Annotated in this window: 52 protein-coding genes, 1 pseudogene and 1 riboswitch; of the genes and pseudogenes, 22 read left to right on the top strand and 31 right to left on the bottom strand. The window is 38.5% G+C overall.

The genetic code is table 11. The annotated features are described in order from the left end of the window. Window positions 1-56 precede the first annotated feature (56 nt). Window positions 57-1442 (top strand): FG-GAP repeat domain-containing protein, encoded by a 1386-nt coding sequence (locus IE199_RS09445; protein ID WP_189769680.1) that lies wholly within the window; start codon window positions 57-59, stop codon window positions 1440-1442. 93 nt (window positions 1443-1535) lie between these two features. Here the strand turns inward: IE199_RS09445 and IE199_RS09440 are convergent, their stop codons facing one another. The 10 genes and pseudogenes from IE199_RS09440 to IE199_RS09395 form a co-directional block, all read right to left on the bottom strand. Then, window positions 1536-2129 carry a CBS domain-containing protein gene (locus IE199_RS09440; protein WP_189769678.1) on the bottom strand — a complete coding sequence of 198 codons (594 nt, stop codon included), beginning with the start codon at window positions 2127-2129 and terminating at the stop codon, window positions 1536-1538. 44 nt (window positions 2130-2173) lie between these two features. Next, window positions 2174-2449, bottom strand: a complete 276-nt coding sequence (locus IE199_RS09435; protein ID WP_189769676.1) for a hypothetical protein — start codon at window positions 2447-2449, stop codon at window positions 2174-2176. 124 nt (window positions 2450-2573) lie between these two features. Beyond that, window positions 2574-3458: a hypothetical protein gene (locus tag IE199_RS09430; RefSeq protein WP_189769675.1), complete on the bottom strand. Its 885-nt coding sequence runs from the start codon at window positions 3456-3458 to the stop codon at window positions 2574-2576. 178 nt (window positions 3459-3636) lie between these two features. Beyond that, the gene (locus tag IE199_RS09425; protein WP_189769673.1) at window positions 3637-3951 is read right to left on the bottom strand and encodes a hypothetical protein; all 315 of its coding nucleotides are present in this window, start codon (window positions 3949-3951) and stop codon (window positions 3637-3639) included. 277 nt (window positions 3952-4228) lie between these two features. Further along, entirely contained in the window at window positions 4229-5428 is a 1200-nt protein-coding gene (locus IE199_RS09420) for a beta-propeller fold lactonase family protein (protein WP_189769671.1), read from the bottom strand. 325 nt (window positions 5429-5753) lie between these two features. After that, a pseudogene (locus IE199_RS09415) lies at window positions 5754-6727 on the bottom strand (transposase). An 89-nt stretch (window positions 6728-6816) separates the two neighbouring features. Continuing rightward, window positions 6817-7125, bottom strand: coding sequence for a hypothetical protein (locus IE199_RS09410; protein WP_189769665.1), 309 nt, complete (start codon window positions 7123-7125; stop codon window positions 6817-6819). Between the two features lie 100 nt (window positions 7126-7225). Continuing rightward, window positions 7226-7930, bottom strand: coding sequence for a hypothetical protein (locus IE199_RS09405; protein WP_189769663.1), 705 nt, complete (start codon window positions 7928-7930; stop codon window positions 7226-7228). A gap of 135 nt (window positions 7931-8065) precedes the next feature. Then, a complete protein-coding gene (locus IE199_RS09400) occupies window positions 8066-8350 on the bottom strand; it encodes a hypothetical protein (RefSeq protein WP_189769661.1) in 285 nt (94 codons plus the stop codon). A 111-nt stretch (window positions 8351-8461) separates the two neighbouring features. Continuing rightward, window positions 8462-8686, bottom strand: coding sequence for a hypothetical protein (locus tag IE199_RS09395; RefSeq protein WP_189769659.1), 225 nt, complete (start codon window positions 8684-8686; stop codon window positions 8462-8464). A gap of 233 nt (window positions 8687-8919) precedes the next feature. Between IE199_RS09395 and IE199_RS09390 the strand changes: the two genes are divergently transcribed. Beyond that, entirely contained in the window at window positions 8920-9885 is a 966-nt protein-coding gene (locus tag IE199_RS09390) for an integron integrase (protein ID WP_189769657.1), read from the top strand. Between the two features lie 73 nt (window positions 9886-9958). Here IE199_RS09390 and IE199_RS09385 read toward each other — a convergent pair whose 3' ends face one another. The 5 genes from IE199_RS09385 to IE199_RS09365 all read right to left on the bottom strand — a co-directional run bounded on the left by IE199_RS09385 (window position 9959) and on the right by IE199_RS09365 (window position 17785). Next, on the bottom strand, window positions 9959-11806 hold the full coding sequence (locus IE199_RS09385; protein ID WP_373304800.1) for a DUF885 domain-containing protein: 1848 nt from the start codon (window positions 11804-11806) through the stop codon (window positions 9959-9961). 132 nt (window positions 11807-11938) lie between these two features. Next, a complete protein-coding gene (locus IE199_RS09380; RefSeq protein ID WP_229854638.1) occupies window positions 11939-13120 on the bottom strand; it encodes a cystathionine beta-lyase in 1182 nt (393 codons plus the stop codon). Between the two features lie 148 nt (window positions 13121-13268). After that, window positions 13269-14300, bottom strand: coding sequence for an alkaline phosphatase D family protein (locus tag IE199_RS09375; protein WP_189769651.1), 1032 nt, complete (start codon window positions 14298-14300; stop codon window positions 13269-13271). Next, a complete protein-coding gene (locus IE199_RS09370) occupies window positions 14300-15418 on the bottom strand; it encodes an alkaline phosphatase family protein (RefSeq protein WP_189769649.1) in 1119 nt (372 codons plus the stop codon). Before IE199_RS09370 ends, IE199_RS09375 begins: the two co-directional genes overlap by 1 nt. Window positions 15419-15490: 72 nt before the next feature. Beyond that, window positions 15491-17785 (bottom strand): TonB-dependent receptor domain-containing protein, encoded by a 2295-nt coding sequence (locus IE199_RS09365; protein WP_189769647.1) that lies wholly within the window; start codon window positions 17783-17785, stop codon window positions 15491-15493. Window positions 17786-18023: 238 nt separating this feature from the next. On the opposite strand from IE199_RS09365, the gene betI reads away from it, so the two are divergent. Then, complete coding sequence (gene betI / locus IE199_RS09360; protein WP_229854637.1) at window positions 18024-18617, top strand: transcriptional regulator BetI; 594 nt, start codon at window positions 18024-18026, stop codon at window positions 18615-18617. Between the two features lie 86 nt (window positions 18618-18703). Beyond that, on the top strand, window positions 18704-19882 hold the full coding sequence (locus IE199_RS09355) for a BCCT family transporter (RefSeq protein ID WP_189769645.1): 1179 nt from the start codon (window positions 18704-18706) through the stop codon (window positions 19880-19882). Here IE199_RS09355 and IE199_RS09350 read toward each other — a convergent pair. Next, on the bottom strand, window positions 19823-22246 hold the full coding sequence (locus IE199_RS09350; protein WP_189769643.1) for a DNA polymerase II: 2424 nt from the start codon (window positions 22244-22246) through the stop codon (window positions 19823-19825). The two genes, IE199_RS09355 and IE199_RS09350, sit on opposite strands and share 60 nt — an antisense overlap. A 115-nt stretch (window positions 22247-22361) precedes the next feature. On the opposite strand from IE199_RS09350, the gene dinG reads away from it, so the two are divergent. Beyond that, window positions 22362-24470 (top strand): ATP-dependent DNA helicase DinG, encoded by a 2109-nt coding sequence (gene dinG, locus IE199_RS09345; protein WP_189770572.1) that lies wholly within the window; start codon window positions 22362-22364, stop codon window positions 24468-24470. Here the strand turns inward: dinG and IE199_RS09340 are convergent. Together IE199_RS09340 and pdsO are read right to left on the bottom strand one after the other, a co-directional pair. Continuing rightward, a complete protein-coding gene (locus tag IE199_RS09340; RefSeq protein WP_189769641.1) occupies window positions 24467-25177 on the bottom strand; it encodes a transporter substrate-binding domain-containing protein in 711 nt (236 codons plus the stop codon). The two genes, dinG and IE199_RS09340, sit on opposite strands and share 4 nt — an antisense overlap. A gap of 247 nt (window positions 25178-25424) precedes the next feature. Next, on the bottom strand, window positions 25425-26219 hold the full coding sequence (pdsO, locus tag IE199_RS09335) for a sortase-associated OmpA-like protein PdsO (RefSeq protein ID WP_189769639.1): 795 nt from the start codon (window positions 26217-26219) through the stop codon (window positions 25425-25427). 180 nt (window positions 26220-26399) lie between these two features. Here pdsO and pdsR point away from each other — a divergent pair, with 180 nt between their 5' ends. Then, entirely contained in the window at window positions 26400-27119 is a 720-nt protein-coding gene (gene pdsR, locus IE199_RS09330; protein ID WP_229854635.1) for a proteobacterial dedicated sortase system response regulator, read from the top strand. 4 nt (window positions 27120-27123) lie between these two features. Further along, window positions 27124-29274, top strand: coding sequence for a proteobacterial dedicated sortase system histidine kinase (pdsS, locus tag IE199_RS09325; protein WP_189769637.1), 2151 nt, complete (start codon window positions 27124-27126; stop codon window positions 29272-29274). Between the two features lie 7 nt (window positions 29275-29281). Here the strand turns inward: pdsS and queE are convergent, their stop codons facing one another. Then, on the bottom strand, window positions 29282-29956 hold the full coding sequence (gene queE / locus IE199_RS09320; RefSeq protein WP_189769636.1) for a 7-carboxy-7-deazaguanine synthase QueE: 675 nt from the start codon (window positions 29954-29956) through the stop codon (window positions 29282-29284). An 87-nt stretch (window positions 29957-30043) separates the two neighbouring features. Here queE and queC point away from each other — a divergent pair, with 87 nt between their 5' ends. Together queC and IE199_RS09310 are read left to right on the top strand one after the other, a co-directional pair. Beyond that, the gene (gene queC / locus IE199_RS09315; RefSeq protein ID WP_189769634.1) at window positions 30044-30700 is read left to right on the top strand and encodes a 7-cyano-7-deazaguanine synthase QueC; all 657 of its coding nucleotides are present in this window, start codon (window positions 30044-30046) and stop codon (window positions 30698-30700) included. A 142-nt stretch (window positions 30701-30842) separates the two neighbouring features. Beyond that, window positions 30843-31274, top strand: a complete 432-nt coding sequence (locus IE199_RS09310) for a nuclear transport factor 2 family protein (RefSeq protein ID WP_189769626.1) — start codon at window positions 30843-30845, stop codon at window positions 31272-31274. Window positions 31275-31297: 23 nt separating this feature from the next. On the opposite strand, the gene lysC is transcribed toward IE199_RS09310, so the two are convergent. Further along, window positions 31298-32650 (bottom strand): lysine-sensitive aspartokinase 3, encoded by a 1353-nt coding sequence (gene lysC, locus IE199_RS09305; protein ID WP_189769624.1) that lies wholly within the window; start codon window positions 32648-32650, stop codon window positions 31298-31300. Between the two features lie 147 nt (window positions 32651-32797). Then, a riboswitch (Lysine riboswitch) is annotated at window positions 32798-32990 on the bottom strand. Between the two features lie 152 nt (window positions 32991-33142). Here lysC and IE199_RS09300 point away from each other — a divergent pair. Further along, entirely contained in the window at window positions 33143-33898 is a 756-nt protein-coding gene (locus tag IE199_RS09300; protein ID WP_189769622.1) for an ElyC/SanA/YdcF family protein, read from the top strand. Window positions 33899-33942: 44 nt separating this feature from the next. On the opposite strand, the gene IE199_RS09295 is transcribed toward IE199_RS09300, so the two are convergent. Both IE199_RS09295 and IE199_RS09290 read right to left on the bottom strand, forming a co-directional pair. Continuing rightward, window positions 33943-34701 carry a Nif3-like dinuclear metal center hexameric protein gene (locus tag IE199_RS09295; RefSeq protein WP_189769615.1) on the bottom strand — a complete coding sequence of 253 codons (759 nt, stop codon included), beginning with the start codon at window positions 34699-34701 and terminating at the stop codon, window positions 33943-33945. Between the two features lie 10 nt (window positions 34702-34711). After that, entirely contained in the window at window positions 34712-35458 is a 747-nt protein-coding gene (locus IE199_RS09290; RefSeq protein WP_189769605.1) for a methyltransferase domain-containing protein, read from the bottom strand. 131 nt (window positions 35459-35589) lie between these two features. Here IE199_RS09290 and gloB point away from each other — a divergent pair, with 131 nt between their 5' ends. Next, on the top strand, window positions 35590-36372 hold the full coding sequence (gloB, locus tag IE199_RS09285; RefSeq protein WP_189769603.1) for a hydroxyacylglutathione hydrolase: 783 nt from the start codon (window positions 35590-35592) through the stop codon (window positions 36370-36372). 32 nt (window positions 36373-36404) lie between these two features. Next, entirely contained in the window at window positions 36405-38042 is a 1638-nt protein-coding gene (locus IE199_RS09280; RefSeq protein ID WP_189769594.1) for a lytic transglycosylase, read from the top strand. 42 nt (window positions 38043-38084) lie between these two features. Here the strand turns inward: IE199_RS09280 and IE199_RS09275 are convergent, their stop codons facing one another. Continuing rightward, window positions 38085-38732: an HAD-IA family hydrolase gene (locus IE199_RS09275; RefSeq protein WP_189769592.1), complete on the bottom strand. Its 648-nt coding sequence runs from the start codon at window positions 38730-38732 to the stop codon at window positions 38085-38087. Continuing rightward, a complete protein-coding gene (gene rluC / locus IE199_RS09270) occupies window positions 38732-39691 on the bottom strand; it encodes a 23S rRNA pseudouridine(955/2504/2580) synthase RluC (RefSeq protein ID WP_229854633.1) in 960 nt (319 codons plus the stop codon). The genes IE199_RS09275 and rluC overlap by 1 nt, the downstream gene beginning before the upstream one ends. A 574-nt stretch (window positions 39692-40265) precedes the next feature. On the opposite strand from rluC, the gene rne reads away from it, so the two are divergent. The 7 genes from rne to uspE all read left to right on the top strand — a co-directional run bounded on the left by rne (window position 40266) and on the right by uspE (window position 49178). After that, on the top strand, window positions 40266-43271 hold the full coding sequence (gene rne, locus IE199_RS09265) for a ribonuclease E (protein WP_189769588.1): 3006 nt from the start codon (window positions 40266-40268) through the stop codon (window positions 43269-43271). 266 nt (window positions 43272-43537) lie between these two features. Further along, complete coding sequence (locus tag IE199_RS09260) at window positions 43538-44032, top strand: FixH family protein (RefSeq protein WP_189769586.1); 495 nt, start codon at window positions 43538-43540, stop codon at window positions 44030-44032. Between the two features lie 5 nt (window positions 44033-44037). Further along, window positions 44038-46434, top strand: a complete 2397-nt coding sequence (locus tag IE199_RS09255) for a heavy metal translocating P-type ATPase (protein WP_189769584.1) — start codon at window positions 44038-44040, stop codon at window positions 46432-46434. 4 nt (window positions 46435-46438) lie between these two features. Then, window positions 46439-46633 carry a cbb3-type cytochrome oxidase assembly protein CcoS gene (gene ccoS / locus IE199_RS09250; protein ID WP_189769582.1) on the top strand — a complete coding sequence of 65 codons (195 nt, stop codon included), beginning with the start codon at window positions 46439-46441 and terminating at the stop codon, window positions 46631-46633. 7 nt (window positions 46634-46640) lie between these two features. Beyond that, entirely contained in the window at window positions 46641-47309 is a 669-nt protein-coding gene (locus IE199_RS09245) for a sulfite exporter TauE/SafE family protein (protein ID WP_189769574.1), read from the top strand. Between the two features lie 43 nt (window positions 47310-47352). Continuing rightward, window positions 47353-48072, top strand: coding sequence for a fumarate/nitrate reduction transcriptional regulator Fnr (fnr, locus tag IE199_RS09240; protein ID WP_189769572.1), 720 nt, complete (start codon window positions 47353-47355; stop codon window positions 48070-48072). Window positions 48073-48248: 176 nt separating this feature from the next. Beyond that, complete coding sequence (gene uspE / locus IE199_RS09235; RefSeq protein ID WP_189770568.1) at window positions 48249-49178, top strand: universal stress protein UspE; 930 nt, start codon at window positions 48249-48251, stop codon at window positions 49176-49178. A gap of 74 nt (window positions 49179-49252) precedes the next feature. Here uspE and IE199_RS09230 read toward each other — a convergent pair whose 3' ends face one another. Further along, complete coding sequence (locus IE199_RS09230; RefSeq protein ID WP_189769570.1) at window positions 49253-49480, bottom strand: glutaredoxin family protein; 228 nt, start codon at window positions 49478-49480, stop codon at window positions 49253-49255. A 247-nt stretch (window positions 49481-49727) separates the two neighbouring features. Here IE199_RS09230 and ttcA point away from each other — a divergent pair, with 247 nt between their 5' ends. Beyond that, window positions 49728-50621 carry a tRNA 2-thiocytidine(32) synthetase TtcA gene (gene ttcA / locus IE199_RS09225; protein ID WP_189769568.1) on the top strand — a complete coding sequence of 298 codons (894 nt, stop codon included), beginning with the start codon at window positions 49728-49730 and terminating at the stop codon, window positions 50619-50621. A 34-nt stretch (window positions 50622-50655) separates the two neighbouring features. On the opposite strand, the gene IE199_RS09220 is transcribed toward ttcA, so the two are convergent. The 4 genes from IE199_RS09220 to IE199_RS09205 all read right to left on the bottom strand — a co-directional run bounded on the left by IE199_RS09220 (window position 50656) and on the right by IE199_RS09205 (window position 54746). Continuing rightward, the gene (locus tag IE199_RS09220) at window positions 50656-51486 is read right to left on the bottom strand and encodes a glucosaminidase domain-containing protein (protein ID WP_189769567.1); all 831 of its coding nucleotides are present in this window, start codon (window positions 51484-51486) and stop codon (window positions 50656-50658) included. Between the two features lie 19 nt (window positions 51487-51505). Continuing rightward, a complete protein-coding gene (locus IE199_RS09215; protein ID WP_189769565.1) occupies window positions 51506-52294 on the bottom strand; it encodes a hypothetical protein in 789 nt (262 codons plus the stop codon). 114 nt (window positions 52295-52408) lie between these two features. After that, the gene (locus tag IE199_RS09210; RefSeq protein WP_189769563.1) at window positions 52409-52966 is read right to left on the bottom strand and encodes a DUF1415 domain-containing protein; all 558 of its coding nucleotides are present in this window, start codon (window positions 52964-52966) and stop codon (window positions 52409-52411) included. Next, window positions 52959-54746 (bottom strand): ABCB family ABC transporter ATP-binding protein/permease, encoded by a 1788-nt coding sequence (locus IE199_RS09205; RefSeq protein ID WP_189770566.1) that lies wholly within the window; start codon window positions 54744-54746, stop codon window positions 52959-52961. Before IE199_RS09205 ends, IE199_RS09210 begins: the two co-directional genes overlap by 8 nt. A gap of 106 nt (window positions 54747-54852) precedes the next feature. On the opposite strand from IE199_RS09205, the gene IE199_RS09200 reads away from it, so the two are divergent. Both IE199_RS09200 and IE199_RS09195 read left to right on the top strand, forming a co-directional pair. Next, window positions 54853-55383, top strand: a complete 531-nt coding sequence (locus IE199_RS09200) for a DUF2937 family protein (RefSeq protein WP_189769561.1) — start codon at window positions 54853-54855, stop codon at window positions 55381-55383. A 279-nt stretch (window positions 55384-55662) separates the two neighbouring features. Beyond that, window positions 55663-56283: a DUF2799 domain-containing protein gene (locus IE199_RS09195; RefSeq protein ID WP_189769559.1), complete on the top strand. Its 621-nt coding sequence runs from the start codon at window positions 55663-55665 to the stop codon at window positions 56281-56283. Between the two features lie 319 nt (window positions 56284-56602). Here IE199_RS09195 and IE199_RS09190 read toward each other — a convergent pair whose 3' ends face one another. Both IE199_RS09190 and IE199_RS09185 read right to left on the bottom strand, forming a co-directional pair. Further along, window positions 56603-57016, bottom strand: a complete 414-nt coding sequence (locus tag IE199_RS09190; RefSeq protein ID WP_189769558.1) for a helix-turn-helix domain-containing protein — start codon at window positions 57014-57016, stop codon at window positions 56603-56605. Window positions 57017-57213: 197 nt separating this feature from the next. Next, window positions 57214-57534 carry a hypothetical protein gene (locus IE199_RS09185; RefSeq protein WP_189769556.1) on the bottom strand — a complete coding sequence of 107 codons (321 nt, stop codon included), beginning with the start codon at window positions 57532-57534 and terminating at the stop codon, window positions 57214-57216. Window positions 57535-57671: the final 137 nt, after the last annotated feature.

The raw sequence follows: 57671 nt of genomic DNA, 5'->3' as shown, positions 1-57671 counted from the left end.
CTTCAGACTAGGCTTGTCATACTCATAATTCAAAAAACTACAATTAAAGGATTAAAATGAAGGCTCCAGTCTTAACATTATTAGCTACAAGTGTGTCATTCACTGTATTAGCGTCAACCGATATCCCTATTAAAACAAACTCTCCATTGGTAGAAACAGACAGCCCTATTATGTTTGCCTATCATGATAAAGATCGAACCTTAGCTGAACTCAATTTAGCGACCAACCAATTTGCTTCCTTAGTAGTACCAGAAGAAGCTTATGGCTTTGATTATGGGAAATTGGCTAACAGTGAATCAGTCACAGCCATTGTTATGACTAAAGACGGCATTTTTGCCGTTGGCAAAACAACTTCAGAAAAACTTCTTCCGATCAATTCGTTGTTATCAAAAATAGAACCAAGTAAGTTTCAAAAGATAAAGTTTGTTAGCGATATTAATAAAGATGGTTTGAGTGATATCCTATTGCCGGATCTCACTCATTCTTCAATCTATCTACAAAATCCAGATAAGACATTCACCGAACACAAGTTTGATACCTCTCCAAATTACTCTGGTAGTTTTAATGACGGTAATTTAACCATTAACATTGATTTAACGCTTGTACCTGAGGTTTTTGATGTTAACCAAGACGGTCTGTACGACTTAATCTTTCAAAATAATGAAGAAATCAATATTCTTTACGCCACTAAACAAGGGTTTTCACCAAGCCCTACTTCGCTAGATATCCCAGTAAAGTTAGGTAAGTTTGAACAAGAAAAGGCAAAACGTAAAATTGCCTTACTACAAGATATCAATGACGACGGAATGCTCGATTTAGTTACGCAGTACTCGCCTATTCTTAGCGGCTTTGACGCTTTAGATGCAGAAATTACTTATCAGATTTATTGGGGAGAGCCAGGTGGTAAGTTTTCTCAATCACCTCAAAACTTACCTAAAGCAAGTGGTGCTACTCAATTAGCGTTTAAGCATGACTTCAACGGAGACGGTAAAAAAGATCTGCAAAAGTCTTTTATCGATTTTGGTTTTGGCACATTAACGTCAATGGCTTTAGGCAATGGAAGTGCAGAAGTAGATGTTGAAATTTCTTTCCATAGACAACTTGCTGATGGCACTTTTAACAGTGCTCCAGATTCTGAGCAAGAAGTTGAAATGGAATTAAATATGGATGGTGAAGATATGGCATTAACTTACTACACCGGCGATGTAAATGGTGATGGCAAACAAGACGCCATTTTTAAAACAGGCAGTAAAACATTAAAAATATACTATGGTAACGAGACAACCCTGTTAGAGAAAAAGGCTAAGAAAATTAAACATACGCTACCAGAAAGCGCCAACGACATTAAGTTAGTTGATGTTAATAATGATGGAAAACAAGACTTTGTATTTAGGTTTAAAGATAAAAACGGCAACAGTTCGATCAAAACCGTATTGAATTAGCGTTTGGTCTATCTATAAAGTTGCAATTGCTCTAACAAAAAAAGCGTCATCAAGACGCTTCTTTTTTATAACCTCTCTACTTTTCACCCGGTATTACATTTCGTTATGATGTAACAGCGTGCCAACTATATCTCTAAAATTATTTGCTGGTTTTATTGTATTTAATGGCTTGCCATATACTTTGGCTAAATCGATTAGATCAAAATAACCCACTTGCATACTTGTTATGTCATCAACAACAATCAAGAATTCAGCGCCAGTTTTCTCCATTGTTCGCACTACGGTGCCCACGTCACTTTGCATTACTTGTTTTAAAGAAACCTGTAACATGTCTTTAATTGGGATCATTACATCGGTAACACTAAGATCGGCTCTAGCACAACCTCGTTTTTCTGCGATACTAATCATGTAGCGGCTACCTAATCGTGCGGTTGAAATCATGCCAATAATTTGGCTTTTTTTATCAACAACAAAACTGGCTCGTCTTAAGGTTTTGCTCAACACTAAGTTAGCTTCATCTATACTGCTGCTTTCATCGATATTTTGCATAGGGAACAATAAAAGATTGTGCATCATTTGGTGAGCTGGAGCTTGGTCTAAGTTTTTGTATTCAGATACATCTAAACGATTTTCATCGCGTATAAAAGCCTTCAAAGGCTGTGTATTTAAAGTTGCATTAGTGTTCATAAATCACCTCTAGTTTCAAATTGTTAAAAACGGTTTTAAACGAATTAACTGATTGAAGGAGGTGCTCTAATAGATGTAGTTAATTTAAAAGTTAGACGCGTGGTGAGCGTTAATTCAATAGGCTCACTTGACTGGCCTTCTATGCCAGTACTATGTGTAGTGATGATACAGTCATCTAAATCAAGGTTTGTATTGCTGTTATCTTGATCGACTGCAATAGGAGAAAGAGAAATCGCCAGGTTATCATTAGCTGTACTGGCGGTAGACACCGTCAATAAACTAAAAATAATTGTTACTAGTAAAAACCGAACTACCTGCATACGATCAACTCTTCAACTGCTTACTTTAAATGTATGAGCAGTTCCAAGGTTTTTCAAATACTTTTTAGTTGTTAAACAAAAGTCAAAAGTAACAAATTGCAAATAAAAGCGATGTTTGACGTTATTACTGCGGATTTAGCGTCTTCCAATCTGCGACTTTCTCATTAATAAATCCAGATTGTTTAAACGCTTTTTCAATTCTATTTTGTTGTTTTAATTGAGTTAAGCCTTTTTCTAGTGCTTTATAAATCGCTTCGCCCTCCGGATGATTTTTCGATACATAAAAATGGCGTGTGCCAACTAATATCAATTTAATATTTTTAATTGGCGCTAATCTAGTCCCCTTAGAAACGACGGTTAAATCTTCTGAGCCGTTAAATGGCTGTAGTAGAAAGTCAATACGATTTGACAGTACCATGTCTAACATAGACGACCATGAAGGCACGTCGTACAAAGCCTTTAAAGGCAGCTGGCTCAATGCTCTCCAGTCTGCGACCCAAAACCGGCTGCTTACAGCAGTTAAATTTGGTAAATCCTCTTCTGTTAATTGATTAGCTTTGTCAAACGTGGTGTATAAGCCAGCTTCAAACATACCGGACTTAATTATTTCTTGCGAAATGTAATAAGATTTGGCGTCATTTTCTAAGTCATGTTTCCATGCTGTGCTGCCCGACAAAGCATAGGTACCTTGAGCAACATGTCTTAGTATTCTCGCGTAGTTTGGCGCAAATTCAAATTTTAACGGTTTGTCGTAACCACCTAGATGTAATGCTTGCTGTAACAGTATGAGTTCAATAACAGATCTTGGCGTGTTTGAACCGGAAAATTCGGTAATAGTGAGAGGGTCGCGATCTTTTAAAAATGCGACATAGCTTTTGTAGCCACTTCTTTCGATAACGATATTGGCAAAAGCATCTGTTGAGTAAAAAACGAAAAAACTAACTAGGATATACAAATAGCTAGCGCGAACAATCGCATTCACTAAAATGTGCTTAAATGAACTGATCATTCTATACACAGTACTAACCAAAACACAGGTTCCCAATTAGCATTTTGTCTTAAAACTCCAACAAAAGTACTTGCTTTAAATTGAGTATAGTCAACCAATTGCCTTAACAATTAACTCGGCATCAACTTTACACAAAAAAATAGAACAGCATGAACTTGCGAGGGTGTAGTTTATTTAACTAGAGCACACTTTTTGCAGTTTTTCGTGGATGCACAACCGCCCAAAAGTAAATCAAAATGGCGATCCAATGTAAAAAAAACAAACTTAGGCCGATAACAAAACGAGGTTTGGTGTCGTCATGGGTCATAAAGTCTTCTAACATCATTAACCAAAAACCGACAAAAGTGATAAAAACTAACGGTATGCCAATTTTTTCTATTAACTGTGCGTTATTCCAACCAGTATATGTGTAGTCAACAAACGCATCACATAAAGCAAAAATGACAACAATAAGGACAACAAAACTGTACCAATATCCGGCTAAATTTTTCATTAATAAAAACTACCAACAAACCTATGATTAGCTATGCGTTATATAACAATTAGTGAGCTACGACGATACCGTAATTGAGCAAAACACACAATAATTCCTAGCTTCATCACATTGATTAACATCAAAAAAACCTAAAATTATTGACTTTATCTGGACACCCTTAAATTGACTTTATCTGGACACCCTTAATAAGAGTCCTTATCTTGATCTGAACTTTATCTGGACACCCTTTAAAAAATTAACTGTGGGTGTCCAGGTTATTTACCTATTACATAGACTATTGATTAATTTTAAAAACGAATAGAGAATTTTCTTTACCAGTTGCTACCAATAAGTGTTTGTTATTAGGAGTAATAGTAATTGAAGATATTGTTTTTAACTCAGTTCCCGCTACATGTGTCATTTTACTGTCAAAACTAAGCTTTCCATCTGCACCAACATCAAATATATATAGGCCGTGACCCGACTCTCCAGCGGCATAAATTGTCGTACCAAGCGGATCAATTGCTAGAGTACTGGCACCCGCTAAGCCGATGTCATCAATGCTTTTATTAGTAATTGATTGTAAAAATTCTAGTGTGCCGTTAGCTAGCTTTTGAAAAACAACCAAGGAGCTAGTTCCCGCGCAAGCAATATACAAAAATTTTCCATCCGGAGATACAACAATACTTTGAGGATTAACAAATTGCTTAACGCCGTTAACGTCGTCAATTATCACTTGTTTTGCCGTTAAACTTCCTTTGTTATCTCGAGCAAAAACGGTTAGTTGATTTTCGTCAAATCCTAGCACATACAATGCTGTTTGATCAGGCGATAAAGCTAAACTAATAGGCTTCCCTAAATTGCTTTTTAAAGGATTGGCTACTGTTAGTTTTTTATTAAAGACCATGGAGCCATCTTTTTGGATGTCAAAGATGGCAACCGCATTACTCATATAACCGGCAACAAAGAGTTGTTGTTCGTCATTAGTTTTAACAACATCCCATGCTCCTAGTATTCCTAAATGGTCTAATTTGGCTACCGACTTGTCACTATCAAATACTTCTTCATAACTCAAGCCGTCGCTTACCACTTCTGTAAAATTGAATCCGTTATGTTTATCAGTAAATCGAGTTAACGCCCCATCATAAAAACCTGTTACCACAACTTGCTTAGTTTTTTCTAGTACAACAACGCCAGACGCCCCTTCTAGACCAGAGATACCCCCAGTCGAATTTTTAAATACCTTGCCCAAGGTTAATCGAAAGTTGTTATCTGCATTAAAAACGGCAAAAGCATTATCATCACCACTAGTGATATATACTTTTTGATTATCAGATGAGACTTCTATCCTTCTTGGATTTCCTAAACCATCAATATTATTGCTATCGTCCTTTAGCAGTTGAATAAGTTGCAAGTTATCCGCAGTGTTTGCAATGGCAGTACTTTGAAACAATAAAATAGATAAACAACATAAAAGCCGCATTGTTATCGACATTAAAATTCTACCCAAGGTAATTTTTGTATCTTTATATCATGTTTTACTTAAATAAAAACGAGCTAAGTTTAGTAACGGTAGTATCTGGACACCCACTTTAAATACATGAGAAAGAATATATGTTGCATAGCATTTTTGGTACAAATTTACTTAGCTTAATCGAACCTTTCTAAAGGCGTCTATGTGCAAATGTATTCAATCGACTCCTGTCGGGTGTAGTTTAGCTTTATAAAGAGAAATATATATGATGTCCTTCAGGATAATTAATATCGCTAGGCTCACCATATAAAAAGAAAATGAAAATCGTTAGGACCACCAAATACGTTTACGCTAACAACTTTTCACAATTAGCAAAATTGCCCCTTCGTTTACGATGTTGATGATGACAATAATCAGTCAAGCTATCCACATCACCTACAGCCCCTTTAAAACATCGAGTAAACTGTTGCGTGAGTATTGCCCAGTTCTGTGCACTGATATTGAGTCGTGTCAGCAATGTTGGTTGATTCTGTGAAATGTGGCCTTTTTTATCTTCTCTCATACAGCGGCCAGTCAGTTCAACCAATTCAATATATTCGGTCAAAACAAAAGGTAACCCCAAGGGCATGTTCCTTCTTGGATTACCGACAAAAGGTTTCAACTGTTTAGGCTGTCTGCCTGTTAAAGCCGCTTTAATACGTTGTTTTATACTGGTGAAGTCTGAGGTTTCTGGCGTTTTCGCTACTTTGGCTCTTACAGGGTTTAAGTCAACATAAGCCATACATGCAGCAAGCGCTTTTTCATCCAATAACGCTTGAGAGCTAAAGCGCCCTTCCCAAAAGCGTCCTTTGCAGTTATCTTCTCGATTCGCTTGCCGTGCAATGGTTTCATTTAACAACCTAATAAGCCAACTGATATCCATTAATCGTTTCCGGTATACTTCAGTGGTTGCTTTTACAATATCTAACATCGATTCGAGTAAGGTCTCTCCACGCATGTATTTTGGGTTAACAATGTGCCTTTAAACAATTGATGCCAACGCGTTAACACGTCATCCATTGACCAATTTTTTGCTTGCTCTTCATTTACAAATAGCACCAAATGTACGTGGTTGCTCATCACGGTATATGCACAAACTTCAATAGCAAAAACTTCTGCAAGCTGAAATAGCTTCTTCTCCACCCATTGCCGTCGGTGTTCATAGCTTTTTCCCGTATAGGCGTCTTTACCACATAAAAAGGCACGGCGAACACAACGGGATATACAATGATAATAAGGCGTGGCTGCCAAACAAACTTGGCGGTTTCTGGCTATGGTCATCTCGCGTCCTTGCGATAATTTTACAATGACTCAAAGACTAGACAATCTTTGGTATTTTACAAATTAACTTTGGGTGTCCAGTTTATTTATTATTTTGATGCAGTAGGATCATATTCATTGTGTTTTATATAAAAGTCTTTGTGCTCGCGATAACTTTTATTTTTATAAAATAACCCCAAGAAAGTATGGGCTTCAGCCACACCATAAACATTTTTTGATTTTTCAAAATCAGACAGAGCCTCTAATCCAAGCTTTTCAGCCGCTAATCCTCGCCCCTGCGTTCCCATTAATTGATATGCATAATTTAGTTTAGTCATAGGATCGTTTGTATATGGAACACCTGCCGCAGCACAGCCGAGTAAAAACAATGTGATTAATGAAATAATGGTTAGCTTCATGCCAAACTTTCCTTAGGTGTATAACGCCCCATTCAGGGGCTTTTAATCGTTGGCTAAAATAACGAACGCAGTGAGGTTAAGCCAACTGTTAAAAGTCCTATCACTGCAATGGCTTGTTATATTTTCTTTTTCGCTCAACTCCCCAGCATAATAGAACAATAGACAATAAGAGTGAACCGAACACATCGAAAACATAATACGATACAAAACTAGCTGCTAACGTCTTCTTGGTTTTGCCATTTAAATGTAATTCATAAACTTTATACGCCCCATAATTAGCATTATATTTTCCTTTAACTTTAATTTGATCTCCTATTTTAAGATTACTTGATGGTGCAATAAGCTTTGTCTTATATAGTTTGTTGGATAGTAATACTAAATCAGTCTTATGTTTACCTCCTCCTTCTGCGTCAAAGCCTATCACTTGGCCTTCTCTTACCCTCAACTCATTGGTTTCCGGAAAGCCGATAAATACAGCGTTAAGAAAGAAATAAAAAAATAGAAGGCTACCCCCAAAAATCGAATAGGTTTTAAATTTTTGTTTTTCTTCTTTAGTGTGTCTCGATATATGGGTAATGGAGTCATTCACTATAATTTTTACTTTACCATCGTGTACTTCATCGATTATGAGCTTGATAGGAGTTCCATTTGTCAATTTAAAGTCATACACAAGGGAATTACTAGCGACTTCTCTAATCCACTTATCTTCATGGTAAATATTTACATTAGTATCAAATAGAAATGATTCAAAAGAAATTTCAACTTTATCACCATTAAATAATTTGGAGTCTAACTGTTGTTTCATATGGATTTATTCAAGGCTACGTTCATCTCGAGGAAAATATAACGCCGCAAATAAACGGCTAAAAATAGTTGGCTAAAATTTGTGAGGCACGAACAAAGCCAACTGTTTTTTGTCCGCACTTTTTGATTTGCCTTGTTAGGTGAATTTTACACCACACTTATTGCACTCTGTAACATTCCAGCCATTGCCTGCATTTTCATTACAAGATGGACATTTAGAGTACTTAAGGCTAAGCAAAATAAATATAAAACCGACTGTTTGTAGTGCTAGTGCCACAATATCAGCTCGAATTCCAAGTAAATACGTTTGATCAGAATAAAGCTGAATTACAAGCGCTGGAAGCCAAAAAAACATAAACAAAACAGTACAAACTACTCTTTTCTGCTTTCGACTTTTAAATTCGAGCTTAACCGATTCCATGATTCACCTAACGCCCGCATAATGGGCGGATTAGCTTGGCAAAAATTAGCGAAGAATGAGCGTCAGCCAAGCGTAAGACGTCCATTCATTAATGCGCTTGTTATAAGGATATTACTCGGCAATCCACCAGCCACTTCTGCCGCTAGAATCTAGGTATTTGCGCAGCTCAATTCTTAAATCAGCATATTTAGAGTCGTTACCCGTAAATATAATAAAATTACCTTCGGCAGCCATTTCTATATTAAATTTACATGATAATTTTTTAAACTGACAATTAATGACACCACCTCTTCCTGAGTGTTTGATTTCGAATTTAGTCGGTCGACTTAAAAACACTTCCAATCCTTATAACAGCTTATTAGTAGGCTTAAGTCTCTCTTTCACCAGATTTAAACCTTAAAACATTTGTTTAAATAGTATCCCTGATATTTATAATTTTCAACGACTTATTTCTTTTGTGTCTCGCTTTCCACGGAGAAAGCGAGATCTAGTCTCTATTTCTTGTAGAAAGCGAGACAAATGCTAAACTGTATATCTATACAGCACAACCAAAAAGGAATTTGGTCACAATGAACTCCCCATTTTTATCTTCACTAAAAGAACATATGTGGACTAGGCGTTATGCCAAAAGAACTATTGAAAGCTACTTGTATTGGATCAAGTATTTTATAAACTTTAACAACAAGCGCCACCCGCTAAGCTGTCATAATGCAGAGGTCGAGTTTTTCTTAAACTATTTATCAAATGTTAAAAATGTAGCGCCAAGAACTCAATCGTTAGCTTTAAATGCACTTTCCTATCTGTATAAGGACTACTTTAATCAACCTCTGTCTTGTGATTTACAGTTTAACAAATGTAGAGTTCAGCCTAACCTACCAACTGTGTTAACTAAAAGTGAGGTTAAGCTATTACTTGAAGCAATTCCTGTACAAAACAGATTAGCATGCCAACTCATGTATGCTAGTGGGTTGCGGTTAATGGAAGTAGTTAGATTACGTATTCAAGACATTGATTTTAATTATTGCAGTATACAAGTTTGGCATGGTAAAGGCGGTAAACATCGCAGAACTACATTAGCTAAAGAGTTGTTTTATTCATTAAAAGAACAAATTAAATTGGCTAATTGTTTATTTCAGCGAGATATTAGAAATCCTAGTTATCATGGCGTTTATCTACCTTTTGCCTTAGCTCGTAAATACCCAAATGCCCCTAAAGAATTTAACTGGCATTATTTGTTTCCTGCTACGCGTTTAAGTATTGACCCTGAGGTGAATAAGGTGAGACGGCATCATTTACATGAAACTGTTTTGCGTAAAGCCATTCACAAAGCGAGTAACTCATTACAACTGAATAAGCGTATTACCTGCCACACTTTACGTCATTCGTTTGCAACTCACTTATTACAACGCGGCGCAGATATTCGTACCGTACAAGAACAACTTGGCCACACCGATGTGCGCACAACGCAGATTTACACACATGTGATAGAACATGGTGCCAATGGTGTAAGAAGCCCGTTGTCAGATCTTAGTTAATAAAAAACACGCTAAATAAAAGCCATAAAAAAAGCCGCGAATTTTCACGGCTTTTCTATTACTTAAAGGCTAATTAAGCTTTTTTACTAGCAATGTATTCGTTAACGAAGTCTTCCAATACATTAAGTGGCACGGCACCATTTTTTAGCACCACGTCATGGAATTCACGAATATCATATTTGTCACCAAGCGCTTGTTTAGCTTGTTCGCGCAGTTCAACAATTTTTAACATACCAATTTTATATGCGGTTGCTTGTGACGGCATTACAACATGGCGTTCAACCATTTTAACCGCGTCCGATTTTGCATTTGGCGTGTTGTTCACGTAGTAATCGATTCCTTGTTGGCGAGTCCACTTTTTCGCGTGAATACCAGTATCAACAACTAATCGACACGCTCGCCATAACTCCATTGCTAAACGACCAAAGTCAGAATATGGGTCTTGGTACAAGCCAATTTCTTTAGGAATAAGTTCTGAATATAAGCCCCAACCTTCAGAATAGGCCGTATAACCGCCAAATTTGCGGAACATTGGCATATTTTCAAGCTCTTGTTTAATGGCAATTTGCATATGATGACCTGGAATACCTTCGTGATAGGCAAGTGCAGCCATTTGATAAGTTGGCATTGCTTCCATGTCATAAAGGTTGGCGTAGTAAATGCCTGGGCGTGAACCATCTGGCGCTGGTTGTTGATAAAACGCTTTACCTGCTGACTTTTCACGGAACGCTTCTACCGCTTTTACTTTTAAACGCGCTTTAGGTTTAGTAATAAACAAGCTGTCTAAACGCCCTTCCATATCGTTAATTAAGGCGACTGCTTCGTCTAAGTAGCGTTGCTTTCCTTCTGGGGTATTCGGGTAATAAAACTGCTTGTCGCTGCGCATAAATTGCATAAAAGCAGGTAAATCACCTTTAAACCCAACCTTTTCTTTGATCACTCGCATCTCATCGTGAATACGGGCAACTTCTTTTAGGCCAATGTCGTGAATTTGATCTGCAGTTAAATCAGTGGTTGTTGTGCGTTTTAATGCATTGTTGAAGAATGCTTCACCTTCAGGGAACTTCCATGCACCATCTTTAGTATCGGCCTTAGTTTCTAATGCCGTTAAGTAAGTAACCAACGATTCATAACCCGGTTTTAGGTGATTGTTTAACGCCACTTTTACTTCATTAATTAACGCTGTTTTGGCCGCTTGATCAATTTCTAATGCTGAAACTTTGCGGGTGAAGTCAGCTAAAATGGTGCTGTCTTCACCTTGGTCAAACGGTGCGCCAGTAATGATGTTTTTTGAGTCGCGAATAACATGCGGGAATACAAATTTTGGTGCAATAATGCCGCGCTGTTCGCGTAGTTTTAACTGCTCAACCAATTGGTTTAGTAGCTTTTCAGCCCCTTTTACACGGCTAATGTAATCGCGCGCTTCTTTTTCGTTAGTTATTGCATGTTGGTTAATTAAAAATGCTGGTATTTGAGAGTGAGTACCAAACATTTGATTAACTGGGTAGCTGTGAAAACGCCATTTATGATCGGCGATACTATTTTCAATGCTTTGAATATATAAAGTGCGACTAATACGCGTTTGAGCATCTAGTGTATTTGGGTCGATTGCTTTAAGTTTTGCTAAATTTGCTTTTGAAATAGCAAGTTCTTTGGCGGTATTTTCTTCCGATAAATCATTCCACTTGTCGTAGTCGGTTTTAATACCTAAGTATGTTTGAAACACAGGGTTTCGCATGACCCCTGCTTTATAAATCTCATCAAAAAAAGCATTGGCTTGTTTTGACGCTTCAACAACACTTGATTGGGTAACCGTTGTTTGTGCTTGTCGCTCTGCATTGCTTTGAGTATTTGACGTTGAGCTACACGCGGTGAACAGTAAAGCCGAAACCACGGCTGTCGCTATTATTGATTTTTTGATCATAGTCTTCTTATCATTTTATTTGGTTAATGAATTGCCCTAAGCCGGGTGTTTATATTTATTATTCGTTGGCAAGTATAAATGACAAAGGCGCATTGTGCGCCCTTGTATGCAAAGTTTTAATATTCAGGGTTATCTATTTTGTAAATGTGTGTTTAATCGATCTAAGCCGTTGGCTAAATCTTCAATTAAATCATCAGCATCTTCTAATCCAATATGCAAACGAATAAGTGGATTTTCATAAGGCCACTTGGTGGCGGTGCGCAACCTGCCAGTATTGGTATTACCTAAAATTAAGCTTTCAAATCCGCCCCATGAATAACCCATTTTAAAATGGTGCATACCATCTAGTAAGGCATTTAGTGACGCTTGATCTCCACGGTTAAGCACAAAGGAAAATAATCCGTTTGAGCCAGTAAAATCACGTTTAAAGATCTCATGCCCCGGGCAAGACTCAAACGCGGGATGTAAAATCACGTCAACTTCTTCACGTGTTTTCAACCAGTTTGCTACTTTGAGCGCATTTTCTTCATGCTGTTTTAATCTAACACCAAGTGTCCTAATACCACGCATAGCCAAGTATAAGTCGTCAGGTGACGTACATTGCCCCATTAAGTAACTGTTTTCACGCAGTTGTTCCCAATACTTTTCATTTGCTACAGCCGTACCTAACATAACGTCTGAGTGGCCAACAATGTATTTGGTTGCCGCTTGAATTGAAATATCAACGCCATGTTTAAACGGGTCAAACAAAACGCCCGCAGCCCATGTGTTATCTAACATCACAATACAGTTATGTTGATGAGCAACCTCAGCTATACCCGGCACATCTTGCACTTCCATTGAATTTGAACCGGGAGATTCTAGAAAAATAACCTTAGTATTAGGTTTGATCAGTGATTTAATGTCTTTGCCGATCAAAGGATCGTAATAGGTAGTTTCTACACCAATGCGCGTTAATACTTTGTCGCAAAAATCACGTGTTGGCTCATAGGCGGTATCCACCATCAATAAATGGTCACCTGTTTCAACAAAAGCCAATATGGCATTAGTTATAGCGGCGGTTCCAGAAGGATAAAGTGCGCAACCTGCTCCCCCCTCTAGATCGGTCATTGCATCTTGAAAGGCGAACGATGTAGAGGTACCACGACGACCGTAAAACAATACTTGATTACCACGATTTGCTGTCGCGTGTTTCATTTCTTTAACAGAATTGAATACAACCGTTGATGCTCGCTCAACTGGTGGGTTAACAACGCCTCGTGTCCATTTACTATCGCGCCCTGCGTTTACAATTTTGGTTTGTTTTTTCATACTCACCCTAACCTATTTTGGCTGTCTAGCCATCCAAAACCAATATGAAACAGGTTATAACATAAAAAAAGCGCGTTTGCTCAGGTTAAATTGTTAATAAGTGAATAAAAAAAGCCTGAGTTATAACAACTCAGGCAAAACCCTGCGCTTACGGTTGTAAGGAGGAAAGTCGAAAGGATTGTTGACTAAATACCGTTCCGTTAACGTCTTTTAAGCCAATTTCAATAAGTGGATCTGCCTGTTGCCAGTCTATTTCAATAAAGCCATAGTTAACGTCATGCGTAAATGCACCTACTCTATGTTCATTAGGGCTAACATCTTTCCATTTTTCACTTAACCCTGAACTGGTAATTTCCCAAAGGCCATAACCTTTACCATTTTTAACGTATGAGGTTTCTCCCCAATGGGTATCTCCACTAATGATGATAACGCCTGAGATAGCGTGCTTTTCAATAAAGTTAAGTAAGCGCTTTCTGTCATTTGGAAAGTTTGCCCAAGACTCCCAACCGGTAAACTCTGGTAGCAATTGTAAACTTGAACCAATAATTTTTATTTTTGCAGGTTTAAGCAGCTCTTGTTCCAACCATTGCCATTGTTTTTCACCTAACATGGACGCCTTAGCATCGGGTGATACCTTGTATGGCCCCATATTAATAGGTGCTCGTTTAGCAACATAATCGAGCTTCGAAACTTGATGCAGCTCATCTCTATTCCAACGAAGATCAGGCAGAATTACTTGCACTTCTTGATTTTTGTTGCCGTACATATAGCTGGTATAAATGCCATCACGTTGATAACGCGGTGAGTCTTTTGGCTCTTGCCAAAAATCTAACATGATTTTTTTAGAAGCTTCTTTTTGTGGATATTCTTTACCCGCATCGTTTTCACCGTAATCATGGTCGTCCCAAATAGCGATCAATTCAGCGGTTGCTTTTAGCTTTTTAAAGCCTGAGTGGTTGGCCAATGTTTGATATTTATCGGCTAACTCTTGCATGTCTTCGGTGTCACCGTAAATGTTATCACCTAAAAAGATAAATAAATCAGGGTTATCTTTAGCTATCGCATTAAAAATTGGCATCTCTTTGTATTGTTTGCCACAAGAGCCAAAATAAATTTTGTCTATGGCCAAGGTATTAAAGCTTAAGGTGGCAACTAAACCAGCAAGTAATGTTTTTTTCATTATTTGATCACCTCTAACATTGGCTTGCCAGCTTTAGGGTTAAATTCAGATACGTTTTCATCTAATAAAGTTAAAGCAGTGGCCGCCACTTGTTTTTGATAGAGCTCTTGAGATGTTTTAAGTACGCCCTGTGGTTTAATGTCAGGTCCAAGGGCAGCAAACCAAATATGTGCAGAGCCAATAACACCTTCTTTATGTTCTTTTAAACCTTTCATATAGGCTTGCACCGCTTGTTTAGACGCATGATGCTGCCAGTCTTTTGCCGTTTGACCTCGGCCGTGATCGGTCACTATAAGTAAGTTTGTATTGTTTTTGTACTGCTCCATCGATTGCAAGGTTTGCCATAAATCTGCGATAAAGGCGTCGGTTCGGTGAGCGGCATTAAGATAGTTGTCGTAGCGTCCATCATGGGCAAAGTCATCAGTTTCACCATAGGAGATCGACACAACACGTGGTTTGTTTTCTTTGATGTAATCAATAGCAAATCGGTGGGTAAAACTGTCTAAACGAACGTTGTGCCACGGACTTGGAATTTCCTGCTGTAATTCATTTAACAAGGTAACCGCGTCACTGTGGTATTTTGCCGGTGCTGAATCAAAACCAGCGTTTACATATAAGCCACTGCGCTGGGCATTTAAAATATAGGGAAATACATCCCAACTGCCAAAGGCTGCGGTATTTTTATAACCTTTGTTGTTTTTAAGCCACTCTAAAAAACTGGTTTCAGGGTTGAGTTTTTTGGCATTTGAATCAAGAGTTGGGTTGGTTACACCAGTAAAAATTTCGCTGTAACCTGGGTAAGAAAAATGCCATTGATTAGCCACTGACATATTTGATGCTTGGTTTCTATCACCCACTAAGGTGCCATTTTTTGCAATCGTTGACCAAACAAATGGCATTAACGTTTCTTTTGCTTGATTTGTTGTTTGCGATTCAATGGTTTTTAGTAAGCCATTTTTATGATGGGTGAAATTTTTATCGTCTAATAAATCTTGTTGTTTTCCTTGGAATACTTCCTGCCAACGTAAGCCATCTATGGTCACTAAAACTAAATTACGTTCTTGTGCCATGCTAAACGTTGAGGTTAATAATAAAGTGGTTAAGGTGAGTTTTTTCATTGTTATTTATTACCTTTTTAAATACTGCAAGGAAAACAAACGGAAGGCAGCAACTGCCACCTTCCATTAACATTAAAAGTTTACGTTAACAGTAAACGTTGTTGTGCGAGGTGCGCCAATGTAATACGTATTACCACGACCATCACCTGAAGATAAATACTCTTCGTCAAACAAGTTATTTACAACTAAAGCTAAATCGACAGACTTAACGCCATTACCAGTAAACTCCACGGTATAACCTAAGTTCATGTCAGTCACAATAAAATCATCAGCTTCGCCGCGCTCACCTGTATATTTAGTTGATGCACCAAAGCGTAATCCACCGTCAAAATAATTAGCTGAAACAACCCACATATCTTCTACAGAGTCGATAACAGTTTGGCCTTTTTTAATGTCGCCAATATTATCGTTGTATTCAGAGTTGTTTTTAGTGAAAGAAGCGTACAGCTCCCAGTTGTTATTAACTTTGTAAGTGGCGCCTATTTCAAGACCATCAGAGTCAATGCCACCTTCGTTAATGTATGAACCGTTAGTACCAATTGCATAATCGATACCGTCAGCATCACTGCTGCCTGGTGAAACAAAGCGAAGACGGTTGTTAAATTCAATCTTATAGAAGGTTGCTGTTAAGCTTAAGTCTTCACCAAAATAACGTACACCAAAGTCGATGTTGTCAGCAGTTTCTGGCTCTATCTCAGTCACTGTAGACGCGTCACGCTCTAAAACACCATCTTTAATTGCCGAGAAGTTTTCACTGTAACCAGCAAATATTTCAGTTGATGGCGATAGCTGATATTGCACACCACCGCTAAACAATACGTCAGAATCACTGTCTACTTTCACGTCTTTAGACGAGTCGTAGTGGTCATCTTTTTCAACATCAACTAGGTATTGCTGAACACCTAAATTAACCGTTAGATCGTCAAATGTAATGGTGTCTTGTAAGTACCATTTAACTGTTTCTTGGTCAAAAGTTAGTTCGTACTGTGTCCAGTATGGTTTTGCATCAAAATGGTGATAGACACGTGCATCTATTACTTTATGCCAATCACGGTGTTCATCACGCTCTGATGTTTCCATCCAAATACCAGCTACCAAGTCGTGGTTATCGAACGTTGTTTGTGCTTTAGCAGTAAAACCTGTGCGCTCTTTGGCATAGTGTGTATGGCGGTATGACATCACTGGAATGGCATCACGGTCATAACATGCAGCATGTAAACCTGGACCTGAATTCCAAGGCCAGCTGTAATTTGCGGTACAACCTTCAGCAGGCATTAATGGGTTACCATTTTGATCGGTAAAACCATATCTGAATTCCGCTTCGCCGCCTTTATCGGTTAAGTTGCCGTTAGCATCTACTGGGTGCATGATGTAAGGAGGGATCCAGTCACCACGGCCTTTGTTTTTGTGGTAATAAGGTGTAACTTCAAACGTTGTCACGTCAGACATCGCATATTCAAATTTCAAATAACCTAAGGTATTTTCGCGAAGTGTTGACCAGCCTTCAGCAAACATTTGGTCAAAATGAGGAATACCAGTCCAGTTCCATGTTAAATGATCCCAATCAGACGTTGCGTTAAATTGTTCAACCGTTACGCTGTTGTAGTTATCTTCTGCTACGTCATCGTATGAAATACGACCAGTAATATTTAAATCACCTTGAGTAGACACAAACTTCATTTCAGCGTGTTGCTTTTTCGCACCACCATTAGAGCCTTTACCTACCCAACGGCTATTTGATGAATCAGAATAGCTAATGTAAGCAAAGGTATTTTTTAATATTTCACCAGTTTCGTAACGTGCAAAATAGCGCTGAGCGTCATGTGAACCTGTCGTATATGAAATTGTAGTGCTTTCCTGCATTTCAGGATCTTTACTCACAAAGTTAAACGTACCACCTAGAGCATCTAACGAAGCAGATGAAATGTCTGATGTACCTTGGCCAACTTCTATTGTTTGCACATTGTCAGTATCTAAATAACGGTTAGCTTTTGCTCCACCACCGTAGTTTGAACCACCGTTTGGAATACCATCGACCGTCATACCTAATTGTTGTTGCTGACCGTCAATAGCAAAACCACGCATGGTTATTGATGTAGACCAATCGTCACCACCAAATGCGTCACCTTCATTAATGTTAATGCCAGGTAAGTTATCCATAATGGCTAACACGCTAGTCATTGGTGCTTGTTGGTCGATCATGTTTTGATCTACCGTGTTATTTGCATAAGAAAGTTTCTTTGCAATAACGGCGACTTCTTCAATTTGCTTTTCTTCTTTTGTTGTATCGTCAGCATAAGCCAATGGCGTTAATGCTAATGAAATAGCAATAGCTAACGTTGATTTTGTTGTTGTTTTGAGAGACATGGTTTACCCACCTAAATATTGTGTTTTTAGTGTTATCGTTTTGAATCGGCGAGCAGTGTAAAGTGTGTTTGTTACAGATTTGTTATTTTTAATTGAACGTTCAATTAATAAAAATTTAACTTGTATTTATAAAGACTTACCATACTATCAATTAAGTTTTACTTGAACATGACGGTAAGATAAACGTCTTATGACATTAATATGTACAAGTGCTATTAAGTGCAAAAAGGATAGTTAGATGCCCAAAGTTGGTATGGAAAAAATTAGAAAACAACAACTGATAGAAGCAACGCTAGCCTCAATCGAAGAGCATGGCTTGCAAGGAACAACCATCGTTAGCATTGCAAAGCTCGCCGGTGTTTCTACAGGTATTATTTCTCACTATTTTGGTGGTAAAACTGGCTTACTTAAAGAAACTACCCTGTATTTGTTGGCGCAGTTAAAAATAGATTTCCTCGCGCAGTTTAAAGACAAAAAACCCAGTGCTAACCAACGTATCAGTTATATTATCAACGCAAATTTTACCAGTACACAAAGCAGCAATAAGGCGGCAGTGGCTTGGCTGTCCTTTTGGGTACAGTCAATGCACAGTGATGAATTTAGAAAACTACAAAAATTAAATCATGCTCGTTTGGCTAGCAATTTAAAGTTTTCCCTCAAGCAGTTAATTAAATATGAACATCTTGATATGGTGACTCAAATTCTCGCAGCCCAAATTGACGGTCAATGGTTGCGTTGCGCACTTGCGCATTCTTCAGAAGAAAAATTTAAACAGGCTGGCATATATTGCCAACAATTGGCAGACGACCTAATTGAGCGCTACAAGTACTAAGATTTATGTCATTGGTAATAAGTGTCATTTAACTGTCTTAATTTGAAGCTAAAATGTCGTGTTTTTAAAAAAGTACATATTTTAAGATGCGGTTGTTGATATCTGTTGGAATTTTACTGTTTATCGTTGTTGGTATTTTTTTATGTTGGCGATATAGAAAAGTAAAATTGTCAGGAGATACGCCCAGCTCATCTGCGGTACTCGTTGCAATTTTGTTTACTTCGGGATTGGACAGTGGCTTTATTCTGATGCCATTAGTCGAATTTCCTAGCTATCAAAGCGACCCCAGCTATGGGTTTGTCAATCCACTTGCCATCGAGCTTGGCTTTTGGGGATTAACCGCCTGGTTTTTATATTTTGTTTCTACGCTATATTTTTTAACCTTAGAGCCAAAGTTACAATTGTTTAAACGCCCTTCTATTCGTTTAGTCAACAGCTTAGTTGTGTTGATGACCTGTGCATTTACCCTGTCGTTATTTTTACAACTAATTCCACAGTACACAGATTATTTCTTGACTGAAATTAGCGAGTTAGTTTTATTTGCTTTGCTCTTTTTCATGATCATATTTGCTTTATTAGTCAGTACTAAAGTCCGCTTTATGACCCGATTAAGTCAAGTTAGTGTATTGTTATTCTGCGCACTAATATTGGTGATCGGGATAACAAATGACTTTTCAAGCCAAGATCTAGTCACAAGTTTGGCAGCAACCAGAGGTTACTTAGCAAACTTTCATCAGTTTATTTTGCCCTTTAATGACTATCATGAATTTTATTTAGCATGGTGGTTAACCTGGACTATTTTATTAGGGCAATTTGTCGCTAAATTTGTTAATCAAATGTCGCCCTTCAAACTACTTTTAACCATGGTATTAATACCTTTGATACCAACAGCTATTTGGTTTAGCGTTTTATATCATCACTTTATCATTCAAGCAGTTATGTCGCCGGTTATTGCTATAACCATGGTATTACTGGCGCTGCTGTTTGTTGTTAATTCGTTAGATTTTATGGTGGCGCACTATAGCCAATCGTTATCCATCGATCGCAAGCGCTTAGGTATGAAAAAATTTGTCCTGTTTAACTCCATACTACTGTTAATGTTAACGGCCATGTTTAAAGAACAATGGTTGTTTATCCAATGGACTGCATTGCTGGTAATTTTAATTGCCCTGTTAGGTCTTTTGGAGTTTTTAACGACAACTCGATTAAAACAACTGCATCTGCACATCAACAATTTTGTCAAAGTTGGTGTCGATAAACGGTAGGATAGCATCAGCAACTGATTTAAGCTGACGTTCAACATATAAATCGTAATCTAATGGTGCGTTGACATAGCCTTTGGCTTGAGGCCCAGACGTTGTTAAATAGTATTCAACAGTACCTCTGTTTTGAAACTTTAAAGGTTTACCGGCTTTTTTATTTTGTTCATCCGCTAAGCGAGCCGCTTTAATGTGTGGAGGCACGTTTTTTACATATTGCTCTAGTTTTCTTCGAATACGTTTGCGGTACACTAATTGGTCGTCAAGCTCCCCATTGCGAGTTTGTTTAACCACTTGTTGGATGTATTCTTCAACGGGTTGCTGTGCAAATACTTTTTGATAAAGCTCACGTTGAAAGTTTTTTGCTAGTTGTGTCCAATCTGTTCTGACACTTTCCAGCCCCTTAAACACCAGCTGCTGCTGACCATTTTTATTGACTAAGCCTGCGTAGCGCTTTTTTGTTCCAACATCAGCACCACGTATGGTTGGCATAAAGAACTGTAAAAAGTGGGTTTCAAATTCGAGCTCTAATTCACTTTCTATGGCAAAGCGAGCTTTTAACGTTTGCTGCCATTTTTCATTGATATAGCTAGCCAGAGTTTTACCTAAAGCGTTGCACTCTTTTTCAGATAAATCATCACCAACGTGCACAAAAATAGAGTCAGTATCACCATAAATGACTTGATAACCCTTATCTTCTATCCAATCTTTGGTGGTATTAAGTAACTCGTGCCCCCTTTTCGTAATTGAACCTGATAAACGTGGGTCAAAGAAACGACAGCCGGTAGAGCCTAATACACCATAAAAAGAATTCATGATAATTTTAATTGCTTGCGACAATGCAGCATTATTGTCTATTTTGGCTTTATCACGTTCACGCCACAACTGGTTGATAATATCGGGAAGAAAGTGTTTATCTCTTGAAAAATAAGCACCATCAAAACCTTCAATTGCATTACTTTTATCACGCAGCCCTTCAACCATACCCATTGGATCAATATTGAACGAGCGAATAATACTGGGATATAGGCTTTTAAAATCCAGTACTAGTACGTTTTTGTATAAACCTGGAATTGATTCCATTACAAAGCCGCCAGGTGATACTAAGCCTTTCATACCGTCACCCAAGTTTGGAGCGACATAACCTGCACGGTGTAATTTGGGTAAATAAAGATTAGTAAACGCCGCTACTGAACCGCCGACTCTATCAAGGCTCAGCCCTGTGAGTTCAGCTCGTAACATGGCAAACTCTAACATTTGTGTTTTTTCAAAAATTAATGTGACTAAGCGACAATCTTGCAGGTTATAGGCTGCAAGCGCTAATTTGTCATGGGTAAAGTTATCGAGGATCTCTTTTATTCGATTGTCAGCATCATCAACTTTTTTATGTAACCCTAATAATTCACTCGAGACATTCTCCAATGAAAAGCTATCAAAGTTATAAGTGGCCGTTTTTAACACATCAATACCATCTATTACCACACGACCACTAATATCAATAAAGTGCTGTTCACTGGTACGTTGTTTACGCCACCTTGGTGGACGTTTGTCTCGACCAATGACAAATTCGATATGGTGTAACTGACAGCGTTTTTGCAATAAATTAAAGTCAAACTGCACCACATTCCACCCGATGATGACATCGGGATCGTAGACATTGAGCCAATCAATTAAAGAATGTAACAAGTGTTTTTCATCGCGACACCAAATCACTTGTTCAAGGGTAATATCTATTTCGTCTTGTTTTAATTTTTCAGAGCTAGTGACACTTTCATCACCTATCATAAAGACAGTTTTGACCTGTTGCCCTTTAAGTTCATGTGAATATAAGCCAACAGAAAACAGCTCTCCTTGCAGTGAACATTCAAGATCCAATGACACCATAGACAAGGAAACCTGGTGAACATCTTTGTCAACACTGCGGCACTTCTTCGCGACATAATGTGGATGAATTGCATCTTCGTCTATCACGTATTCAATACTAAATTCAGCACTTGCCGTGACAAAGCGTTCCATTAAAAAACGATCTTCAGGTCGAAAATCATCTTCGTAGCATTTAATTTTATGATCTTTTAAACACTCACGAGCTCGATAATAATCACGCAATAAATCAAAATAAAGCGCTGTAACAGGCTGTTGAGCGAAGGTTTTTAAGTTAAGCGCATTGACTTTAGCCAGACGTATACCTTCATTTTCTATCAGGGCTATCGCCTGCTCACTGTCATTAGACTCAACAAAAAACACCGCCTTTTCGTCGTACACTGTGATTTGTTTGGCACCGTCAGGGGTTTTCAACCAATAATGCAGCACAATACCTTTTCTGGTATCAATGGCTTGGCGCGTTAATATAAACCCGGTAATGCTATGCACGACTATTTACTTAACCTCATTAAAAAATAAATAACAAAAACCAATACAAACTGGTAATATATACAGCATTGTAAAAGAAAAAGCGGTGATTAGAAACCGCCAATTAGCCTTGCCCATGCTTTCTGAAAAACTAAAACAAGCTATTCGCACCGCTTACCGTGCTATTGGCGAAAACCTAGAAAACTTTAATCCCCGTAAACAGCAAACGTTTTTAATTGCCGAAATAGCGAAAACCTTGGCCGGTGATTATGACAAAACGCGTAAAATCATTGCTATTGAAGCAGGCACTGGCACGGGTAAATCATTAGCCTATTCACTAGGCACCATTCCATTGGCTGTCGCCAAACAAAAGAAAGTGTGTATTTCAACGGCAACAGTTGCATTACAAGAACAATTGGTCGACAAAGACTTACCTTTTTTAAAAAAGTACAGTGGCCTTAATTTTGAATTTACCTTAGTAAAAGGTCGTCAGCGATATGTTTGTGCCTATAAGCTAGCGACAGCGGTAAACGCACAAGATACTCCACAGGCAGGTTTTACTTTTGCCGAAAAACCAAGTGATTATGATTTAAAATTATTAAAGCACCTGCATGAAGCGTTAAAAGAAAACCGTTGGCAAGGCGATAGAGACTCTTGGGCTGACCCCATTCCCAATCATATTTGGCAAATGATTCAATCGGATAAACACAGCTGTTTAAAGCATTTAGCCGATCATACGCATTGCCCTTTTCATAAAGCTAGAGAAACCATGGACAAAGCTGATGTGTTGGTAATCAACCACAGTTTGTTATTGGCCGATTTGGAAATGGGCGGTGGTAAAATATTGCCCGAACCAGATGATACTTTCTACGTAATTGATGAAGCACATCACCTTCCAAAAGTAACGCGTGACCACGCGAGTGCCGCAGTAACAGTGAAAGGCGCACTAGAATGGCTAGAAACGCTAAAAGCTGTTGGTGATAAAATGTCTAAGCTCATTAAGTCCAATAGTGCGATATCACCTGCGTTAAAACTTGCCGATGATGCCACTGACTTGATCACAGATTTAAACAAAGTTTTAGGCTTTATCGAAGCAAATAAAAACGTATATTTTAAAGCGCCTGACAACGCTTCATTTGGTAAAAAAAATGACGACAGTGCTATTTTTCGTTTTGAACATGGAGTACTGCCTAAGGAAATAAAATTTCCTGCTGAAGATTTAACTGAATTAAGTAAAAAGTGTTTAAACCACGGCAATAAGCTATATATGCTGCTGATGGAAGCCGTTAAAGACGGTGAAGTGGCTAATTATTTAGCAGAGCCTGTGCTGGCCGAATATGGTTTTTTACACCAACGTTTGGAAAATTTTCATAATTTATGGGCCATGTATGACAAAACAGATAGCGAAAAAGGCGCACCACTGGCGCGTTGGATGGAGCTATTACAAGGTAAACGTCAAGATTATTTATTGTCAGCTTCACCTATAGAAGTAGGTTTCACTTTAGAAGATAACTTATGGTCAAAATGTGAAGGTGCGGTTTTGTGCTCAGCAACAATTATGGCATTAAATTCCTTTGATCATTTTCGACGTCAAGTTGGCTTAAGCAATAATGACGGCACGCAATACCAACATGTAACATCCCCTTTTAATTATCGGGAAAATGCTGAGCTTGAAATATTTGACGCGCAATTTGAGCCAAGTGACCAACGTTTTACTGACGAACTTATTAAAGTATTGCCTGCACTTATTAAACGAGATAAAGCGACTTTGGTGCTATTTTCATCCTATTGGCAAATGGAAACAGTTGCACAAGCATTGCGCGAAAAACACAAGATGTCGATTCAGGTACAAGGTGAACAATCGCGCCAGCATATAATTGAAAATCATAAAAAACGTTGTGATAACGGCGTAGCTAGTGTGTTGTTTGGTACTCAAAGTTTTTCAGAGGGTTTAGATTTACCTGGTAAGTATTTAACCAATTTGCTGATCACAAAATTACCTTTTTCTGTGCCTACCAGCCCTGTTGAAGAAGCTCAAGCAGAATATATCACCGCAAAAGGTGGTAACCCCTTTATGTCGATCAGTGTGCCGGAAGCATCCAAAAAATTGGTGCAAGCTACAGGTCGTTTACTACGCAATGAAAAAGATACTGGCAAAATTACCATTTTAGATAAACGTTTAAAAACCAAACGTTATGGGCAAGAATTATTAGATTCATTACCGCCATATAAACGTGTGCGTTAATTTGAATTTTGCCGAAGCTGCTCGATAGGTAAAGGGCCTATTTCTTTTATTGCTTCTTCTAACGCTAGCGTTACTTTGGGTAGTAAGTCTTGATGTTTTTGGTGCAGATAATGATAGGCTTCAATTTTTAGTAGCTCTACCTTTGGATAGGTGTTTTGCTCAATGAAAGAGTAATTTCCAAAATCAGGACTATCAATAGAAATGATGTAATCAATACGCTTTTTATGAAGTAGCTCCGCTAATACCTCACCATTTTTCACGTGGTATAAACGAGCAGCTTTATCTTTCATATAATAGGTACTTGCGTTTGAACCACTGACTACACCAACCGTAACATTACGCGTCATCAAAACTTCTCGAGTACATTTAACACCATGTTGGCAATACATTGATAACTCGCCTCGAGATAATGGCACTGGCACGCGCTTAAAATGAGGAAATGACAATTCGGCTAACGATACTCTAATGGTTAAACCATCAACATACCCTTTTTCAGCTTCCACCCCTTCTCTACCTGTTGGAATAAGCTCAAAATCAACATCAAAGCCAATTTTCTCATAGGTTCTAACAATATAGTGCTTGTACCAAGCAATAATTTGCCCTTCATCTGCCACACTGAATAACAATGTTTCATTCCTTTGAGTTGCTTGCTCAGCACCGGCTTGATTAATCAGCATGGCAAACACGATAAACATACAACGTTTCACAGAAAATTATCCTTAATTTTAAAGCCCATATAGCCAGTATAGACTTAAAAATTTTAGCTACCTTGATATCACTTAAATAGTTTTAACCTAAACATCCACAGACTAAACAAATTAACGTTTTTAATAACGAAAAAAACCAGAGCATAGCTCTGGTTTCGCGCTTGAAAGGAATTGGCTTATTTACGCGTATCCGCGTGCTTGGTTTTTGTTATAAATCACCTCCTGCGTTTTAAATTATTTACTATGACTAGTAGTTGCTAACAGTTTGTTGGTTGGATTGAAAACCTTTGTTTTGCTCGAGTTTAATCACCACACGGCGGTCATAGAAACTCGCTTGATGTTCGTTGTTTGCTACAACGGGAGCATTTTCACCGTATGCATTCAAATTAATTCTGTCTGCATCAATCCCACGGTTAATAAGTTCGCTTTTCACTGAATTTACTCTAGCTAATGAAAGTGCTTGGTTAAGCTCTTCGCTTCCTTGCAAATCTGTATAGCCTGATAAGTTAATATTCAGTTTGGGCGACATGGCGAGCATTTTGGCTAAAGCGTCAATTTGGTCACTGTAATGTGGCTTAATTTCACTTGAACCGGTTGAAAACTGTAAACTCATTAATAAGTTCTCCGCTTGCATTTGCGAAGTGCTATCTTGAGTTTGTTGCAAAGCTAACAATTCTTGTTGATAAGCTTGCTCTGCATCCTGTAATTTTTGTTGGTAAGTTGCTAATGCTGTTTGGTAGCTATTTTGTTCTTCAACTAATTTCGCCGCTAAACTGGTCTTTTGTTGGTTAACACTGTGTTGGTTACCCACCAGTACCCCAACTGCGCTTGTCACGATAGCGCCAAGAGGTCCGGCAACAATGGCGCCTATAACAGCCCCTGTACCAAAACCTATGTTTTCACTTTTCTTTTGTGCAGCTTTAACTTCTTCTGGTGTCATATCTGCATAATCTTTGGCGATAACAGGCGCAGTAGCTAAAGTGGCAGCGATGATGCTAGCTGTTAACAAAGTAGTTGATTTAGTGCTTTTAACTTGTTTCATGAAATTGTCCTTGTTTGGAGTGTCTTGTTCGTTTTGTTGAGCTTATTAAAACAAGTTAATCTGGCAGTATTTGGGAACAAAAAAGGCAATGTGCTGAGCAAATGTGGCAACAATATGGCAATTTGCACAATTTCGCGCATTTCATAAAAAAGTTGTATATAGTGCCCAGTAATTAAGAACATGATGGAAAATAAACTGGTGAAGCATATTGCCATTGTTGAGGACGAAGCGGCTATCCGAGAAAATTACGCAGAAGTACTCCGTGCTCAAGGATATCACGTACAAACATACGCCAATCGCGCCTCTGCCACACAGGCATTCGACATTCGTTTGCCACATTTAGTGATATTAGATATAGGCTTAGAGCAGGAATATGACGGGGGCTTTACCTTGTGTCAGTGGCTGAGAAATCTTTCGCCAACCTTACCTATCATATTTTTGACCGCTAGAGATAACGACGTAGATACAGTATCGGGTTTACGTATAGGCGCTGATGATTATTTAACAAAAGACATTAGCCTGCCTCACTTAACCGCTAGAATTGCCGCGTTGTTTAGACGTCAAGATGCCATGAAAAAGCCCCAGCAAGAAGACCATATTTTGTCTGCGGGACCTCTTGCTATTGACAGCCAGCGCATGACCATTAACTGGCAACAAAAAACGGTTGAACTGACCATTACTGAATTTTGGATGGTATATGCACTTGCAAAGAACCCTGGCCATGTAAAAAATCGCCAACAATTAATGCAAGACTCTAAAATCTATGTCGATGACAGTACCATTACCTCGCATGTTAAAAGGATCAGAAAAAAGTTTTGCCAAATAGACCCAAGTTTTGACTGCATTGAAACTGTCTACGGCATGGGATATCGCTGGAATCCGAGTCAGCAGGAAAATTAATTCAATGGCATTTCGATTTGGCCTTCGCAGCAAGCTGCTATTACTGTCGAGCTTTTTAGTCACCATTCCATGGTTCGGCTATCAATACGTTTGGGAAATGGAAAAGTACCTTAGATTTGGTCAAGAGCAAACAATCATTGGTACTGCTAGAGCCTTAGCGACGGCATTACATGAACGCCCTAACTTATTTAATAATCAGGCAAGTTTTTTACCCAGTGTTGAAAAAGGCAAAGACCTATACGGTTATCAACTTTCGCAACCAATTAATCTTGATGGTAAATATCAAGATTGGCCAGACTTTTTAACCAAAGCACACTATTACGGCATTCAAAATGTATTACCTTCGATAGTCACTGATCGTGACTCTTTATCTGTAAACTTTACCGCCGCAGTTGGCAAATACGACAAGTTCCTTTATTTTTTCATCAGTGTAGTTGATGACAAACTAATTTATCGTGATGCCAATGCACTAAGCATTGTTAACAATGACCGTTTAGAACTTGCTTTTACCAGTCCAAATGGTGAATTTCTTAGGTTTATGCTTAGTAACAAAGCAGATGGTTGGCTAGATGCGTTTCAAATAAATACCGCGTCGTTGCAACCAAAAGTATCGCCTTTTATTCAAGGACGATGGCTAGCTAACAACCAAGGCTATAATGTTGAATTTAGAATTCCATTGTCTCGTATTAGCGATAACCTCGCCTTTGCGGTGCACGATGTTGACCAACCACTAGGCGAAACATTAACGACCATCGCAAGTGCAGATCCTAGTACACAAGAAACCTTGGGGACTATTTTAGTCCCTTCACCTGAAATTGAACGCATCGTTAAAGGCATGAGCTACACCAATTCTAGTATTTGGGTTGTCGATCAACACAATCGCATGTTAGCACGCGCAGGAGATATTAAAAAAGCCAATGGCATGTGGGATAAAAACCTTAAACAAGAAGAAAACACTTGGCATAGCCAACTTAAAAAATGGTTAAAACCGCTGTTTGATAACTTACTAACACAGCCACCTAAAGACTTTGTTGATCATTTATACGATGCACAAAATTTAACAGGCGCACATATTGAATCAGCGTTGGCTGGAAATCCCATGTCACAATGGCGACTAACCTCTGACAATAAAGCCGTCATATTGACCGCAGCCTACCCGATTTACATCGACAACCAAGTTAAAGGTGCCGTGATCGTAGAAGAGACTAATAATGGTATTCGCACTGTGCGTAACCAAGCATTAGAGAAACTGTTTACCAGCATACTTGCCATTATGTTGTTTGGTATATTAGCGTTTTTCTTCTTCGCCAGCCGTATCTCTACTCGTATTCGAACACTGCGAAACCAAGCAGAACACGCTATTGACGAACACGGCAGAATTAATGAACTGATGCCAGCGTCAACAACTAACGACGAAATTGGCGATTTATCACGAAGCTTTTCTACTGCTGTTAGTCGGTTAAGTCAGTACAACCATTATTTAGAAAATATGTCTTCACGATTATCTCACGAACTTAGAACGCCTATTGCTGTTGTAAGAACATCGTTAGAAAACCTATCTTTACAACCATTGCCTGAATCTACCACCACCACAGTTGAGCGCGCGCAAAGTGGTTTACATCGATTAAATTTAATTTTAACCAATATGTCAGAAGCGACTCGTTTAGAGCAAATGTTAAAAAGTACAGACAAAGTAGAATTTGACATGGTTAAAGTGGTATCGGGTTGTTTGCAAGGCTACCGACAAATATACCCTGATTTTATTTTAAAGTTTGCTTGTAGTGACGAAAGCATAAAATTGAAGGGCTCACCTGAACACATAGCACAGCTATTGGACAAGGTGATTTCCAATGCAGTGGAATTTAGTCAAGATAAACACATCAGTGTTTCATTGGAGAAGAAGCAACAAACGTTGTTTCTGCACGTTAGTAACAATGGAATTTATTTGCCAGAGGAAATGCACGAGCGTTTGTTTGATTCAATGGTTTCCATTCGCGATAGTTATCACGATAACCCTGAAGATAAACGTCCACACTTGGGATTAGGTTTGTATATCGCTAGGCTGATTTGCGAGTTTCATAAAGGTGCTATTTCAGCTGCAAACCACCATAACCCAAAAGGTGTTACAGTAACGGTTAAATTACCGTTACTGTAATACTCATTTACTCAATACCTAAGTATTTGTGAACTTGTACAGATAAACGCCAGTTATTTTCTATACAGGTGGCGATTGCGAGCTCGGTAGCACGCGTTTTTTGGCTGATCGGTTGTAAATATACTGGCTTATGTTCCACTTGATGCTGTTTTAACAGTCTTTTCAGATCGTCAACATGAGCCTCTGTCGCTACCGGATGTTTAATTTCATCGGCTCTTTGCATTGCAGAACTTAAAATGTCGTAACCGCCCTTCATATTAACTTTTGGCGACACGGTAACCCAACAAGCGTCTGTAGTTCTGATCTCAAAAGTGCCTGATGTCTCAATTTGGCAACTAAAACCACTCGCTTCTAATGCTTGGCAAAGTGGCGTTAAATCTTCCATACAAGGCTCACCACCAGTGATCACTACGTGTTTTGCTTTATAGCCTTCGTTATTAAAAGTCGACAAGATATCGTCAATAGACATGGTCGCCCATGTTGTAGATTCTTGTGGTTTATTGACCATATCAGGCGTAGGCACTTGATCTTTCACATCAATTTCCCACGTGTGTTTAGTATCACACCAAGAACAACCCACAGGACACCCTTGCAAACGTAAAAATATTGAAGGCTGGCCAGTAAAACTGCCTTCACCTTGAATAGTTTCAAATAACTCATTAATTTTGTAGGAAACGTTCATAAACCTGCTAGAAACTGCCTATTTATCCAGTGCTGGAATTAAAGTAAAATGCCAAAGTTTTCTATTATACCCCAGTGAGCAAAAAATATGAGCAATAAAGTCGTTGTTATTTACTCTGGCGGCATGGATTCATTTACCGTGCTAAATCGAGCAGTAAAAGATGGCAAACAAGTGTACGCGCTATCTTTCGATTATGGTCAGCGCCACGTTAAAGAACTCGACTGCGCAGCAGCCGTATGCAAAAGTTTGAACATACCGCATAAAATTATTGATATTACAGCAATTAATCAATTATTAGCGGGTTCATCTCTGACTGACGATATCGACATTCCAGAAGGCCATTATGAAGAAGAGAGCATGAAATCGACGGTTGTTCCTAACCGTAATATGATTTTGTTATCACTTGCTGTTGGCTATGCAGTTTCAGTGGAGGCAAGCCAAGTTTATTATGGCGCTCACTCAGGTGATCATGCAATTTATCCAGACTGTCGCCCTGAGTTTGTTGAAAAAATGAATGATGTTTGCCAAATCGCCAACTACCAACCCGTGGAAATTTTTAGCCCCTACTTAACGGTAACTAAAACTGATATTTTAACCGACGGCCTTAAAATGGGTTTAGATTACAGCCAAACTTGGACATGTTACAACGGCAGAGAAAAAGCCTGTGGTAAATGTGGTGCGTGTGACGAGAGACTCGAAGCTTTTCGTGACAATAATGCAACCGACCCGCTTGATTACGAATAATCTATGAACCACAGCTAGACATATCCATTAGGTTTCTAGTCTCAACAATTTATAAAAAGTTGAGGTTATTTATCAACTTCACGGAAAAATAAAAACTAACTGATATACTTTTTAAAATAAAGTCACAGTTAGTTTTTATATTATGCTCAAAAACGTATTATTCATTGTTGGGATAGTGTTAATAGTTTCTGCCTGCGGTAAGCAAGATAAAGTAAAACCAGAAGACGCAGCGATTAACTTTTTTTCTGCTATTTATAACGATAAAAATATAGAAAAAGCGCGTAGCTTCGCTTCAGATGATCTAAAGAAAGAGCTTGCAAAGTACAAAAGTGCCAAGCATTTTGCTCGTCAATACTTATTCTTATCATTCGACAAAGTCACCATTAACTCTGCACTAGGCGATAAAGTTATGCGCTCAGAGTTTTATTCAAGTGGCACTCTCACAGTTTTATTTGACGGTTTTTATAACGATAAGCGTGTTAAAGAAATAAGAAAAGTACACTTAGTTAATGTGGCTGATAAGTGGTATATCGATAAAATTTACGATGACAAGATGTATAGCAATGACCGCTAATTTGGCCATTGCTACTATTATTACTAGGCAAATAAGCTGGTATGTAATTTCTCTACCGCTTCATTAGCTTGATTTTCATTCACTAAGAAACATAAGTTATGTTCGCTGGCACCATGACAAATCATGCGAACATTAACGCCAGATAGCGCGTCAAAAATACTTGTTCCAACACCATTAGTTTTATGGATTTTGTTGCCAACCACAGCAACTAACGATAAACCGTGTTCAACAGATACTTCACAAAGCTGTTCAAGCTCCTGTACTACCGTTGAGTTTAACAAGGCTTGAGTTGATCCGGTTGGATTATCAAACGTCATTGCGACACTGATTTCACTGGTGGTAATTAAATCAACACTCAATTCATGTTTAGCCAGTACAGCAAATACTTTCGCTAAAAAGCCACTAGCGTGCAACATTGCAGGGCTTCTAACCGTTACTAAGGTTTGCTCTCTTCTTAATGCAATTGCACGATAAGTTGGCGCTGATTCCACCGATTTTTGGATCAGAGTACCGCCCTTTTCAGGCTCCTTGCTTGAACCAACAAACACTGGAATATTTTGTCTCATCGCTGGAATTAACGTTGCGGGGTGCAGGATCTTCGCACCAAAGGTTGCCATTTCCGCAGCTTCACCAAAGCTAATTTCTTTAATCGAACGAGCCTGATCAGTAATACGAGGATCTGTGGTAAAAATGCCAACAACATCTGTCCAAATCGCTAAACTATTAGCATCAAGCGCTTCAGCTAATAAAGCTGCACTGTAATCAGAACCACCACGACCTAACGTTGTTGTTTGTTCAGCGTCGTTCTGTCCAATGAAGCCTTGTGTCACGATAACACAATCAGCCAGTTTATCTTTTAACAAGGTGTTACATTGCACTTTCAATTTTTCAATATTAACAACCGCTTTGCCAAACAAGTCGTTTGTTTTCATGACTTGTCTTACATCAAAATACTGCGCGTTAACCCCAATAGAGTTAAGTACCTGCACAAATAATCTTGAACTTAACTGTTCACCAAATGCAAGAATTGAATCTGCAATACGTGAACTATGGTTTAATGCCTGAGCTTCTGCATATGCAGCAAGCTCTTCAAGTAACTGCTCTACCGTAGCATTTAACTCACTTTCCTGTTCAAGCTGTGCAGTAATTCGATACTGGATTTGACGAATTTGCTCGATAATTTCTGCTTGCTCTGTTGCTGATACATCAGCTTGTGCCAAACGTACTAAAAAGTTAGTCACACCTGCACTTGCAGAAACAACAACCACTCGGTTGCTTGAATCATTTTTAATAATCTGAGCACAACGCAGCATTGCAGGATGGTCGGCAACACTAGTGCCACCAAACTTTGAAACAGTTAAAGTTGGTAAAGTCATATTAACGCCTCACGTTGATAGAAATCGCTTGGCAAAAGCTTAATTGAAAACATTGAAAAGTTCTCCCTAATTGTCGATTCTACGACAAACAAAACACAAGGAAGAGCATGACTGAAAAGCAATAGTTTGAATTGACAACAATTATTTCCAGCCAGAAGCTCTCCACCATATCTGCTCAACACAAGTAAGCAGAGGTGACAGCCCTAAGGATTCAACCTTAGTGACCGAACAAACTTGTGCCACACACAAATTGTCCTCGGCGGTAGTCCCCCTCATTAACAGTCGTAGGAATTGTGGTTCCTCTTGTCAACTACCTGGCTACCGCACCTCTTCTGGTACATCAAAATTGAGTATTTAGTCTAATCTTGATGAAAGCGTATTTAACGTTATATCAATTAAAAATACAAGCGTTGCGATAAAATTATTTTTTCTCATCCACTTTCATAGACTTAGTTGATATTATTAATAGAAATAAATAACGAGTGTGACTTAATGGATTTATTTATCTTAAAAAAGATTATTGGCTTGTTACTGATGCCAATGAGTATTGTGATCGTATTGCTCATTTTTTCCCTATTAACCTTTAAAAAACATGAGGCAAAAAGTTTTAAATCCTTATTATTAGCCACCTTAATACTTGTTGTTTCCAGTATTCCCTGGGTAAGTGATCATCTGATGTTACCTCATGAAAATGACTATCCAGCATTTACCAAACAAAACCAGTTAGACTATATTGTAATTTTAGGATGTGGGCATACCACTGACACCGCTTGGCCTGCGACTTCTCAGTTAAAGCCATGCTCTTTACAACGCATGGTAGAAGGGCTTCGTATTTATCATTTACACCCAGAAGCTCAAATTATCACATCAGGCTCAGCGTTTAATAACGAAGAATCAAATGCCATCAAAGTTAAGCAAGCTTTAACAAGCTTAGGCGTGCCAGAGAGAAAAATATTTGTAGAGAGTTTTCCTAAAGATACAGAAGAGGAAGCCCAGTTAATTGCGCCAAGAGTCAGTGGTAAAAAGGTTGCACTGGTGACAAATGCAGATCATATGCCAAGAAGCGTAGCCTATTTTAAACGTGAAGGGGCAAATGTTATCGCAGCTCCCGCAAGCCCATGGGTAAAAGGCATTAACAATAATAAAGATTGGGGATATTACGTACCAACTGTGCAGGAACTGCAGCAAACGACAAATGCTTGGTATGAAACGCTAGGACAAATTATTCAGTGGGTAAAAAGCTTTTAGCTTTAACCATTTTACCCACTTATAGTATTAGGTTGGTTTAGTTACTATACCGGGTTATCGATATCAATAAACTTAGTGGTTATTGGTAACTCGTTTTGCAAATACTCAGCTAGTGCCTTTACGCCATATCTTTCTGTCGCGTGATGGCCTGCCGCATAAAAGTGGATGTCCATCTCGTGTGCGATATGGGTAGTTTGCTCAGACACCTCTCCAGAGATAAAAGCGTCAATCCCATGTTCTGCTGCCAATTCGATATAGTTTTGGCCACCACCACTGCACCAAGCAACAGTTTTTATCTCTTTGTTACTTGCAGGGGCAATGTGTAAGCTTTCTCGGCCTAGAGATTGGTCGATTCTGGCTTTTAACTCTGCAGCTGATAAAGCTTGCTCAAACTGCCCCCGCATAGAAACACTTAAAGCATTACCCACTTCTAATGGCTGTACATCATTTATTTGCCACATTTTGGCCAGTTGTGCATTATTTCCAAGTACAGGATGAATATCAATCGGCAGATGATAAGCGAATAAATTGATGTTGTTATCCATCAACGCTTTAATTCTTTTATATTTCATTCCACGAAGTACATACGACTCGTTTTTCCAAAAATAGCCATGGTGCACCACAATAGCATCAGCTTTTTCCACGATAGCTTGTTCAATCAATGCCTGTGTAGCGGTAACGCCAGTCACTATATGCTTTATTTCATCTGTGCCTTGCACTTGCAAGCCATTTGGGCAGTAATCTTTAATTAATTCTGGTTTTAATAATTCGTTTAAATAGCGTTCAAATTCTAAAGTTTTCATTGTAGCTCTATTATTTAGGTCGACGAGAAGAATGTATCGAAGACACATTAATTGGTGCCAATTTAGGTTTTAATTTCCATCGTGGCTTAATTGGTGTTAGTGGCAATACCCGTTTTTTTGCGATAATCACGTAGATTGAACCTAAGCTTGGAAACAATCGTTGCATGTATTGACGAGTGTGACGCGCAATGCTGTTTTGACTAATAGGCTTTGCAAGGCTGGAATGCATACACCTTTCGTCAGCTAATATTTCATACCCCATTAAATCTAACCAATCTTTCACACGCATGGGCGAAAAAAAGCGCTCATTCCATGGTGCCTGATTTTTTCGATAAGGAATAAAACTATTTAAGCCTGCTAAACTTATTGGGTTATAACCGGTAATAACTAGATATCCATTCGGAATTAACACACGATTCGCTTCACGGATCACATGATGAGGATCAAGACTGAATTCCAATACATGGCTTAATAAACAAACGTCAACACTATGTTCTAAAATGGGTAAGTCGTCAATTTCTGCATATATATTGGTGTTATGTTTATGATCAGCAATGGTGACATGGTTGGTTATCGTCGAAATAGACGTATCTAATGCCCCACTAAGAGCACCTATTTTTAGTAAATAATAACCAAAAAACTTGGGCCACCAAGGCGCGAGAATACTGCTAATTTCCTGAGCAATTAGCTCGCCATTGGGTAATCTATCCCATGAAGCTGGCGCATGAGGCTGTCTAAACGCTAAAGCTGGTTTCATATACCCTACACTGTTGCTAATTTGTCATTAATTAAGGCAAACGTTTATAAAAAAAAACGTTAAGGTTAAACTATGCAAGGATATTAGCATTTAGGTACACGTATGTCACAGGGTGCATAAGTAAAAGTCATATGAAAATAAAAGCGATAAAAGCCTTTAACGACAACTATATATGGGCACTGATAAACGAATCTAATAAAACCGTTACTTTAGTTGATCCTGGCGATGCCGAGGTTTGTTTAAAATTTTTAGCGGACAACCAGCTTTCATTAGTTAGTTTATTAATAACCCACAATCATTGGGATCATACTGAGGGCATCCCGGTACTTTCTCAGCATTGTGCTAAATTAGGTCATGCTTTAACCGTTTATGGGCCAAATACGCCAAAAATTCCAACGGTTACACATCCTGTTACTCAAGATGACATTGTTGAGTTAAGCCACCTAGATGTTTCACTTCAAGTGTTATCGTTACCCGGACATACACTAGACCACATTGGTTACTTAACTGATGACCTTCTTTTTTGCGGTGACACACTATTTTCAGCTGGATGTGGGCGTTTGTTCGATGGTACTTTAAAGCAAATGCATCAGTCATTAAATAAACTCAAACAGCTGCCAGGCACAACAAAAGTGTATTGCACTCACGAATATACCTTGGCAAACTTAAATTTTGCGCTGAGTGTTGAACCAAATAACAGGGCTATGGTCGATTATTACAATCAAGTAGTTACCTTACGACAACAAAATAAATCAACAATACCAACTAACATTGCACAAGAACTAAAAATTAACCCATTTTTACGATGTGGCGAAAATGAAATAAAACAAAGTGCCCAAGAATATGTTGGCCAACAATTATTAACCGAGCTGGAAGTATTTACTGCTATCCGATTATGGAAAGATAACTTTTAGCTGTTGTTAACGAATTTTATAGAAGAGATTTCATGAGATATTTGCCTTTTTCTTTAAGTTTGCTCGCCCTACTGGCTGGTTGTCAAACAACAAGCTCGTCAAATGACGCAAACTTGCAAACCAATATAGATGAACATATTGACTGTTCACACGTCGCCTCTCCTGTTGACATAAGCTCAGCACTATATGCTGATGAAACCGCTGACATCATCCATCCTGTCAACGATGTCTCTATCCCTTTGACTGATGACACTAATATTAGTGAAGATGTTTGGCAACGCATACGCGACCAACTGGTGTTTGAAGTGCCAGAGAATCGACGCGTGGTAGTGCAACGTAACTGGTATGCCAATCATCAGGCTTACTTAGATCGCGTCGCAAAACGCGCAGAGCCTTTTTTACACTATATAGTGCAAGAGATTGAAAAAGCTGGTATCCCAATGGATATCGCCTTACTACCTATCGTAGAAAGCGCCTTTGATCCATTTGCTTACTCACATGGTCGAGCATCTGGTATGTGGCAGTTTGTTCCAGGTACTGGTACCCGTTTTGGCATGAAACAAAACTGGTGGTATGACGGGCGCAGAGATGTCATTGCATCAACCCAAGGTGCAATTAAGTATTTACAATACTTACATAAGTTTTTTGACGGTGATTGGTTGTTAGCGCTAGCAGCTTACAACTCCGGAGAAGGTAGGGTTCAACGTGCGGTTCGAAATAATAAAAAGCGCAATATTCCCACTGACTTTTGGTCGTTAGATTTACCTAAAGAAACCCGAGCATACGTGCCTAAATTATTAGCCATCGCTGATATTGTGAAACGTCCTGACGACTTCAACATTAAACTATTTCAAATCAAAGATAAGCCTGTTATATCTGCAGTAGATATAGGATCACAACTTGATTTAGCAAAAGCGGCTGAACTTGCAGGGTTATCCTTAAAAGAACTACAGCACTTAAACCCTGGTTTTAACCGCTGGGCAACTGATCCCAAAGGGCCTCATTATTTAGTTTTACCTAATCACAAAATTGAACAGTTTAAAACTGGTTTAAGCCAACTAAGTGATAAAGATCGACTTGCATGGCAAAGGTATCAAATTAAAAACGGCGACAGTTTAGGTAAAATCGCGAAAAAATTTAATACTGATATTGGCGTGATAAAACAAGTTAACAACATAACAGGAACTCGTATCCGAGCAGGCAAACACTTGTTGATCCCTGTTGCAGCTAGATCACTCGATCAATATATTTTATCGAGTGAACAACGTTTAGCTAAAACCCAAAATAAAGAGCGAGGCGCAGAAAAGCTAACCCATATAGTTAAATCTGGTGACACTTTCTGGGATATAAGCCGTGCTTATGGTGTAAATTACAAACAGTTAGCCAAATGGAATGGCATGGCGCCAAGAGATACTTTAAAACTTGGTCAGAAATTAGTGATTTGGCGAAAATCGAAAACAACCGCCCCAACCCAAACCAGCAGTGCACAGCAAAGTATTGTTCGTAATATTACCTATAAGGTAAGGCGTGGTGACTCATTTGCCCGTATCGCCAGTAAATTTAATGTCAGCATCGCACAAATTGAGCGCTGGAATAACATCAGTCGTTCAAAATATCTACAACCTGGCCAGTTGCTCAAACTTACTGTAGACGTGACTAACGCCATATAAAAAAAGCACCCTAGGGTGCTTTTTTTAACTATTAAACTCAAGTTAAACCAATAACTTAATCAATTCGGTATAACAACTAATAATGGCTTTAGGTGAAAAGGCTTTTAGCTGCACTTCGTTGTGAACACCGAAGGTAACCCCAATGCTGTCGACTCCAGCTTGCTGTGCCATTTCGAGATCGTAAGTCGTGTCACCTATCATCAAAGTGTCTGCAGGTAATACATTTAACTCTGTCATTATCTGCTCTAGCATTTGTGGATGCGGCTTAGATTCGCATTCGTAAGCGCATCTTGAACTGGTAAAGTAAACCCCCGTATTTGTCTCTTGCCATACACGTTCTAAACCATCTCGCGCTTTTCCTGTAGCAACAGCGAGCTCTTTGCCCTGCTGCTTTAGTGATTGAAAAAGCTCAATTGCATAATCAAAAATGGGAGTTGGCGTTTGGTCAACATTCACATAATGATGTTTGTAGCTTTCTTTAAGTGCTAATACCTGTGCCTGATCACTTTTGGGAAACAAGGTTTCAATGGCGACCGGTAAACTGAGCCCAATGATATTTCGAACCGCATCTTTTGCTGGAACATCACATCCTACATCAAGTGCGGCGCTTCGCATGGCTGAGACAATACGGTCTATCGAGTCCATCACCGTGCCGTCCCAGTCAAAAATAACTAATTTATAATGCTTCATTAAGGCTTTTCTTGCGTAAGTTTGTTCAATAGCTTTTGTAAACTTGGCTCAAGTGGCGCTTCAACCATTATGCGATTGTTTGTTAATGGGTGATTAAACTCAATGCTTGCGGCATGTAAAAATAAGCGACTAAGCCCCTGCTCTTTCATTTGTGCATCAAATTCTGGATGTCCATATTTTGGATCACAGGCAATAGGATGTCCCTTAGTTTGGCAATGCACCCGGATTTGATGTGTTCTACCCGTAACAGGAAAAGCTCGAACTAAAGTTGCACCTTTATAATATTGCAGTACTTTATAACGCGTTTCAGATTCCTTACCGTTGATATTGTCAACTACAACAATACGTTCACCTGATTTAAGATCGTTCTTTTTTAAACCTTCCGTTACACGCGTAAGTTTATTTGACCAACGACCTTTAACCAGTGCGTGGTAGAATTTCTGAACTTTCTTTTCACGTAACTGTTCGTGCAGATTTCTCAGTGCAGAGCGCTTTTTAGCCACCACTAAACAACCGGAAGTATCCCGATCAAGTCGATGGACTAATTCCAGCATGGTTGCTTGAGGTCTTAAAGCACGCAACGCTTCGATGACGCCAAAGTTTACGCCACTGCCACCGTGAACTGCCATGCCAGATGGTTTGTTGATCACCAGTAATCTGTCGTCTTCAAATAAAATTTGTTTTTCAAGATTAGCAACAACGTTTAATTGAGTAGACACTGTTGTTTGTTTTTCAGAAACACGAATAGGTGCAACACGAATAACATCTTCTGCAACTAACTTATATTCTGGTTTAGTACGTTTTTTATTAACACGAATTTCGCCTTTTCGTAAAAGACGATAAATCATACTTTTCGGAACCCCTTTTAGGGTTTTTAATAAATAATTGTCGATTCTTTGCCCGTCATCATCTTGTGTAACAGTGAAGAATCGAACTTGAGGTTTTGTCGTATCGTTCATAACGAAAGATTTTAACATAGTTTTTGTAAATATCGCCTAAATAAGATAACGATTTAATTGCCTTTTTCTCACAAAAAGTGGGATAATAGAAAAGTTGCGCTATATTTGAACATGCAACACGCAAAAACATGCTGTTAGCGAATCGTAAGAGGCAGTTTGCGGCCACTTTAAGTAAAGAAAAAATGACTTAAAAATGAAAGGCCTAATGTTAAGAATGACTTGAAAAACCTGTCAGCAGTAACATTAACAAATTGTCCAGCGCGAAAAAGCAATATTAAGTTAACGTTTTGTTTGCTCGATTATCATTTAAATAAAAACCTATAATTTTAGGCTATTAACGGGCAAACAAAATAATAAGCACAGCGCACTTGCTGAGCACATAATGAATTTTCGTAACGGCTACTAGCCGTTACGGCTAAACAATCAGATGAAAATAACAGCTTACTGCGTAAAAATGGCGCAGTAAGATTGACACCCGAGAGGCTGACAAAACGCTGTTAACATAGCGACAGATTGCTTTATGTACTAAGCAAATGGTGTGCTGTGACTAAAATTTTTATGAGTCACAGAAACTATGAAACGTATGTTAATCAATGCTACTCAGTCAGAAGAGCTAAGAGTAGCACTAGTTGACGGCCAACAACTTTATGATTTGGATATTGAAAGTCCAGGTCATGAACAAAAAAAGGCTAATATTTACAAAGCAAAAATCACCCGCATAGAACCTTCATTAGAAGCAGCTTTCGTCGACTACGGTGCAGAACGCCACGGTTTCCTACCGATGAAAGAAATTGCTCGCGAATACTTTCCAAAAGATTACACCTTTCAAGGCCGCCCTAACATCAAAGATGTGTTAACTGAAGGCCAAGAAGTCATTGTTCAGATTGATAAAGAAGAACGTGGCCAAAAAGGTGCAGCATTAACAACTTTTATTAGTTTAGCTGGTAGTTATTTAGTGTTAATGCCAAATAATCCAAGAGCTGGTGGTATTTCTCGCCGTATTGAAGGTGACGAGCGCACTGAATTAAAAGCGTCTTTAAGCAAGTTAGACCTGCCAAAAGGCATGGGTCTTATTGTACGTACAGCTGGTGTTGGTAAAGATTACGACGAATTAGAGTGGGATTTAAGCTTATTGCTTGATTACTGGAAGCGCATTTCAGAAGCGGCAGAAAGTAAAGCAGCTCCTTTCTTAATTCATCAAGAAAGTAACGTTATTGTACGTGCAATTCGCGACTACCTACGTCGTGATATTGGTGAAGTGCTAATCGATCGCCCTAAAACTTATCAAAGTGTTAAAGAGCGCATTGAAGTGATGCGTCCTGATTTCGCTAGCAAAGTTAAACTGTACACCAATGATGTGCCTTTATTCACACATTATCAGATAGAAACTCAAATAGAATCAGCGTTCCAGCGCGAAGTACGATTACCTTCGGGCGGCTCTATTGTTATCGATCCAACGGAAGCGATGACATCTATTGATATCAACTCTGCTCGTGCAACTAAAGGTGGTGATATTGAAGAGACCGCTTTTAATACAAACTTAGAAGCTGCAGATGAAATTGCGCGTCAATTAAGACTTCGCGACTTAGGCGGTTTAGTGGTTATCGACTTTATCGATATGACGCCAGTAAGACATCAGCGAGAAGTAGAAAATCGCATGCGTGAAGCAGTGAAGTCTGACCGCGCTCGAATTCAACTAGGTCGTATCTCACGATTTGGTTTATTAGAGATGTCACGCCAACGCTTGCGCCCTTCAATTGGTGAAACTAGCCAAAATGTTTGTCCAAGATGTAACGGTACAGGACATGTTCGCGGTATCGAATCACTAGCGCTTTCTGTTTTACGTTTAATGGAAGAAGAAGCCATTAAAGAAAACACTGAGTACGTTCAAACACAAGTACCTGTGCCAGTTGCTACTTATTTGTTGAATGAGAAGCGCCGTTCAGTGATGCATATCGAAAAACATCACAACGTACGTGTGTTAATTATTCCTAATCCAAATATGGATACGCCGCAATATGAAGTTCAGCGTATACGTAAAGACGAAAGTGTCGCTGATGCTAGCTATCAAACACCATTGACTGAATCTGCACCAGAAATTGCAGTAATGCCTAAGTTTGATAAATCAGCGACTAAAAAAGATGAGCCATTCTTGCAAGGTATGTCTTCACCTAAACAAGCACCAGCTGTTAAGAAGCAACAAACTAAACAAGAAGAAAAATCACCAGGCCTTATTGCTTCATTGCTAGGATGGATATCTTCGTTATTCTCTTCTGAAGATAAAGATCAACAAACGAAGAAAAACACACAACAACAATCTGGCCGTAAAGACTCTGATCGTCGTGGTCCAAGAAACCGCAATAATCAAAGAAACAAAAGCAGACAAGATCGTTCAGGTGAAAAGCGTAATGACAAACGTCAAGACAAACGTAAACCTGTAGAGGCAAACGACACTAAAGAAAGAGAAAATCAAAACAAGCAGGCTAAGAAGCCTCAAAATAGACAGCAAAAGCCACAGGAAGAGAAAGTAGCTGAAAAAAGGCAGCGCCGCAATAACCGTAAAAAAGTTAGAATAACCGACGACAAGCAACAAGCAGTTACTGATGCTACAACAACACCAGTTGAAGAAAAAGTTACGCAACCAACTTCTGTTAAAAAAGTTGAATCAGCAAACAATTCAGCAAAGGTGGTTGAAGCTAAAGAAAACGATGCGATTCAACAAGACACGCCTGTCGAAGGTAAGCCTCGTCAAGAGAAACCTCGTAACAGACGTTCACCACGTCACCTTCGCTCTCATGGTCAACGTAAACGTCAACAAGCTGGTAATGAGGAACAAGTAGTAGCAGAGCTGACATCAGATCCTGTCGAAGCGCGCTACCCTGAAGTTGTAGCACAGCCAGTTAACGATGCAGTTGAGCGCAAAGAAATTCAGCAAGACTTACCTTTAGAAACGCCGATGCCTGTTGAACCTGCGCAGCCAACTGAAGTTAGCGATGCGTCTATCCAAGAAACCAACGTTTCAGAAACAGACGTAAAAGCTGAAGAACAGAACAGCATCAACATTGAACAAAATGACGCTGAAACACCGTCGAAAAAAGCTGACAATGAAAATGCACAAGTGCAAGATACTGACGCTGAAGCAACATTGACACCAAGCACAACTGAGTTGCCAGAAACAGCTGAAATTGCTAGCGAGCAACAAAAAGAAACTGTTGAATCCGAACACGTTGAAAATGAGTCACTGGTAGTGGTTGAGGAAGAACAGCAAGCTGAAAAATCTCAGGAAGCTGAATCTGATGTTGAAACTGAACAAGTATCAGATGAAGCAACAGATTCGCCGAGTGAACTTGCGCCAATTCAAGATAAAACCGAAGCGGCAGTAAAGAAAACGGCTAAAAAGCAACAGGTTAAAGGTCATGCCTACAGTGCGATGACTAAAGCAGCCGCTGTTGACGCTATAAAAGATATTCCAACGCTATTTGCAAGTAACGAAGAACGTTTTTCGGTCATTGCATCAGGTAGAAGTGCGGTAATATCAGACGTTAAAAATAGAAGTCAATCAGGTCCTGTGAAACCTTAAGTACTTCTAAAGAAAAAGCCAACGTTATGTTGGCTTTTTTTATGTCTGAAAAATAGTAACTGAAACCAACAGGCATAATTCTATTTAATAAAACTTTAATGCGATGCTGCGCTTTTGATAACACCAGCTAATCATTAGATCAAGCTAATAGAATCATCTTGTTTTGATTGACTTTGATCTAACGTAACAAATCATTCGTTTTCCGTAGAGTGTTGTTAAATAACACAGTATAATACGCGGCAAAATTCCTACTACAGTTTTAATCAATGAAAACACCTTGGTATAAAGAGCCGTGGGCTTGGCTAGTTTTTTTTCTTCCTCTGTCTGCCGTCATTGCAGGTATAACAACGTTATTCATCGCTTTGTCAGATCCAGATGACCTAGTTGTTGGCGATTACTATAAAAAAGGTAAGGCCATCAATTTAGAAATCACTAAAATTAAACAAGCACAAAAGTTAGGTATTTCATTTGGCCTTAAATTTGTTGACGGCGAATTAGTGATTAAACCAACAGGAATTGAGAAAAAGTTTCCTTTGTTGAACGTTAATTTCTACCACCCTACGCTTGAAGAAAAAGATTTTTATCTCGCGCTTACCCAGGATGGTTCAGGTAACTTTCGCCATACTATTGAGCAGAATGTTGACGGTAAGTGGCGCATGACGATTACGCCATTTGAAAACAACTGGAAGATCCAAAATGTGATCACCTTGCCACAAACAGAATTTATCGACATTAAGCCTAGACCTATCGAAGCAAACTAAACGCTATGAATCAACCATGTTTCCATTGTGGGGAGCCTATTCCTAAAGGCTTCTCACTATTTGTTGCAATTGACGAACAAGAACAACCTATGTGTTGTGTTGGATGTCATGCCGTTGCCACGACTATCGTTGAAAATCAACTGACTGATTATTATCGCTATCGAACAGAAAACGCACCTAAAGGTGTTGAGCTAGTTCCAGAGCAACTAAAGAAGCAAGCTTTGTTAGACGAAGAAAGTTTACAAAGTGAATTTACTTATCATGAAGGTGATTTTAAAGAAGCTATTTTAACGGTAGAAGGTATTAGCTGCGCTGCCTGTGCTTGGCTTATTGAAATGCAAATTAATAAGCTAAAAGGTGTTGTCAGAATTAATGTAAATGCCACTACGCAGCGAGCTACGGTTAAGTGGGTTGATAGTGAAATCAAACTAAGTGAAATCCTCATCGCTATAGATAAAGTGGGATATCATGCGTTGCCATTCAAAGCGAGCGATGTAGAAGAAGCCAATCAAAAACAAAGTAAAACTTTCATCAAAAGACTAGGTGTATCCGGCATATTAATGATGCAAGTCATGATGATTGCTGTAGGCCTATATTTTGGTGCCTTTACTTATATGTCCGACACCATACACGTATACCTGCGTTGGACAAGTATGTTGTTAACCCTGCCTATTGTGACCTACGGTGCCTTCCCTTTTTATACTGGTGCTTTTAGAGCAATTAAAGCCAGAAGACTGTCGATGGATGTACCCGTATCTATCGCTATTATTCTCGCCTCTATTGCAAGCTGTTGGGCAACGATAATGCAAACTGGTGAAGTGTATTTTGAATCAGTTTCCATGTTTACCTTCTTATTGTTAATAGGCAAGTTTCTTGAGTTTAGAGCGAGAAACCGCGCTGCAGAAGTTTCGGCTAACCTGTTAAAACTCATGCCGTTAACAGCAACTAAAATTGGCGATAATGACCAAGAAGAATTTGTAGTTGCTCGAAAGTTAGTAGCAAACGATATCGTTATCGTAAAACCAGGTGAAACCATCCCAGCTGACGGCGTTATTACGCAAGGTGAAAGCCCTATTAATGAAGCGATGTTATCAGGAGAGCAATTACCTGTTAGCAAAACAATTGGGGATACAGTATTTGCCGGGACGGTAAACGGTGACGGTAATTTATTAGTTGAAGTTAAAAATGCAGGAAGCGCTTCGTTTTTAAGTCAGTTAATTAGAGTCAGTGAAGCGTCACAGGCTCACAAGCCAAAAATTGCGGAATTATCTGATAAAATAGCACAGTTTTTTGTCGCGTTAATTTTATTAACTTCCATTTTTACCGCGCTTTATTGGCAGCAACACCTGCCACACGAAGCATTTTGGATCACGCTTTCTGTACTAGTTGCCACCTGTCCATGTGCCCTGTCTTTAGCGACACCAACAGCTTTAACCTGTGGAACTACTCGCTTAAATCGTGCTGGGATCATGGTTAAGTCTGGTCATGTAATTGAAACACTACCTGAAATTAATGCTTTTGCATTTGATAAAACGGGAACGTTAACGACAGGCGATTTTGTGATTGATCAGGTGGAAATTCTTGAGCAATCTCTTTCTAAAGAGTCCGCTCTCGCTTATGCGGCAGCATTAGAAACACATTCTGAGCACCCTATTGCTAAAGCATTTGCAAGTTTTAGAGATTTCACAGTGAAATGCTCGAATATCGTCGTCACGCCAGGCAAAGGTATTACCGGAAATATTAATCAACAAGAAGTAAAAATTGGTAGCGCCAAATGGCTTGTAGCAGAAAGTGATTTGGCTAAATTTGCAAGCTATCCTTGTGTCATGACTATCAATGGAAAAATCAGTGCACTGTTTTCGTTGAGTGATCACATAAGAGAAGATGCAAGCGAGTTACTTGCAGAGTTAAAATCTCAAAATATTTATACCGCGATGTTATCAGGTGATAATGAAGCGGGCTGTACAAAAGTACAAAAGCAACTACAACTCGATGTGATGCACAGTCAGTTAAGTGCTGAAGAAAAAATGAAGATAATTCAGCAAATGCAACAAAACCATAAAGTCGCCATGGTTGGCGATGGTATCAATGACGCGCCAGTATTTGGTGCTGCACACGTATCAATTGCAATGGGAAGTGGTACAGACATCGCAAAAAATGGTGCTGATGTTATATTGCTTAATAACCACCTAAACACCATTTCGCTATTGAGAAATGTTGCCAAGAAAACACAAAGAATTGTTTGGCAAAATTATGGTTGGGCATTTGGATACAATGCTATTGTGTTACCATTAGCTGTATGTGGTTACATTACTCCTTATATGGCGGTAATTGGCATGTCACTAAGTTCAATATTGGTTATTACCAACTCATTACGACTGTTAAAAGTTAAAAAGGGTTAAGCTGATGAGCATAATTTATATTTTGATCCCGATCGCAATTTTACTAACCGCATTGGGTATTTACCTTTTTTTCTGGGCGGTTAAATCCAACCAATTTGACGATTTAGAAAAACAAGGACTTAGTATTTTATTTGAAGAAAAAGAAACAAATAAAACCGCTAAAGACTCTAAAGAAACATCACAAAGTAAAATAGACTGATTTATTCATGCAGCTAGATCTTATATCAGCTTTTGTTATTGGTCTGCTAGGCGCTGGGCACTGTATTGGCATGTGTGGTGGTATTACCACCATGCTAACAACTGCCATTGGTGCCAACAACACAAAAAAAACCAAGTTTATTGTTTTATATAATGTTGGTCGAATCTTCTCTTATAGTGTACTAGGTGCAATCGCGGGGTTTACCGGCTCACTTGCTGTTAAACAAATGGGTTTACCTGTTATTGTACTGAAAATACTTGCCGGAATTTTTTTAATTCTCTTAGGTCTTTATATTGCTCGCTGGTTGTTATTACTTAACTATATTGAAGCAACTGGCAAAGCACTTTGGCAAAAAATACAACCTTTAAGCAAACATCTTATTCCTGTCAATACAGCAAACAAAGCTTTGGGGTTAGGTGTACTTTGGGGCTGGCTACCCTGTGGATTAATTTATTCAACATTAACATGGTCTATTGCCAGTGGTAGTGCCTTACAAGGCTTTTTGATCATGTTTGCCTTCGGCTTAGGTACTTTACCAGCCCTATTGACCGTTTCCTTTGGCGCAACAAAAGTTAAGTCAATTCTAAGCATTAACTGGGTTCGCCAGCTTATTGGCATGGCCTTAATCATTTATGGAATAATTACACTAAAATTTGCATATCAGCTCCTGATTTAATAATATTCACCACTGTTAACCCCATATTGGAATCAGGGATATTATGTATAAGAGTCAATGCAATACCCAGCAGCACATACATTGCCAAAACTGCAGTATCAGCGAATTGTGTTTACCGTTTTCATTAAATGAGCAGGAGCTTGAAACTCTTGATCAAATTATTGATCGAAAACGCCCTATCCATAAAGGTGAGCAAATTTTCCAAGATGGCGAATCTATGAAAGCTCTGTATGCCATTCGTTCAGGCACTTTCAAAACCTTTACCGTGAATGAAAATGGTGAAGAACAGATTACTGGCTTTCACTTACCAGGCGACTTATTAGGGTTTGATGCCATCGCCAGTTCAGAGCACCCAAGTTTTGCTAAAGCCCTAGAAACGTCTATGGTTTGTGAAATTCCATACAATACATTAGATTCACTTTCTAACGAGATGCCAAAATTAAAGAAACAAATTTTGCGCATGATGAGCTCTGAAATTAAAACAGATCAAGAAATGCTTACGCTGTTAAACAGAAAAAACGCTGAGCAGCGTTTAGCAACCTTTTTAGCAACCTTAAGTAAGCGTTATCAAGAACGAGGTCTTTCATCTACAGAATTCAGATTGTCGATGACTCGTGGTGATATCGGTAACTATATTGGCCTAACGGTTGAAACCATTAGCCGATTATTAAATCGTTTTCATAAAAATGATTTAATTAAAGTTGAAGGTAAACTGATCACTATTTTAGATCTAGAAAAATTACGTGAGTGTGCTGCGCTATAGCACACTCCCCCCATCCCTGTTCTTTTCTGCATATTCTCCAAGTACTTGTAAACAAAATTTGACCAATATCTTTTTTTTATTTAATGTCATCATTGATTTAAAACAATTATTTTGAGTGCGGCAAATGTCATACTCGCTATAATGAAAATTGAACCTTAGTTGAATCGGAGTCAATGATGGAGAAATATCAAAAAATTCTAGCCGTTATAGATCCTACTACCGACAACCAAAAGGCGCTAAAACGTGCTGTTGAATTAGCTCAAAAAACTAAAGCAACCATAACTGCCTTTTTGTCTATTTATGACTTTTCATATGAAATGACCACTATGTTGTCTAGTGAAGAGCGTGAAGCTATGCGCCAATCTTTGATTAACGATAGACACGAATGGTTGAAAGAACTGATTAACGACATTAATCACCCAGATATCGTGATTAACAGTGAGGTTGTTTGGCACAATAGACCCTTTGAGCCCATCATAGAGCAAGTACTTCACAATGGTTACGATATTGTGATTAAAGGTACACATGAGCACGACAAACTCAAAGCTGTAATATTTACCCCTACCGACTGGCATATTCTACGCAAATGCCCTTGCCCTGTGCTTTTGGTTAAAGATCATCAGTGGCCAGCACATGGCAATATATTAGCATCACTTAACGTTGGCAGTGATGAGTCTGAACATCAATCATTAAACAATATCATTACTGAAGAAGCTGTTAATTTAGGTAATTTAATCAACGGTAATGTGCATCTAGTTAATTCATACCCTGGTACGCCGGTAAACATAGCAATAGAAATTCCAGAGTTTAACGCCAATGAATATAATGACTCTATGCGACAATATCATCATCAAGCGATGCAAGAACATGCGGTAAAATTTGGTATCAGCCCCGAAAATACCCATGTAATGGAAGGTTTACCTGAAGATGTTATCGAACAAGTATCTACTGAGTTAGACGCTGAGCTGGTCATATTAGGAACTATTGGCCGTACAGGATTGTCGGCAGCTTTAATCGGCAATACTGCGGAACATGTTATTGATAAGCTAAATTGTGATGTTTTAGCGTTAAAACCAGATGGCTACCAATCGCCACTGCAAGAATAAGCGACATTTACACAAAAAAAATAACCAGCTTTTGCTGGTTATTTTTTATCTAAACTCAACATACAAACTTACTTTTAAGCGCTATAAAGTTTGTTAAAGTTCTTTACGTTCCATCCAATCATGACTTCATTACCAATTTTTAAAACTGGTACTGAACGAGCGCCTATAGCGTCAAGCTCTTTGCGCCCACGTTGCATTTTTGCATTGGTTAGTCGGTATTGAATGCCTTTATCATCTAAATATTTTTTGGCTTCACGGCAATGTGGACATTTATCGGTTACATATAAAACAACGCGCTTCATGGTTGGCCTTAACACTAATTTTCAATTCAGTTATTTTACTCAACTGTTCAAACTTAACAAAGCCATTTAGACAGATTAGATGGCTACACCTGTTTCTTACACGACTGAATTAAACATTTATACAAACCGGTATTACCATCGGGTAGGTTAAGCATCAAAAACTGAGTTCAATAATTATCTGCTTTATTTCAATTCAACAAACTTCGCATTATAATACGCCCCATTTTTCTCATACGCAGTATTAAACATGACGAGCGAAGATAACCGCAAGGCTTTATACGAAGCCAATAAACTTCAAAAACGCCTACGCAGTAAAGTTGGTAAAGCCATAGCTGACTTCAATATGATTGAAGAAGGTGACGTTGTGATGGCGGCGATCAGTGGTGGTAAAGATTCATTTGCCATGCTCGATATATTGTTAAGTTTAAAAAAATCTGCACCAGTCAATTTTGAAGTGATAGCAGTTAACTTAGATCAAAAACAGCCGGGCTTCCCTGAGCATATTTTACCCGCTTATTTTGAATCCTTAGATATCCCCTACTATATCGTTGATAAAGACACGTACTCAATCGTTAAAGAAAAGGTTCCTGAAGGCAAAACAACCTGTGGTCTTTGCTCTAGGTTAAGACGTGGCACACTTTACTCGTTTGCTGAAAAAATTGGCGCAACTAAAATCGCCTTAGGCCATCACATGGATGATATTGTTGAAACCTTGTTCCTCAATATGTTTTTTGGTTCGAAACTTAAAGCTATGCCACCAAAGCTACGTGCTGACGATAATCGCAACATTGTCATTCGTCCGATGAGCTATTGTCGCGAAAAAGACTTAGAGCGTTTTGCTGAAATACGCGAATACCCAATTATTCCTTGTAACCTTTGTGGCTCTCAAGAAAACTTGCAACGTCAAAACATTAAAGCGATGTTAAATGCATGGGATAACCAAACACCTGGTCGTGTTGATAACATTTTTAAATCATTAATGAATGTTAGTCCAAGCCAATTAGCTGATGTGAATTTATTTGATTTCGTTAACTTGCCAATTGATAGGGAACAACCTAGGCAAGTATATGACTTCTCAAAAGAAACTGTCTCTTCCACCAATATTGACGAGTCGTTAATCATTAACGTTACCCACCAATAGCAAATAAAAGTTTTGCAAAAAAAAAAGCGCTGATTTATTCAGCGCTTTTTCTTATGTACTCTTGATTGTGCCTCAGCATTTCTGATATTTCTAACACATAGTCTGTGCCTCTTTCAGAATATGGTAACAACCCCGTTGCCAGCAGGTCAGCTGCTAATGGTTGATCGTTTTCTCTAAGTTGGCTTCTAATCTGCCTAAATACTTGATAAGCCGAGTTGGTATTTATATTTTTAATATAATGTGCAATGGCTTTTTCAACCGAAGTAAACGCGGCTACTTCATGTTTTAATCCTTCAGTTCTGCTGTTTGGTACCATGCCACAGCCTTTTTTGTAACACCACACACCAAAAAAGTTTAAGCCAATACGAGCAAAGCGAGATGTCCCCCAAGCAGATTCATTTGCAGCTTGAACAAGCACAAGTGACGTTGGAATTTGATCTACGCGCATTAACAAAGCAGCAATTTTGCTTTTATCGCTTGATGAGGTTTTAACTTTGTATTTTTTTGCTAGTTTATCTAGCTGTTTTTTATCACTGTTAGATAGCTTTTTGCCATCATTGATTTGTTGACGCCACAACAGCAAAGTATCGCGATTTTCTTTGATACGAGCATTTTCAGCATCAACTGAAGGTTTTAGAAACGAAAAAAACGCGAGCTTTTTTTGTTCGATATCGCTAATCGCAGCAAAATCGGGAAGATCAACGTCATGTAAAGGCTGTTCTTCCTCGGGTAATTCTTGTCCGTCATCAACTACCTTTTCCATTCCTTTAGGTTTATATGATGATTGGTCTGATAGTGGCTTAATCAATGCGTATGCAAATATCACTGCCAACATTAATAAAACAATGTTATTGATATATTTCATAAAAATTCCGTACGGCTGGTTAAGCTGAAAATGTCGAGTCTACCGACCCTGACGTCCCTTTACTTAAGGCTAGCTGCATTCCAAATATTTCGCGATATAAAATTCCTTTTACGTTGTAAAACATTGGAGCCAGAAAACTTAAGATCAATATGGTGATCACACCACCAACCATTGGCACACCACTGCTAGCAAATAGCTGCACTGGCACAAAACATAACACAAAGATGAAAAATAACGCTAAATAAATAGCAAACAAGCTAAACCATTGATGTCTGGTCGCCTGAAGAGAAACCATGATGGCTTTTACTGGCGACATGCGCTTTTCAGCAACTAATGGTAAAACCAGCGAAAGCGCGACAATTAGGTATACGCCTGGCAAAATTAGCAAACTTAGCCCAATGCTGGTTAGAGTCGAAGCAAATAAAGCACAAATCGCTACCCAACTGCCCCTTTTTAAAAAGCCAAATACTAATTTAGGGTGTGTTTTAATGCCTACAGAGTGAAATACCCCCATCATTTCAACACCAACGAGAAATGGATAAATGATTAAAGTAACGACAATATTGAGCAGAGTAAAAGCTTGTTGATCTTTAAAAATTGCTTCGATACCACCAAAATATTGACTGACCGTAAAGGTGATCAACATGCCTAGTGCTATACAAAACATCAAACCTAAGTTGATTGAAATACGTGATGCTTTTGTGAGTTGCCACCCTTCTGACAATACAGCTTTCACATCAATACGATATTCTCCCTTTACCGCTTTTTCAACAGTACCACCTACTTGTATAACAGAGTGTTCTTCCACGTAATGCCCTTTCAATTTTTTAAAATTCTCTTTAGCGTTATCTACTAAAATAACGCCAAACAGGGCCGATTATACCGAAATAGCACAGGTTATTAAAAACTAATTTGGTAACATTTATACTTTAGACAGGATCTCATTCATTACATTTTTAAAAAAATCCGACCCTTTTTCTCTAGCAAGTGCGATATTATTTGTCGGAATGTTTTCTGGATTTTTATATACAGCGAGCACCTTCTCCATACTCTCTTCGCGAATAATATGTATGGTTGGCAATGGTGATCTATTAGTTGAGTTTGACGCATCATTTTTATCTTCTCCCTCAAATACATAATCAGGATGGAAGCTAGCAAGTTGAAAAATGCCTTCAAACCCTAAACTAAACACCATTTCATTTGCGATATCGAGTAAATCTAAATAATCTTCAAAGTCGTCAAACCCTTGATTACAAATAAACAATGTAGTTTCAATTTCTGCATGATTTGACAGATAAAGACACTGTTTAGCAAAGTCCTCTATTGCTCTTTTAAGGTCTTGTGAGCTATGCACATGGTAGTGCACGGTATTATTTACAAACTCTTTTTTAGCAAATGGGCAAAAGTTTAAATCAATTATGATTTTCTCTAGCCATAACTTTGTTGCCTCTATGGCTTGTTGTTCATTTAATTTATTCATGGTGACTACTTTGTTGAATTGTCCACATTTGCGCATATTTTCCATTGCGCTCTAAAAGTGACTTATGTGTGCCTTGTTCAATTATTTGCCCTTTATCCATCACGACAATAAGGTTAGCATCGACGATGGTAGACAATCGATGTGCAATTACAATACTTGTATGACCCTTGGCGATATCGGCAAAAGCTGACAACACTGCCTTTTCAGATTGGCTATCAAGCGATGATGTTGCTTCGTCAAAAATTAAGATTTTTGGATTTTTTAAAATAGCCCTAGCTATCGCAACTCGCTGTTTTTCCCCGCCCGATAATTTTAATCCTCGCTCTCCTACTTTTGTCTCAATGCCATCAGGAATTGACGCGACAAAATCAGTAAGGTGCGCTAACTCAATGGCTTTCATTACTTGCTCATCGCTTGCAAGCACATTGCCGTAGCGAACGTTTTCAAGTAAAGAGTCATTAAATAACACAGTATCTTGTGGTACGACACCTATGTGAGATCGCAAACTGTGCTGGGTAACTGATTGAATGTTTTGATCGTCAATTAAAATTTCCCCTTGCTGAGCATCATAAAAACGAAACAAAACCTTAACCAGCGTAGACTTACCAGAGCCACTTTCACCAACAATAGCCACTTTGTTGCCTGAGGCTACGGTTAAACTCACATTTTTTAGAATAGGCCTGTCAGGGTGGTAATTAAAACTGACATTAGAAAACTTAATTTCGCCTCGTTGCAAATTCAGTTCTTTGGCATCATCTTGGTCAACAACCTTTGGTGTTTTACCCAACAAACTAAACATTTGTTCTATGTTGGCCAACGACCCCTTAATTTCACGATAAACAAAACCTAAGAAGTTTAATGGCATAAACAATTGCATCATAAAGGCATTGATTAAAACAAAATCACCTAGCGTCATTTGGTTATGCGTTACCTGATATGCAGCAAGCCCAAGCATACAAGTCATTGAAATTGCAATAATAACGGCTTGACCACCATTTAATGCAAACAGTGATAGCCTATTTTGAATTTTGGCCTTCTCCCAACTCGCCAATTGTTGATCATAAGCATTGGCTTCATGCTGCTCATTAGTAAAATATTTTACCGTTTCATAATTTAATAAACTGTCGATGGCTCGAGTATTGCTCGATGAATCGGCTTTGTTTGCTGCGCGGACAAAGCGTGTTCGCCATTCCGTTGCATAAACGGAATATGTGATATAACTCACAATCGCTAATAAAGTAATGAGCGCAAACCAAACACCATAGTTGTAAAGTAAGATACCTATCACCATGGTAATTTCTATTAAGGTTGGTACGATATTAAACACCATAAAACGCATTAAAAAACTAATGCCAGAAGTACCCCTGTCAATATCACGCGAAATCCCACCAGTTTGTCGATTTAAGTGAAAATCCAAATCCATTTGGTGTAAATGTTTAAACACTTTTAAACCAATTCGTCGAATCGCCCTTTCAGTGACTCGTCCAAACAAGGTATCTCGAATTTCAGCAAACAATACGATGGTTAAACGTACCAAACCATATGCCGCAACTAGCCCTAAAGGCACTAAATAAATTTGATTTTCTTTTTGCGTATCTAAGGTATCTACAATATCTTTCAAGATAAATGGCAAATAGACGCTAGCAATTTTAGTGAGAATCAAACACAGCATTGCTAATGCTATGCGCACTTTAAATTCTAGTAGGTAAGGCACTAACATTTTAACAACTTGCCAGTTAAAACCTTCTACATCTTGATTATCGTGTTTAAATCTTCTCATGGTAAGAGTACTATAATGATGAGGTGCGCACTTTAACTGCATACCTTAACCTATACAAGTTGAAGTGATAAGTTAATTTCTAATCGACAAACACTAAAGAGGTTTTGTGCTTTCAATCTTAGGTAATTTAATAGATCGTTGTATATTCACACTAATGTTTATATGTGGTGTTCAACTACCGGCTTTTATTCAACACTATTTTCAACGGGTATACGGGCATTTCAACGAAGCTAAACTGCAGCTATCGCATTATCAAGCAGTGGCAGATATACACTTCCAAGGCGACTTAAGCTTGCTAGTTGAAAGCTTTAAACAAAACTCTGAGCAAGCCGTTGTTCATTCAGCGAGTATTATTGAACAACTTATTCAACGCGTAGATTATTTATCCGAGCAAATTACCGGATTAAAACAGGAAAGTTACTTAGAGCAAATTAAATTCCTCGTTCAGCAAATAGATATAGAAATTGCGCAGCAAACCCTTACTGAGTTTACCTTAAACATTCCATTAACGGTTGAAGCACTTTCAACCGGGCTAATTGTTGCTTTTTTATTTTTACTAATTAAGGGCACGTTCATTTTAACTGGGCAAAAATGCTATCAATTGACAAGCAAAAAAACTCACAACGTTAATTTGTAAGGTCCAAATAAACCACACATCATCTTGCTTATACTCAACAAACTGTGATGTGTGTTTATAAGGGCGAGTTGGTCTTTCAAATTTGATGTTGCAGCAGTTTGTTGGATATTTGTGCTAGGCGGTTCTTTTGATGTGTGGCTATCCCACATGATAAAGCACCAACACAGTAGAAATAACAGTAAAGATCAACACGCCCTACTGTATTTGATCTCATTAAAAGATAAAATCTCCGAAAAAATAACGTAGTCAGACTATTTTATAAAAACAAGGAATAACAAATTGAATAAGATAACGTTAGCTTTTATTAGCTCCGCCATTTTATTAACCGGTTGCTCAACAATGGATGCTCAAGATTGCCAATCTGCAAACTGGGAAATGATCGGAATGAAAGACGGTGAGAATGGAAAGTTGCTTTCAACGTTTGGCGAGTATTCTCAACAATGTAATGAATTTGGTGTTAACGCAAACCGTCAATTATATGAAAAAGGCAGAGATTACGGTTTAACCACGTTCTGTACAAAAGATAGAGGCTTTAGCGAAGGTCGACAACAAAACCAAAACAATAATGTTTGTCCTGCACCACTTCAGTCAGCATTTAATCAAGGTTATGGTATTGGCCTTAAATACGCTGCGATTAGCCGAGAGATATCTAATATCGAATCGGAAATTTGGTCATTAAATGATACTATAAAAGACAAGAATAAAGCATTGGAAAAACAAGAAAAACAATTAGACCAGCAAGAAGATGTTGTCGCAGCTACTAAAGCCTACTTAAAAGATTTTAAAAAAGCGCAAAAACGCATCACTAAATGGAAAGTTCAAATAGAACAATTGAAACATGAGCTGGCCGTTCAAGAATATCAGTACCAAGAATTGGTGAATCAGTTTGGTTATCAATAACATCGTTATCGGGGCATACTTTGCCCCGCTGTTTCCCGCTACTATGGTTGATATGCTTAATTAGTGTCACGTCAGTTAAACGCTCACCTGTATTAAATAATTAGACAATCAACGAATAAATTAAATAAATCTTAACTTGAACTGTCAGATCCAACTAGCAGATCTTATTCTATTTGACAGTCTCATTTGTGCTTTGAGTTCAACTGGTCGATGTAACGCCGCGTTATAGGGCTAAGTAATAGTTGGCTAACATGTGAAACAAAGAGGAATCGAGCAAGCTTTACGTGTCCCGTTACTTTATGCGCTTGATATATTGCACTTACCAAAGATTATGACTATCTCCGTACCTGATAGCACAACCTGTTATATAAGAAGCTATAAATAAGCCAGCAACCGCAAATTTATTTTCAAAATAAAACAAAGCTATTAATCCAAAGATAAGTATGGAAAATTCAGCAAACAACTGGTTTCGTCTTGATGTAATACCGAAAAACAAAAACCTAAACCACAAAGGTTGCATTGCCCAGTTTTCCAATTTTTTATCAATCATTGTTATTTCCTCCGTAAGTCTATTGATATCAATCTCAAATACAGAGGCGAGAGATTTTAGGGTTTCTATACTGGCACTTTGACCACTTTCAACACGCTGGATGGTTCTTATGCTAAGTCCACTCAACATTGCTAGCTGTTCTTGTGACCATTTTTTTTCAGCTCTTAATTTTTTAACTAACATGATTAATCCTCGTTACTCTGAATGATAATAATGTCAAAAAACTATACTGACGGCTACGAAATGAACCTGACAATATGCCGACAGTGCTGATTTGGGCAATATAACGCCGCAAATAAACGGCTAAAAATAGTTGGCTAAAATTTGTGAGGAACGAACAAAGCCAACTGTTTTTTGTCCGCACTTTTTAATTTGCATTGTTATGTGACTAGCTCAAAGTCATAACTGATAACTAACTGCTCAAGAAAAGTGCTTATCCCATTTCTCGAGTCACTGACAATATCTATATCACCAGTATCAGCGCAGTATTGCAGTGTTACTTCAGTGTCACCGTAATTATAAACTTCAATAAACTCTGCAAACGGTAATAATTTGGAGCTGGCTTTATGTGATGCAATCTCGTTTGCAGCACTTTTCAGACTCTCAAATGCCATCCAGCCATCGTAATCATTATTTTTATCTTCAATGATTACGGCTAGCAACCGACCATCTGTTTCGTACTTCCGAATGTTGATTTTCACAATAGTCACATAACGAATGATATGGACTCCCCACTCGGCATCAATGTGCCATAGTGAAGTTGATAAAGAGCTTCAATTGAGGAGAGTCCATATGTCACTAATTAAAGCAATTGGCATCGATTTAGCCAAATCTGTGT

Source organism: Thalassotalea marina (genome assembly GCF_014656435.1).
GTDB lineage: Bacteria > Pseudomonadota > Gammaproteobacteria > Enterobacterales > Alteromonadaceae > Thalassotalea_C > Thalassotalea_C marina.
The sequence above is the reverse complement of the archived record's forward strand: the minus strand, read 5'-3'. Positions and strand labels throughout refer to the sequence as shown.

Excerpts from the sequence above, each read along its gene's own strand:
- IE199_RS09445 (WP_189769680.1), top strand. The coding sequence starts at position 57 with ATGAAGGCTCCAGTCTTAACATTATTAGCTACAAGTGTGTCATTCACT.
- IE199_RS09440 (WP_189769678.1), bottom strand. The coding sequence starts at position 2,129 with ATGAACACTAATGCAACTTTAAATACACAGCCTTTGAAGGCTTTTATA.
- IE199_RS09435 (WP_189769676.1), bottom strand. The coding sequence starts at position 2,449 with ATGCAGGTAGTTCGGTTTTTACTAGTAACAATTATTTTTAGTTTATTG.
- IE199_RS09430 (WP_189769675.1), bottom strand. The coding sequence starts at position 3,458 with ATGATCAGTTCATTTAAGCACATTTTAGTGAATGCGATTGTTCGCGCT.
- IE199_RS09425 (WP_189769673.1), bottom strand. The coding sequence starts at position 3,951 with ATGAAAAATTTAGCCGGATATTGGTACAGTTTTGTTGTCCTTATTGTT.
- IE199_RS09420 (WP_189769671.1), bottom strand. The coding sequence starts at position 5,428 with ATGTCGATAACAATGCGGCTTTTATGTTGTTTATCTATTTTATTGTTT.
- IE199_RS09410 (WP_189769665.1), bottom strand. The coding sequence starts at position 7,125 with ATGAAGCTAACCATTATTTCATTAATCACATTGTTTTTACTCGGCTGT.
- IE199_RS09405 (WP_189769663.1), bottom strand. The coding sequence starts at position 7,930 with ATGAAACAACAGTTAGACTCCAAATTATTTAATGGTGATAAAGTTGAA.
- IE199_RS09400 (WP_189769661.1), bottom strand. The coding sequence starts at position 8,350 with ATGGAATCGGTTAAGCTCGAATTTAAAAGTCGAAAGCAGAAAAGAGTA.
- IE199_RS09390 (WP_189769657.1), top strand. The coding sequence starts at position 8,920 with ATGAACTCCCCATTTTTATCTTCACTAAAAGAACATATGTGGACTAGG.
- IE199_RS09380 (WP_229854638.1), bottom strand. The coding sequence starts at position 13,120 with ATGAAAAAACAAACCAAAATTGTAAACGCAGGGCGCGATAGTAAATGG.
- IE199_RS09375 (WP_189769651.1), bottom strand. The coding sequence starts at position 14,300 with ATGAAAAAAACATTACTTGCTGGTTTAGTTGCCACCTTAAGCTTTAAT.
- IE199_RS09370 (WP_189769649.1), bottom strand. The coding sequence starts at position 15,418 with ATGAAAAAACTCACCTTAACCACTTTATTATTAACCTCAACGTTTAGC.
- IE199_RS09365 (WP_189769647.1), bottom strand. The coding sequence starts at position 17,785 with ATGTCTCTCAAAACAACAACAAAATCAACGTTAGCTATTGCTATTTCA.
- betI (WP_229854637.1), top strand. The coding sequence starts at position 18,024 with ATGCCCAAAGTTGGTATGGAAAAAATTAGAAAACAACAACTGATAGAA.
- IE199_RS09355 (WP_189769645.1), top strand. The coding sequence starts at position 18,704 with ATGCGGTTGTTGATATCTGTTGGAATTTTACTGTTTATCGTTGTTGGT.
- dinG (WP_189770572.1), top strand. The coding sequence starts at position 22,362 with ATGCTTTCTGAAAAACTAAAACAAGCTATTCGCACCGCTTACCGTGCT.
- pdsO (WP_189769639.1), bottom strand. The coding sequence starts at position 26,219 with ATGAAACAAGTTAAAAGCACTAAATCAACTACTTTGTTAACAGCTAGC.
- pdsR (WP_229854635.1), top strand. The coding sequence starts at position 26,400 with ATGATGGAAAATAAACTGGTGAAGCATATTGCCATTGTTGAGGACGAA.
- pdsS (WP_189769637.1), top strand. The coding sequence starts at position 27,124 with ATGGCATTTCGATTTGGCCTTCGCAGCAAGCTGCTATTACTGTCGAGC.
- queE (WP_189769636.1), bottom strand. The coding sequence starts at position 29,956 with ATGAACGTTTCCTACAAAATTAATGAGTTATTTGAAACTATTCAAGGT.
- queC (WP_189769634.1), top strand. The coding sequence starts at position 30,044 with ATGAGCAATAAAGTCGTTGTTATTTACTCTGGCGGCATGGATTCATTT.
- IE199_RS09310 (WP_189769626.1), top strand. The coding sequence starts at position 30,843 with ATGCTCAAAAACGTATTATTCATTGTTGGGATAGTGTTAATAGTTTCT.
- lysC (WP_189769624.1), bottom strand. The coding sequence starts at position 32,650 with ATGACTTTACCAACTTTAACTGTTTCAAAGTTTGGTGGCACTAGTGTT.
- IE199_RS09300 (WP_189769622.1), top strand. The coding sequence starts at position 33,143 with ATGGATTTATTTATCTTAAAAAAGATTATTGGCTTGTTACTGATGCCA.
- IE199_RS09295 (WP_189769615.1), bottom strand. The coding sequence starts at position 34,701 with ATGAAAACTTTAGAATTTGAACGCTATTTAAACGAATTATTAAAACCA.
- IE199_RS09290 (WP_189769605.1), bottom strand. The coding sequence starts at position 35,458 with ATGAAACCAGCTTTAGCGTTTAGACAGCCTCATGCGCCAGCTTCATGG.
- gloB (WP_189769603.1), top strand. The coding sequence starts at position 35,590 with ATGAAAATAAAAGCGATAAAAGCCTTTAACGACAACTATATATGGGCA.
- IE199_RS09280 (WP_189769594.1), top strand. The coding sequence starts at position 36,405 with ATGAGATATTTGCCTTTTTCTTTAAGTTTGCTCGCCCTACTGGCTGGT.
- IE199_RS09275 (WP_189769592.1), bottom strand. The coding sequence starts at position 38,732 with ATGAAGCATTATAAATTAGTTATTTTTGACTGGGACGGCACGGTGATG.
- rluC (WP_229854633.1), bottom strand. The coding sequence starts at position 39,691 with ATGAACGATACGACAAAACCTCAAGTTCGATTCTTCACTGTTACACAA.
- rne (WP_189769588.1), top strand. The coding sequence starts at position 40,266 with ATGAAACGTATGTTAATCAATGCTACTCAGTCAGAAGAGCTAAGAGTA.
- IE199_RS09260 (WP_189769586.1), top strand. The coding sequence starts at position 43,538 with ATGAAAACACCTTGGTATAAAGAGCCGTGGGCTTGGCTAGTTTTTTTT.
- IE199_RS09255 (WP_189769584.1), top strand. The coding sequence starts at position 44,038 with ATGAATCAACCATGTTTCCATTGTGGGGAGCCTATTCCTAAAGGCTTC.
- ccoS (WP_189769582.1), top strand. The coding sequence starts at position 46,439 with ATGAGCATAATTTATATTTTGATCCCGATCGCAATTTTACTAACCGCA.
- IE199_RS09245 (WP_189769574.1), top strand. The coding sequence starts at position 46,641 with ATGCAGCTAGATCTTATATCAGCTTTTGTTATTGGTCTGCTAGGCGCT.
- fnr (WP_189769572.1), top strand. The coding sequence starts at position 47,353 with ATGTATAAGAGTCAATGCAATACCCAGCAGCACATACATTGCCAAAAC.
- uspE (WP_189770568.1), top strand. The coding sequence starts at position 48,249 with ATGGAGAAATATCAAAAAATTCTAGCCGTTATAGATCCTACTACCGAC.
- IE199_RS09230 (WP_189769570.1), bottom strand. The coding sequence starts at position 49,480 with ATGAAGCGCGTTGTTTTATATGTAACCGATAAATGTCCACATTGCCGT.
- ttcA (WP_189769568.1), top strand. The coding sequence starts at position 49,728 with ATGACGAGCGAAGATAACCGCAAGGCTTTATACGAAGCCAATAAACTT.
- IE199_RS09220 (WP_189769567.1), bottom strand. The coding sequence starts at position 51,486 with ATGAAATATATCAATAACATTGTTTTATTAATGTTGGCAGTGATATTT.
- IE199_RS09210 (WP_189769563.1), bottom strand. The coding sequence starts at position 52,966 with ATGAATAAATTAAATGAACAACAAGCCATAGAGGCAACAAAGTTATGG.
- IE199_RS09205 (WP_189770566.1), bottom strand. The coding sequence starts at position 54,746 with ATGAGAAGATTTAAACACGATAATCAAGATGTAGAAGGTTTTAACTGG.
- IE199_RS09190 (WP_189769558.1), bottom strand. The coding sequence starts at position 57,016 with ATGTTAGTTAAAAAATTAAGAGCTGAAAAAAAATGGTCACAAGAACAG.